A 56,460-nucleotide genomic window follows, 5' to 3' on the forward strand; every position below is an offset into this window, starting at 1 on the left:
GTTCTTAATGCGTCTACTGGTTTCATTTTTGTAGCTCTGGAGGATGGAATAAATCCAGCTAAAAGTCCTGCCACTATTAAAACCATCAATGCGATAATCACTACTTTAATGTCAACCGTTGGATTTGCAAAATTAGAAACTGGTCCTACGGAGCTTAGTATAAGATTCATCACATAAATCATCCCTGCAGAAAATGCTATACCTGCAAAACCAGCGATCATTGTCAACACGATACTTTCTTGTAAGATTTGGGCTTTAATATCCCATGGCGTGGCACCCAGTGCTCGACGCACCCCTATTTCATTAGTTCGCTCTTTTACTACAATCAACATGATATTGCTGATTCCAATACCTCCTGATAGCAATATCAGTCCTCCAACAAAATACCCCACGAATGCCATGATGTCGAATAGTCCAGTGATCTTAGCAAACTGTTCAGCGATATCCCGATTACCTAAAGCCCTTTCATCATTAGGGTTTACAGATCGTAATTCTTTTAATGTGGCAAGAATCTCAGGTTTGAGTGTGGTGATACTGACTTTCTCATTTGCTGTAATTGCCATGAAACCCACATTATCTCCTGTGTTAAACGCTTTCGTGAAAGTGGTGTACGGTATATAAATAGTGTTCGCTTCTTGTTCACTATCTCCAGAACTATTGGGGTTCTTGAAAACTCCAACCACTTTGAAGTTTACACCATTAATGGTGAAGTAAGTCCCTATAGGGTCTTCACCTATATCGTATAAGGTTTTCACCACATCAACACCTATTACCGCCGTTTTCAAGTCATTTTCAATGTCTGAATAACTTATAAATCGTCCCGCAGTAATATCCATGGGCTGCTGGTTGATGTACTCAGGATAATCGCCACTGATTTCAAATGCACCTGTTTTTTCATTCCTAGTCACATTGTTAGAACCTCTATAGCCACCTAATCGCAACCTGGGAGAAACATAGGCGAGATCAGGAAACTTTTCTTTAAGTGCGGCAACGTCAGAAAGTTTTAAATCAAAGCGGCGTCCTTTTTTAAACCCTTTATAAGGCATAGAGGTAGATTGCGCCCATAAAAACATGGAGTTTGTAGCAAAATCACCAAAATCTTTGCTCACTCCTGTGCGCAAACCATTCGTAAGCGCCAGCAATAAAACCAAAATAAAGATTCCCCAGAAAACACCGAATGCTGTCAGGAAAGTCCTAAACCTATTGGCGTTAAGCGCCTCTAATATTTCATTCCAACGGTCTTTGCTAAACATATTATTCGTCTCTTAAGGCTTCAATAGGTTTGATATTTGAGGCACGTCTTGCAGGAATATATCCAGCCAAAGCACCAGCAATGATCAATATGGCTAGAGTGGTCAATGAAGTGCCTAAATCTGCTTTAGGATATCTTAAAAAGTCTGTTTCCACTAATGGACTTAAGGCTTCTAAAACAAAGACTCCGGCTAACAAGCCTACTAAGCCAGATAGAGCCGTAATAAAAATCGCTTCTTGAAGAATCATTCCAGTAATCTGGGATGGCAATGCGCCCAGCGCCTTACGTATACCTATTTCTTTAGTACGCTCCTTAACAATGATCAGCATGATGTTACTTACCCCTACAATTCCCGCTATGATGGTTCCGATTCCAATAAACCAAAACACCATTCTAATAGTGTCGATGAGTCCATAGATCTTTTCAGCTTCTTCTAGCGTGTTTGAAACATAAATCGCTGAGCGATCTTCAGGATTAACTGTAAATCTGGAACGCAATTCTTGTTCAATAGATTCTGACATTGCAGCACTGGTTGCGACCGCTTGATCAAAATTTTCTTCCATCTTAACTGTGTAAGCAATACTCCTAATATCTTGCCCTGCATTGAACACTTGTTGCGCAGTAGTAAGCGGTATAAACAATCGAGATTCTTCTCGACTGCCACCAGGATCTGTATAAACACCTACAACTTGAAAGTTGACATTGTTGTTGAGCATGATCATTTTACCTATAGGATCTTCATCCTTAAATAGGTCCATTTTCATTTGTTGACCTATGATAGCTACCTTGTTATTTTCATCTAGATCTGCCTGATTTAAAAACCTTCCAGAAACCATATCTTGGTTTTCGATAAATTGCTGGTCGGCATTTGCTCCTTCGATCCGGTAGTTACCTTGCTGCGTTTTATAATTTACTTGGCCGCCCCAGGTAGAATAGGTAGCCGTTTTATACTCAATGTTATTTTCGTATTTCTGGTTGAGATTATCATAATCCCCATTGCGTAATTGCAATCTACGGCCAGGATTAAGTCCTTGATATCCTTTAGTAGTTGTTCCAGTTCTTATAGAAATCTTGTTAGTAGCATCGCTTTCAAATTGCGTGGTAACGCCATTCTCAATCCCATTAGAAAAACCCATCAGAATAACCAGAATGAATATTCCTAGAAATACAGAAAACGCCGTCAGGAAAGTGCGTAACTTATTTTTGCGTATGGTTTCAAAAATCTCCTGCCAGCTCTCAATACTAAACATGGCTCAAAGCTTTTACCTGATCCACGAGAGTATCGTCGATAATGCGTCCATCTTTCAAGTTAACGATGCGTTTGGTCATTTGTGCAATGTCTGGCTCATGAGTGACAACTAGAATGGTACGTCCTTCCTCATTGATGCCTTGAATAAGATCCATGACCTCATAAGAAGTTTTCGTGTCCAGTGCTCCTGTAGGCTCATCTGCAAGTAGCACCTTAGGGTCGCTGGCGAGTGCACGAGCAATGGCTACGCGCTGTTTTTGCCCGCCTGATAATTGATTGGGTAAATGGTCTGCCCAGTCTGCGAGACCTACTTTTTCAAGATAATGCATGGCGCGTTCTTCACGTTCGCGTCGTGGGAGTTTTTGATAGTACAGTGGTAAAGCCACGTTATCCATGGCGTTCTTGTAACTAATCAGGTTGAAAGATTGGAAAATGAAACCTAAGAACTTATTCCGGTATTTTGCAGCAATCTTTTCATTTAGGTTCTTGATAGGTGTTCCATCCAGAGTATAACTACCCTCGTCCGCTTCATCCAGCATGCCGAGAATATTCAGTAAAGTAGATTTTCCCGACCCAGAAGATCCCATGATTGAGACTAATTCTCCCTCTTTGACATTGAAATTAATTCCTTTTAAAACGTGCAATGAGTTAGCACCTGTTTTATAAGATTTATGAAGGTCTTTAATTTCAATCATTTGCGGTAGTTTCTATGCGTTACGAACGCCTATCAAGTAGACCACCAAAATTGCAAATAGTTACGCTATACGTGTTAAAGTCGCGTTAATTTGAAGCCTTTTTTGTGGTGCTGCGATAAATCATATAGATAATTGCGCCTACTAATAAATAGGGGAAAATCATGAGATAGGTGATTCCATTATTCAGGCCCTCTGCCTCAGCGGTACTACCACCACTCTCGATAACCGCACGACACATGGCACATTGCGCTTTCGCGAAAGCGGAAAAAAGAACAGCTATGATAACTAGAATACTCTTTTTCATAATTTCTTAGTAGTATGGATACATGAAAACATACACTGCAACACCTGTAAACGCAATGTACAACCAGATAGGAAACGTCCAACGGGCTATCTTCTTATGCCGGATGTATTTCTTATTCCAAGCAAAATACATGGTGTACAATACCAACGGTAGAATAATGCCTGAAAGCACTATATGGGTAATCAAAATAAATAGGTAAAGTGCACGTAAAGGAGCATCTTCTGGATAGGGCACTGGTTCATTGCTTATTTTAGAAATGACATAGCTCACTAAAAATACTGCGCTTAAAATAAAAGCAGTCGTCATCACAGCGCGGTGTGCTTTACGATTCCCAGCTTTAATTAATGTAAATCCTGTAATTAACAATAGTGCGGTACTCGCATTAAGTATGGCATGAAACAAGGGAAATAATCCTGCCTCAACACCTAGAAAATTATAGCGCTCTGGCATAAACATCAAGACCACTACAACGAGCGGTACGAGAATGGATATGGCGATAATGATGGCTGGGCCTTTTTTCTCTAACATGATTAATTATTCAATAAAGTTTCTGCATCCTCCATGATTTCCTCCAATTGCGCTGGTAAATCATTTTCAGAAATACCGCTGTACACATATGTCCAATTGCCATAGGCATCCTTACGGGATCGTATGTATCCATCACGATCTACTAACGCAAAGTTCCCGCTATGTTCAAATCGTACTGCTGGATTATCACTTTCTCCTACATATGCGTTAAACCCTTCTTTGGCTAGTTTGTAAGTCTCTTGTTTATCTCCTGTAAGAAATTGCCAGTCCGTAGTTTGTGCGTCATACCTGCTGGCATATTCTTTTAAAACTGCTGGAGTATCGTTATCAGGATCGATGCTGATGGATACTGCAGTGTAGTCCTCGTATTTTGATAGTTTCTCATTGATTTGAGACATGTTACGACTCATGGGTGTACAAATCGTGGGACAGGTGGTAAAGAAAAAGTCAACGATATACACTTTGCCTAATAGATCTTTATTAGTAACCGTATCACCATCCTGATTAATAAACTGAAAGTCGGGAACCTGATTGAATTTCTTCAAAAATTTGTCCGCTACTGGATCACGATCTTCACTGCGATTGCTATCCACTACTTTATCTGCCTGGATATAGTCAATCACATTAGTCACTGCAAAGTATCCAAAAATCAAAATAATAATTCCCAGACCTATATAATAAGGCGTGTCGCTTTTCTTACTCATATCCGTCGATTTCTTGATCGCGATTTTTCTTGAAAGCAAATCTATATTCTGCAAGCAATACTCTCATATCGTCGATCATTGTTTTTTGTAATGCAGATATAGAACTGGTATCATACCCATAAACAGCCTCTTCATCGTCTTCCTTAGGTCTCCCACGTAAAGCGCCGTTCTTGTCCGTTATAAATGCATAATCTGATGACAGGTCTTCATTCAAGATTAAATCAGAGCCTAACTTTTTAAAGAAATTCTTAATTTCTTGATCTGTCCCGGTGATAAAGTGCCAGTCTTCTATATCGGTGGTTTCTTTCATCTGGTATCGAATTTCTTCAATATCCTTAATCCCAGATTGTGGTACGATGGATATCATCTGAAAGCTTTCAAATTGATGAAACTCCTTGTAAATCTTCTCGTTAATGTTAGAAACATAGCCTAAACGTTCATAAGGCTGATGCCCTAGAAAAGTGATCACGCTTACGCTGTCTGTTAATTGAACAACCTCACCTTCTAACGTCTTAAAGTTATCAAGGTTCCCTACTTGCTCGTTCATCACTGGAAGGGTATCAAAGTGATGTTTACCCTGCAAGAAAAAAAGATAAGCTACTAAGGGCAAAGCAAAGAGCACTACCAATACAAAGTATTTGGCAAACGGGTTCACCTTTTTGATTTGGTAACTGTCTTTAGATGCTGACATATTCTGGTATAAAAAAGGACGGAAAAACCGTCCTTGTAGTGTTCATTATTAGTGTCGTTTAAAAGTCGAAACTTACAGCAGCGTCCTTATAAACTTCATAGATATAATCACCTTCTACCAGTAGAATTGCAATTAAGTAAATAATCAAGAATACTCCTGTCCAGACTACCGCTCTGCGCAATCCACTCAACTCATCACGCATGTGCATGAAATCCCAAGTGATGTAATAGGCCTTTACTAAGGTCAAGATGATGAAGATCCAGTTAAGGTACTTCAATGCTAAAAACTGACCGTTCAAGATGTCTGGTTTGATGTAACCTAAAGCTACTTCAACGCAAGTAACTATAGAAAGGAAAATCAATACTCCCCAAATCTTCTGTACGTTGTTCTTAAACTTCAATCGGCCTCTAAAAATCGCCAGATTGTGTTCTTTATGTTCTGAATGTGCGTGATCTGCCATTTTAAAATCTTTAATAATTATACGAGGTAGAAGAAAGTAAATACGAATACCCAAACTAAATCTACAAAGTGCCAGTATAAGCCTACTTTCTCAACCATCTCATAGCTACCTCTGCGCTCATAGGTTCCTAACAGAACATTAAAGAAGATGATTAAGTTGAATATAACTCCAGAGAATACGTGGAAACCGTGGAATCCTGTGATGAAGAAAAAGAAGTCCGCAAAAAGTGGCGCTCCATATTCGTTCTCTGTTAAGTTAGCTCCTTCTACAACTTTTATAGCTTGGTTGTTGAGTTTAAACTCTGACTCTTCACGAGAAAGAATCGTTTTTTCTGAAGCTCCAGTTTCCTCGTTTACTTGAATGTATTGAGATCTAATCAAAAGATCAGGGTTTGCAGCAAATCCTCTACGTACTTCATCAATAGAATAGGTAGTTCCTATATCGCCAGAAGTTTCGTACCAGATTCCTTCGCTCTCCCCATAAGCCTGAACATCTCTAGAACCAACGGTGGCGAACTCATCAAGTGCTACACGTTTAAATTCCATCTCACCATCAACCTCTACATACTCTCCAAATTGAAGAATCTTCCCTCCTTTAGTTTTTACAGCACCATATTCACCAGCGATAAAGTTTTTCCATTCCCAAGCTTGAGAACCAACGAATATCAAACCACCTATAACGGTCAACAACAAATAGAAAGAAACCTTCCCTCGATTCATGTGGTGACCAGCATCTACTGCAAGTACCATGGTTACAGAAGAACCAATAAGGATAAAGGTCATCAACGCTACATAAAACATAGGAGCATCAACACCGTGCATGAACGGGAAGTGGTTAAATACCTCATCAGCTATCGGCCATTCTTCAATAAACTTGAATCTAGAGAATCCGTATGCGGCAAGAAAACCTGAAAAAGTAAGCGCATCAGAAAGGATGAAGAACCACATCATCAATTTTCCATAACTCGCACCGAGTGGGCTTGTGCCGCCACCCCATTGTTGGCCTTCTGTACCAGTAGCAGCTACTGTAGTCTCCATAAGTTGAAATTAGTTGTAATATGTCGCAAAAATAGGTCTAAAATATATCTTTAGCAAAAACTAAAAACAATAGTAAATAGATCCAAAGCACATCCACGAAGTGCCAAAATATAGAACCTAGTTCAAAACCTAATAAATTTTCCTTGGTGTATTTGCCTCGCAGCGTTTGTACCGTCATCACAGTTAACGCTATCAACCCAGCAACAATGTGAGCCAGGTGAGCCACCACTATCACATAAATAAAGGAAGCATTCACATTACTGGCCGCACCAGTGAAGCGGTATCCCATCTCAATAATGGAGTTGAAACCCATAAATTGCATGACTACAAAAGCAGTCCCTAACACAAAAGTTATCGCTGTAAAAATCATCGCAGCACCTTTGTCTCCTTTTTTGATCAAGCTTTTGGCAAGCCACAATGTCAAACTACTTAGCAAAATAACTCCAGTACTATAGAAAAATTCTGAAGGCATTTCAATATCTACCCAATCGCGACGGCTACTACTTACTACATAAGCACTAGTCAAACCTGCAAACATCATTACCAGACTGGCAATGGCAAACCACATCATTTGCTTCTTTGAGCGCGCGATTTTTTGTTCGATTGGTAATTCGGTTACATCTGTCATTTTATCTTATAAATTTATCTACCACGTAGATGATCTGTATTAAAGTAATGTAGCTCACACTTACCAGCATAAGTTTTCTCGCTACAGCATTCGTCCGTTCTCTGAACAACTTGATGGAGTAATAGAGAAACCATAGTCCTAATAACAATACTAGCGCTGCACTCCACAGGGTCATGTATAAAGAACCTGTAACGCCAAAGGCTGGAATTAGTGAGACAGCAATCGTCCATATAGTGTATAAAACTATCTGCACAGCGGTTCCTTTATCTGCTGCGCCTGTAGGTAACATTTTAAAACCACCAGCTTTATAGTCGCTCTCCAGCATCCATCCTATCGCCCAGAAGTGTGGAAATTGCCAGAAAAACTGCAACATAAACAAGGTTCCCGGCTCTATACCGAAGCTTCCACTTGCCGCCACCCAACCTAACATATAAGGTATAGCGCCAGGAAAAGCACCTACAAAAACACAAAGCGGCGTTCTCGTCTTCAACGGAGTGTAAACCGCAGCATATAAAACAATACTGAGCGCACCAAAAAATGCCGTAGGCCAATTGATCAAGTACAACAAGTAAACACCCGTCAACGCCATGGTCAATCCAAAAACCCATGCGTGATTCACCGCAATACGACCTGTGGGAATAGGTCGATTCATCGTGCGTTTCATGAGTGCATCCCGGTCGCGTTCGATGATTTGATTAAAAACGTTAGAAGATCCTACTAGAAAGTAGCCACCTATACACAGCAACACAATGGTCAACCAGTCATAGGTTTCAGCACCTAAAAAGTAACCTGCTATAGAAGAAAACACGACCACAATGGACAAACGTGGCTTTGTAATTTCCACATAATTGGCCAGCATTCCAGGCGTTTTTTCTAAAGAAGGTACTTCACTCAAAAGTGTCGTTTTTAAGGGTTTGCAAAGATACCCTACAACGGCTTTGTAGCAAAGCAAAAGATTGCCTTTCAAAAGTGATGTTAAAAGTGATCTCGCTTTCGCGAAAGCGGAATAAATAGATGGTTACTGCAAGTTATTTAGATAGTATTTTCATGTCGCTCCTTCTCGACTGTCGCTCGAAGCGGCTTATAAAGTGCAAAACAATGAAACACTAAAACCAGTGCCTATCGTCTGGTACCAGCAACTAATTGTATAAATCATAACTACCTGTCATCCTAAACTCGTTTCAGGATCTAACTCATTCTTGCAACGATAAAAATGTGAACTAAAATCCACGAGATGCTGAAATGAATTCAGCGTGACAGTTTAATGAGAGCAAAAACACTTAAATACTAACCCACCACAAAATTCACAATCTTCCCAGGAACAATAATTGTCTTGCGCACTACTTTTCCTTCTAATTGCTCCTGAACTTTCTCGTCTTCCAACACCATTTTTTCCAACTCGTCTTTAGAAATGTCTAATGGTAAATCCAGCGTGAATTTCATTTTACCGTTGAACGAGATAGGGTAGGTCTTACTGCTTTCTACCAGGTATTTCTCTTCAAAAACTGGAAATGCAGCTTCACTGATAGATTCTTTGTGTCCTAATAGTGACCACAATTCTTCTGCGATGTGTGGTGCGTATGGGGACACTAGAATCGCAAGTGGTTCCAAAACCTCGCGGTTGTTGCATTTTTGAGCGGTCAACTCGTTGACGGCAATCATAAAGCTACTGACACTAGTGTTGAATGAGAAGTTCTCAATATCCTCACGGGTTTTCTTGATGGTTTTATGCAAGGTTTTCATGCTGTCTGGCGACGCTTTGTCATCACTTACATTGAAACCACTCTCATCATGATACAACTTCCACAGCTTTTTCATAAAGCCGTAAACGCCCGTTATTCCTGCCGTATTCCACGGCTTCGCCTGCTCTAGCGGACCCAGAAACATCTCGTACAAACGCAAGGTGTCCGCTCCGTATTGATCACAGATATCGTCTGGATTGACAACGTTGTATTTGGATTTAGACATTTTTTCTACCTCGCGATGAGTTTTAATTAAGTCATCATCTCCTGTTACAAAAAAAGCGTTTTCAAATTCTGGTCTCCACTCTTTAAAAGCTTCAATATCGAGATTGTTGTGAGCATCAACCAAAGAGACGTCGACAGGAACAATGCGCCCTAAAGATGTATTGTAATAGTTATCTCTATTAAAGTATTTATCAGGTATGCCGTTTGACTTAGCAGTTTCTTTGATTGCCATAAGGTTAGCTGAATAATAATCCTCCAAATAATTACTGTCTAGCACCTCATCTTCTTTGAGACCTATTGACTTTGCATATTTGGGAATAGACGTTAGAGATAGTGGCTTGACAATTTGTTGAGTTAAATCAAAATCAACTGAATTTTTCAAACTAGGAATTTCGTTTTCATTTTCATCTTGTGGGTGAAAAGACACTTGATAAGTGACTGCTATAAAAGCACTCTCACCAAGTATCATCCCTTGATTGATCATCTTTTTAAAAGGCTCTTTAACCGTGACTTTACCCAAATCATGCAGCAACTTTACCCAAAATCTACTGTACAACAAGTGACCGGTCGCATGCTCGCTTCCTCCTATATATAGATCCACATTTTGCCAATATTCCTGAGCTTCGCTTGAGAACATTTCGTTCTCGTTATTGGCATCCATATATCTAAACATATACCAAGAGCTTCCTGCCCAACCAGGCATGGTATTCAACTCTAGCGGATATACACAATCGCGATCATCATCATTGGAAACGACTTTGTTTTCTTTAGTACACCAACTCCAGGTTGTCGCGCGACCTAATGGTGGAGCGCCATCTTCAGTTGGTAGGTATTCATCTACTTCTGGCAATTCCAGTGGCAAGTGCTCGCGGTCGATCATTTGCGGCAAACCGTCCTTATAATATACTGGGAATGGCTCGCCCCAATAACGCTGTCTGGAAAACACAGCATCGCGCAAGCGGTAATTGGTCTTTCCCTTTCCGGCGCCTACTTCTTCCAACTTTTCGATAGCTGCTGCCATCGCACCAGACTCGTAGCTCATACCGTTGAGGAAATCGCTATTGGTTAATTTCGTATCATCTTTTGCGACATAAGCTTCCTCGCTCACATCCACATCTTTGAAGATATTTTTGATTTCTGGCATTCCTTTTTGACAAGCAAAGAAGTTAGCAAAAGCATGGTCGCGTTCATCACCACATGGTACTGCCATCACAGCGCCGGTTCCATAACCTGCCAAAACATAATCGCCTATCCATACCGGGATTTTTTCGCCGCTTAACGGATGTAATGCATAAGCTCCCGTGAACACGCCAGAAATAGTTTTGACATCTGCCATGCGTTCACGTTCTGATCGTGCAGCGGTTGCTTTTTTATAGGCCTCGACCTCAGCCTTTTGATCTGCGGTTGTAATGATATCCACCAACTCATGTTCTGGTGCCAGTGTCATAAAGGTTACTCCATAAATCGTGTCTGGTCGTGTGGTAAAAACATCTATTTCAAGTTCAGAGTTCGGAGTTATGAGTTCAGAACGATTAACTCCTAACTCTGAACTCATAATTCTGAACTTGACAAGCGATCCTATGGACTTCCCGATCCAGTTGCGTTGGATTTCCTTAATGGATTCGCTCCAGTCAAGGTCTTCTAAGTCATTCAATAAACGCTCTGCAAACGCGCTGATTCTCATCATCCACTGGCGCATTTTCTTGCGCACAACAGGATGGCCGCCACGTTCTGAAACGCCATTGACGATCTCATCATTTGCGAGAACGGTTCCCAGTGCTGGACACCAATTCACTTCGGTATCTGCAAGGAAGGTCAAGCGGTAGTCGAGTAGAATTTCTTGTTGTTCTTGTTCGGTAAACGAGTTCCAATCGGCTGCCGTGAACTGTCGCAAATCTTCGTCTGTTGCAGCGTTGATGGAAGTTGTTCCGCTTTCGCGAAAGCAAAATTCCAACTCACTTATAGGACGAGCTTTATCTGCTATATTATCGTACCAGCTGTCGAACAGCATGATAAAAATCTCTTGAGTATATTTATAATATCCTGGATCACTGGTTTTTACCTCGCGCGACCAGTCAAAACTAAAACCGATACGGTCCATCTGCTCACGGTATCGAGCAATATTGTCTTTAGTCGTTATTGCGGGATGCTGACCGGTTTGAATTGCGTATTGCTCTGCCGGCAAACCGAAGCTATCATAACCCATGGGATGCAAGACGTTAAAACCAGTGTGGCGTTTGTACCTAGACACAATATCGCTGGCGATATATCCCAGCGGATGTCCCACGTGAAGCCCGGCACCACTAGGATATGGGAACATATCGAGAGCATAGAATTTGGGTTTATCAGAATGGTTTTGGGCGTGAAAAGTGCCGTTTTTGGCCCAATAGTTTTGCCATTTTGATTCGATTTTCTTGTGATCGTACAGTAACATAAACGCGATTGTGAGGCACAAAAATAGGCCGTTTGCAACAAGTAGGAAACTTATGGCGTTGTAATCCTGCAAGGCTCGCGAACTTTGTTATTTTTGTTCACTGTAACTATTTGCAACAGCGATTTATGGCATCCTCTTCTTCTTATCAAAAACGCCGCTTGTTCAGCTCCTATTTTTGGGTGGTGATCAGTGTATTCTTGGTACTTTTTATGTTGGGCCTACAGGGCTTTTTCTTGTTGAATAGCCAGAAACTAGCCGATTATTTCCGCGAGCAAGTGCCTATGTCCATCTATTTTAAGGATAGCGCCAAAGATGTGGAAATGCAACAACTGGAGAAATCCCTGCAAATGGCAGATTATACCAAGAGCGCGGTTTTTGTAAGTAGTGAAGAAGGCGCGCAAAGAACCATCGAGGATCTAGGTGAGGATTTTGTGGCCAAATTAGATGGTTTTAATCCTATTCCCAACTCCATCGACGTGCGTTTGAATTCCAGCTTTGTGGACGACAGCCAGATCCAGCAAATTGCGGATGATCTTGCTGCCAAAGATTTTGTTCAAGAAGTGAGCTACGACAAACCTTTGGTTTCGCTATTGAATGAAAACGTAAAGCGCATCTCTTTCTGGATGTTAATCGTGAGTGGTGTTTTTATTTTTATTGCATTTCTATTGATCAATAGTTCCATTCGACTGTCCATTTACGCCAAACGATTTACCATTAAAACCATGCAAATGGTAGGTGCGACTAAAGGTTTTATACGCAAACCATTTATCCTGACCAGTATTAAACTGGGTGTGATAGGTGCTCTGCTTGCCCTAGTGGCGCTGGGCGGCGTGGTATACTGGATGGATGGTTACGTGCCTGAATTAGAAATTTTACAGAACTACCAGATGCTGGCGATTTTGTTTGTGGGCGTGCTGGTTTTTGGCGTTTTGATTAGTTTGATCAGTACGTTTTTTGCAACAACTCGATATCTCAATTTGAGAACAGATCAGTTGTATTATTAATTCGCTTTCGCGAAAGCGTAATTATAAATAGTATTATGAGTAAAAAAATCAAAAAGAACCAAAATACAGATTCCACTGAGCCTGATTATGTCAAGCCGGTTTTTGGGTTTGTGTTTAAGAAGAAAAATTACACATGGATGATCATTGGTCTTGCCGTGATTGCGCTAGGATTTATATTGATGATAGGTGGTGGTAGTGATGATCCAAACGTATTCAATCCAGAGATTTTCTCTTGGAGACGCATTAGGCTAGCTCCAGCGCTGGTAATAATCGGTTTTGGGATTCAGGTGTATGCGATCCTTCTTGATCCAGATAAATAATGGAAACTTTTGATGCTATTGTACTGGGAGTCATCCAAGGCTTAACAGAGTTTTTACCTGTTTCTTCCAGCGGACACTTGGAACTAGGAAAAGCGATTCTTGGAGATAATTCAGTCCCTGAGGAAAGCTTGATGTTTACTGTGGTATTGCATTTTGCCACGGCCTTGAGTACAATCGTGGTTTTTAGAAAAGATATTTTGGAACTATTGAAAGGATTGTTTTCCTTTCAGTGGAACGAAGAAACACAGTTTTCTGTAAAGATTATTCTCTCCATGATACCTGCTGTATTTGTAGGCTTGCTATTTGAGGAAGAGATGGAATCGCTTTTTGGAGGTAACGTATTGCTGGTCGGATTTTTATTGCTAGTGACTGGATTGCTTCTGTTTCTTGCTGGCCGTGCAAAGAATACTGGAAAAGCGGTGAGTTGGAAAGATGCGATCATTATAGGCGTGGCACAAGCCATTGCCATATTACCTGGAGTTTCCCGTAGCGGAGCGACAATTTCCACTTCAGTATTATTAGGTAATGATCGTACCAAAGCAGCTCGGTTTTCCTTTTTAATGGTAGTGCCTTTGATTTTAGGAAAAATTGCCAAAGACGTGATGATTGGCGATCTGAATATGGAAAGCAGTAACAGCCTGCCGTTATTGTTTGGTTTTTTTGCTGCATTTATCACAGGATTAATCGCCTGTACCTGGATGATTTCCATTGTGAAGAAGGCCAAGTTGCATTACTTCTCCTATTATTGTTTTGCGGTAGGTATTGTGGCCATTATCGCTGGTAGTCTAGCAGCCTAACTCTAGAATTATTAATTGAAATCTTAAGTTTTGAATCCGCAAGTTTCTGACAATCCCTATCTCACCGGTAAAGTTCTTCTTTTTGATAAGCCCCTGAACTGGACTTCTTTTCAGCTGGTCAACAAAGTGCGCTGGTTGATACGTCAACATTATGGCATTAAAAAAATTAAAGTAGGTCATGCAGGGACTTTGGATCCATTGGCAACTGGTTTGCTGATTATCTGTACCGGGAAGGAAACCAAGAATATTTCCACTTATCAAGCGCAGGAAAAAGAATATACTGGCACCATAACCCTGGGTGCAACAACGCCTAGCTATGACCTAGAAACTGAAATAGATCAAACATTCCCTACAGATCACTTAACCGAAGATTTACTTAGAAAAATTACCGAGCAGTTCACCGGCGAAATCCAACAAAAACCACCTATCTACAGCGCTATTAAAAAAGATGGCAAGCGATTGTACGAACTCGCAAGGGCAGGAGAAACTACCGAAATAAGCGCACGAACAGTAACAGTGACTGACTTTGACCTAACCCGCATAGAGTTACCAAAAGTTGATTTCAGAATGGGCTGCAGCAAAGGAACGTACATTAGATCCATCGCTCATGATTATGGAGCAGCATTGAACAATGGTGGTCATTTGAGCGCGTTGCGCAGGACTAAAATTGGTGATTATGATGTCGCCGATGCGGTGGGAATTGAGGAGTTTGAAGCTGCCTTAATGAAGGGTTGAGCCATCCTTGATTTAATCTTATGAATCATGAAAGTGCTCCATAAAAAAATGCCGAGACCCTCATCCCAGCATTCTCAATAATTAAAATAAAGTTGAAATTATAAAGCCTCGATGGCCGTTGTACCTTTTTCGATACTTGCTTCTCTGGATTGATTGGTGACATCTGCAGCAATAAATGTGACGTCAGTGATTCCTATAAATCCGAAAAAGGTTTTTAGATAAGGTGAAACGAAATCTACTTCGCTTCCAATGGGTGTTCCTCCTGTAGAAATTATCACAAATACTTTTTTGTTTTTCAGTAAACCTACAGGCCCTTCTGGCGTATAATGAAAAGTGATCCCTAATCGGGCAATTAAGTCAATGTAGGTTTTAAGGGCTGCAGGAACAGTAAAGTTGTACATGGGTACTCCAACGATATACGCGTCTGCCGCTGCAAACTCTATGGCTAGTTCATTACTTCCTACAATTTCTTTGCGCTGGTTGTCCGTCAAGTCCTCGGAAGGTGTGAAGTAAGCAGAGTAACGATCCTGATCACCTAATGTGATAAGGTCATCATAGTATAAATCTCTTTTTCCAGTCAGTTTGTGACCTTGTGATTCCAACTTCTCTTGGAGAAGGTCGGTAAGCTCTCTACTTATACTGCCCGCTTGATTAGGGCTACTATCTATTCTAAGTAAATTCATAATATTGTATGTATTTTAATTGTACATACAAATAAAATGCATATTTACTAAAGTCAAATAAATTTACTGTTAAACATTAAAGACGTATTCGTGGAATACTCCCTATTTATTTATCAATCTATATAATAAGTAGAACCTAGAGCTGCTTCAGTAAAGTGATTATATCTCTTTCTGTTTCCTCCCCTTTATCCTTGTTGTACCAGGTTTGAAGTTGTTGTTTGAATTCTGGAGAAAGTGCTCCTTTGGCGCGCTTCTCCTCTGCTACTAATGGAGTTGCAGCTGTAGGTCTAGGACCCCAACTGGCTACCGCTTCATGAGTTTCTGCATCTAATAAAATAACCTTGGCGACCGAACGTGCACCGTTGGTTAGAAAACGATCCATGAGATCTAGGTTTTCATCCCGCAATACAATTCTAAACTCCACACCACCCGCGACGGCTATTTTGTTGATCATAGGCATGGTTTGCGCCGCATCACCACACCAGGTTTCTGTTATGCAAAGAAAGATGAGCTTGCGCTGTAACGAGGCAAGAAAATTCAGCGATTCCTCTTTAAGCCGCATCACTTTGTCTTGACGCTTCATGCGCTGGTGGTTCAATGCAGTATACTGTGCTAATGCGGGAGTTTGTTCATCACCACTATTAGTGTGGTTGATGGCGTGCGATTCCACAAAGGTGCGGTATTGCAAATAAGACATACTGTTTTCTAGTGCCGCTTCAATCGTATCATTAAGTTCCATGCAGCAAAAATAAGCGATTAGGCAACTTATATGGACGCAAAATGTAGGCTATCAATACGGATTTGTGCTACAACCTAAAGTTGCGATTTGCCTTCTTCTCACTGTGCTTTTTCTTATCGTTGAGTCGCTTACGCTTCACTGATGCGGGTACAACTCGTTTTCGCCTCACTTTTTTGGGCTTAGCACTTTTACGCAATAGTTTGACTAATTTGGCAAAAGCCAATTCTTTGTTTTTCGCTTGGCTGCGAGATTCTTGGCAAGATATCTTTAGCAGATTTTCTTTTGTCAACTGATTTTGAAGTGCGGCTAGAATTCGTTCTTTTTCCGCTTTCGCGAAAGCGGAACTCTTTTCAATATCCAACTCCAATAAAACTTTTGTAGCTACCTTATTAGCATGCTGCCCACCAGGACCGCTGCTGGCAACTGCCGTGTAACTCACGTCTTTTTCTAGCTGATTCAAATCCATCTATCCTTGATGCGCTGGTTTGAGTAAATCGTTCACCGTCTTCACTGGATTAAAGGTAATCAGAGGCACCTCTACAAAAATCGTATTCCAATGCGCCATCGCCCCATTCCAAAGCCCTGGAAGCTCTTGAGCTTTCAACTCTTTACCCATTCGTGATTTATGCGTAATGAACCCGGTTTCCAGATCACGGAAACCTGTCAAATCAAATTTATTACCTTGATAATCCCGTACCCCACAGACCAGATCTACCGGATTGAAGTGGGTACAATTAGAGGCGATCTTGCTTTGCTTGTGATTATCTTGGTCGACTTGTGCACTTTCTACAATTTGTAAGCTCGCCTGACCTACTTCATTGAATACCCAAAAAGGGCCACCCCCAGGCTCTCCCTCATTTTTCACCATTCCGCAAATACGCAAAGGACGATTCAACCGGTTCCAAATGGCTTCCAATTGATATTTTGTTGTGTATTTATGATAATCTAAAGGCAATGTGGCATGCAGCTGGTACTTTATAAAACCTTCCACTTCTTGCAGTAATTCCTTAGATGGATCTTGAGTTTCTAAACTTTTTAAATAGTCGAAACATTTTTGCTGAATTTCCAGTAGTAATCCTGCTAACATCTTTTTGTAAGTACCTACTTCTTCCTCAAAGGTGGTTACCGTTACATTATCAATGTTTTTAATGAAAATCAAGTCTGCTTCTTGATCATTTAAGTTCTCCAACAAGGCGCCATGTCCCGCTGGCCTGAAGAAAAATAGTCCGTCATCATTTAGAATGGGCTGGTCGTCTAAGTCTACAGCAATGGTGTCTGTTTTAGGTTGCTGGTGTGAAAATGAAATTTTGAATTTAATTCCTGTTTTACGCTCTACTTTATACTGTATACGCTGGAATTCTTGCTTGAAATCATCCCGAAATGCAGGAGCAATGGTAAAATGCAATCGTGCATTATTTTGTGAGGCAGCATAGCTGGACGCTTCATGTAAATGTTCTTCAAAGGCAGTTGCTATGTGATTGGAATATTTATGAAATGGTACCAACCCTTTAGGCATGGACGTATAATTAAAGCCATCCTTAAACAACATCTTTTTTACAAAAAGTACTTTTTTATCCCGGTCTGGTAGTGAAGCCCAGTTGGCATTTTCTTGCTTCAGTGCTGCCATCACTTCCTCATAAAAAGGGAATTTTTCAATACCCACGAAAAAGGTAAATAGATCCCTAGCTTTTCTTTTATTCACGAATGAATTGATGGAATCTACTACTGGGTCGAACTCTTGAAGAAATTCATGTAGAAATTTGAACATTCTAGTTGCTGCTCCACTTGCTGGTACAAATTTTAAAATGTCCAATTCGGTTTTTTTGTCTTCATAGAGTTTGACCAATTCCTCTTTGCGGTCATCTTCTATCCTCACAATTCCATGATTCACTAGAGCAGCTTTTTTCAGCTTCACCACTGGAAAACCAGTTTCAAAGCGTTGCAGCTGTTTTTCTACAGTGCTTCTTGAAATTCCTTTTTCCTTTAATTGTAGAAGTTGAGCTTCTGTGAAATTCATAGTAATAGGTCATCTATGGCAGCAATAGCATTTAAAAAACGCTGGTGGCCTAATTCCGTAATAATTTTATAAGGCTGTTTGAATTCCTCTAGTGTCTGTTGAAACTTTTTAAAGATAGATTTTCGTTCTTGTGGCCGGTCTCTTAGATCATCTGGGGTCCATTTCGTATCAATATCCATCAATAAATATAAGTCATAACTAGATGCCTTTAAAGACCTCACTAATTCTTGAGGTGCCCGATTGAAATAGATCGTAGAATAAACGTAGGTCTCTAAAATATCTGTGTCACAAAATAGTAGCCTTCCTGCTTGGGTTGCCGCTTTGTTTTCTGACTCTCGTTGACCTATAGCAATAGGTACAATATCACCAAAGGAACAAACTGTACCGGTACGATCCATTTTTTCTTGAAGATATACTCTAGCAAACTCACTTACTTGAGGCTCCTGGTAATGAGCCGCAAGCTGATTTGCCAGTGTTGATTTTCCTGTGCTTTCTGGACCGTACAGCACGATTCTTAAACCGTCAAATTCTGATTGTTCAGGTATTTTTTCCATCGTCGATAACCTTCATAGGCAATTATAGAAAGAAAGATATAAAGCAGGGCGGTCAAACTAAAGGCATTATACATTTCATTAATTTTATAAAAGTACAGCGGCACGGATATGATATTTCCCACCATCAATACGAGCCAATGTTCCAACTTGCGTCGTGCCATCAACCACATTCCAGCAAAAAATATTCCTGTGGTAAGCATATCAATATAAGAAACCCAGTTTTCTAGTCGACCAGTAGCTTTGTATAAAATGAATATGGCAATACCGGTAACCAGAGCAATAGCTGCTGCAATCCACCATTCTTTTTTATAGGTAGTGGTTATGGGAGTTTCTTTATCGTACTTGCCATTTTGTAACCAGTAATACCAGCCATAAACGCTCATGATAAAATAATAGCCGTTAATGACCATATCACCGAGTAAGTTCCATTGATATAATAAATAAATGAAAAGCAAAGTGCTGGCAATACCAAATGGAAAAACCAAAACACTATTGCGCAGCGAGTACAGCACGCTTATTACAGACATTACAATGGCGATAACTTCCAGAATTATTTGAATCCTAGAATACTCGCTATACTGACCAAAAACAAACTCTGTCCATTCCATCTAGAAATGCGGCTTATAGTCGGCGCGATTGGATTTTACCAATTTCATGTAGATCAAAACCTTATCTTGACGGTGCAAGCTTTCTTCAATAGCATGGGTCAAAAACGGCATCAAGGTAGCGTAATCACCAAATATTTGTGTAGATAAAGGGTTTTCCAAAACTGTAAATTGTGAGGACCGCAACACCTTGATAAAATCAATAATGTGTTTTTCGTAATCGTTCTGTAGCGGTGACATAGTCAACTCGATAGATACTTCCATAGTCTGATGGTTTTCCTACAAAACTAACCTTTCCAGTTCAAATTACGCTCTATAGCAGTTCCAACAACCACCATCTGAGCGCCTGCATCAAATCTGTGCTTGATTTCTTTCAAAGTATATAACCCTCCACCTACTATTAGCGGGATTTGTATCAAATCTGCAACTCTTGAAACAAGGTGTTCAGAAACTGAAACCTTAGCGCCGCTGCCTGCTTCTAGATAAAGGCATTGATTTCCCATCAGCGCCCCTGCAACTGCGGTATTTAAGATCAACTCCTCGTTTTGAGGAGAAAGTGGCGCGGTACCAGAAACTCTCGACACGGCACTTTCTACGCCTCCGTCAACTAGAATATAGCCTGTAGGAATTATTTGTAATGCAGATTCTCTTAAGCGGCTTGCTGCGGCAACTTGCTCACCTATAAGATATTGTGGGTTTCTACCAGAAATGAGATTGAGAAACAACAATCCATCTGCATGTTCTGAAACCTGACGGTGGGAACCTGGGAACAGCACTAATTTCAACTCCGTAATTTTTCGGAATTCATCTATCCAATAGTCCAGATTTACGTCGGTCATGGTACTGCCGCCCAGTAAGAAAATAATTTGGTTGAGTTCTAATGCCTTTGTGAGTTGTGGTATGGTGGATGACATCGCTTTCGCGAAAGCGGAAAAATCTTCTACATCCAGCTTTTCAGGATCTACAAGAATGCCCAAAGTTCTTTTGCACTGCTGTAGGCTTTCTAAAATGGTCATCAAGATTTGGGTAATATATACACCAGCGTGTAATCTAGGATCTCTTGAAAATAAGTGTCAAAAGATTTTTGAATTTCTCCAAAATCGATTCGCGATACCGTTTCTCCAGATTCCATACTGAAAGGTTCGACTTTACAATGTTCAAAGAAGCCCAACCCTTTCTGACCTAAACATTTGTACATGGATTCCTTTGCTCCCCATATTACAGTGAGTAATGAAACCTTGTTGGTTTTTTGAGCTATAAATTGAAGCTCATAATTGACAAATTTTACAGCGATGCGCTGAATTTTATCACGGCGTTTCTCGATATCAATACCCGTTGGGGAATCGCTGATGATAATGGCCGTCAATTCAAAGCTATGGGTAATGGAAATATATTTCTCGCCTTCTAGATGGGGTTTACCTAGTTCGTCATAATATAATTGCTTATCGCTATAGCCAGCTTGTAGCAACAAATGGCGTATGCTCAAAAACCCTCGCCGGTGAACCTCTGAACTCATGGTAATCAATCGTTCGACAGAGTTTTGGGACAATTCAATCCCTGATCGCAACCAGGCTTCAGACTCAGTGATTTCCCACACGTAAACCCTTGTATTGCTGCGATTTGTTAGGGTTTTGATAACAGGCATGGAAAACGGCTTAAATTTCGTAAATTTGCACCCGCAATTTAAGAATAATTAAAAGCTTTTAATCTGTTGATTTTGAAGTCCTACAACGACTGAAGCCGCAATAAAAACATTTATGAGTACAGAAACCATCCCTTATACACCTTACAAGGTAAAAGATATTTCCCTAGCGGACTATGGCCGTCTAGAAATTGAGCTTGCAGAAGCTGAAATGCCAGGTCTAATGGCCTTGCGTGAAGAGTATGGCGAGTCACAGCCTTTAAAAGGTGCTCGCATTGCAGGTTGTTTGCACATGACGATACAAACAGCAGTTCTAATTGAGACTCTTGTAGCCTTAGGAGCTGATGTAACCTGGTCTTCCTGTAATATTTTCTCTACTCAAGATCACGCTGCTGCAGCTATTGCTGCCGCAGGAATTCCAGTTTACGCTTGGAAAGGGATGAATGAGGAAGAATTCAACTGGTGCATTGAGCAAACTTTGTTTTTTGGTGAAGATCGCAAGCCATTGAACATGATCCTTGATGATGGAGGTGATTTGACTAACATGGTTTTTGACGAGTATCCAGAACTTGCTAAAGGTATCAACGGTCTTTCTGAAGAAACGACTACTGGAGTTCACCGTTTGTATGAACGTATGAAAAAGGGAACTTTAGTGATGCCAGCCATCAATGTGAACGACTCAGTAACTAAATCAAAGTTTGATAATAAATACGGTTGTCGAGAAAGTGCAGTAGATGCTGTACGCCGTGCAACTGATACCATGCTTGCTGGAAAACGAGTTGTCGTTTGTGGATATGGTGATGTAGGTAAAGGAACGGCAGCTTCTTTTAGAGGTGCTGGTTCCATTGTTACTGTAACTGAAATTGATCCAATCTGTGCTTTACAAGCGGTAATGGACGGTTTTGAAGTGAAGAAACTAGAAAATGTTGTTGGCAATGCAGACGTTGTAATTACAACAACTGGAAATAAAGACATCATACGCGGCGAGCACTTTGAAGCGATGAGAGATAAAGTGATTGTTTGTAACATAGGCCACTTTGACAATGAAATTGATGTTGCATTCTTAAATAAGAATCACGGTAATACTAAGGTAGAGATCAAGCCTCAAGTAGATAAGTATACCATCAATGGTAAAGATATCATCTTACTTGCTGAGGGTCGTTTGGTGAATTTGGGTTGTGCAACAGGTCACCCTAGTTTTGTGATGAGTAATTCATTTACAAATCAGACACTAGCTCAAATCGAATTGTGGACAAACAGAGACGCTTATGAAAATCAAGTGTATATGTTACCTAAGCATTTAGATGAGAAAGTAGCAGCATTACACCTTTCAAGAATGGGAGCAGAGCTTACGGAACTTAAAAAGGATCAAGCAGAATATATAGGTGTGGAGGTTGAAGGACCATTCAAGCCAGAATATTACAGATATTAGGAATCTTTTCCTATATTCCGCATTTAGATACGAATTATGCAGTTTCGCTTTCGCGAAAGCTTAATAAATACAATTAATGGAACTTAAAGAACAAGCAGAAGAATATGAGAACATGTCTATGAGTAACATGTCCACGAGTGATCGTGTTCATGCATCTCGTAAAGGCAAGGAGCTCATCCTAGCACTTAATGAAGTGTTCAAGGAAACGAAAGACGAAGAGATCATGGATTTGATGAAACGTCTAACGGCTAAAAAACAAAAGATAGAAAAGCGTTTGAAAGGACGACCGTAAGCACTTAAAAGCCTCAATTTAATTGAGGCTTTTTTATGCACTTCATTTTTATAAGTCATACTTTCACGATTCAAAACCCGTTAAGGAATAGCAACCCTCTACTGTTATGAAAAACACCTTTCTTATTTTTAGTTCGATCGTACTTATTTCTTGTGCCAGTGATTTTCAAAGAAAAACCATTGAGACGGAAAACCTAAGTGGGTTTATCGAATCAGGCAGCACTTTAGGCGTATATGGAGATGCTGGATTGAAGATTACGGCTGACTCCATACAAATGACCAACTGGCCTATATCGAAGCTTACAGAATCTCTTAAAAACGTCATGGACACAGCGATTGCTACGCCAGGTAAGATGACTGATGTTTATACCATCCAGATTGCTAATAAGGGTCAATTAGACCAACGTGTATTTGTGGATTCACTGATTCACGTCTTGTCAAAAAACGGATTGATTAATTGATGAAAATGCCTGTAAAAAGCGTCCAAGTTAAATCAATACTGCCCTTTATAGGTTCAGACGACTATAATACATCCAGAACCTTTTATAAGAAATTAGGGTTTGAAGAGGTATGGTACTCTTCTAGTATGTGCCGTTTTAGTTTGGATGGTTTTGGCTTTTATTTACAAAATGCACACGTACAAGATTGGGTAGAAAACACAATGCTATTTCTGGAAGTTGAAGATTTGGAAGAAACTTTGAAAATCTTTAAATCTTTGAATCTGCCAGCTGGATTTCCAAAATCACGATTGTCAGAAATTGTAAAAAACGATTGGGGCAGCGAATTCTTCTTGCACGACCCTTCTGGAATACTGTGGCATATAGGAAGTTTTAATTCATAGATCCTTTAAGGTTTTTGACCAAACAAAAAATCCCGTCTAGGAAAACCTAAACGGGATTTTATATGTTAGCAGCTGGGCTTACGCCTGTGCTACTGGTACAATAGACACGTAAGATCTATTGTTTCTTTTCTTAGTGAACTTTACTTCTCCGTCCACTTGTGCGTGTAATGTGAAGTCCTTACCAGCATATACGTTTTCACCTGGATGGTGCTCCATACCGCGCTGACGGATGATGATGTTACCAGCGATTGCCGCCTGGCCACCAAAAATCTTCACACCTAAGCGTTTGGATTCTGATTCTCTTCCGTTTTTCGAACTACCTACTCCTTTTTTGTGAGCCATGATAATTTATTTTAGGTATTCCCTAATGAATGGGAACAGTTATACTTTAGTTATTTTCTAGTAACTCGATAAGCTCAGCTTTCTTAAGTGCTGAATAACCTTCAAGCCCTCTTTCTTTAGCCATTTCTTTAAGCTCTGCCACCGTGTTGTTGCTCAAGTCTGTAGAAGCACTTTCTACTTTTCCTTTAGGAGCATCTTCCGCCTTTACAGGTTTTGCAACTGGTTGGTCTTCTTTTTTCGCTTTCGCGGAAGCAGAATCAGAAGAATCTTTCTTCTTACCACCTTTTAAGGAAATACTAGAAATCTGAATCTGAGACAAATATTGTCTGTGACCGTTTTTCTTGCGGTATCCTTTTCTACGTTTTTTCTTAAAAACGATTACTTTGTCACCTTTAAGGTGTCCCAGAACTTTTGCTTCAGCAAATGCTCCTTCTATAGCTGGGGCGCCGAGTGTGATGTTGTCGCCGTCACCTACAAGAAGAACTTTATCGATAGAAACCGTAGCTCCTTCGTCTTCTTGCATGCGATGTACGAACAACTTCTGATCTTTCTCGATCTTGAATTGTTGCCCTGCTATCTCTACGATTGCGTACATAATGATTAATTAAATTGAATAATTTCGGGCTGCAAATATACTCCTATTGCTCAAATAAGCAAAGTTATAAACAATTAATAAACGTTATTACGTTTTAGTGCTCGTCGTTCATAGGGTCTTGCTCTTTCCTAACCTTTTTAGTATTCCATGATTGCTTATAAATAGGGAGTATCACAAGAGCGCTGGTGATCGTAGTCGCTACCCCTGAAAGGAATACAAATAAAAGTATCGCAAACTCAATCCCACTGCCGGCTATGTTGATTTGCTCTTGCAATGCCTGAGCCAACTCTGGTCGAACTTCAAACAAATAAATTGCCATGAAAATGGTAAAAATGGTAGTTCCAATGAGTCCTGCTAACAGTCCTGCGGTAAACCCTTCCATATATTTAAATTGCTCTTTATCGTGCTTGTAAACATCACGAACTGCAAGAAAAATACAGACAGCGGTTATAACAGCATTAAAGAAGGATAGGTAAATAATTTCAGCTAACCCTAGAAGGTCAATAATCAAAAAGTATCCGATTAATGTAGCTGCAATGTAAAATCCGTATTTAATATTACTATTCATAAATTTTGGTAATGATTGGTCTTGAGGTAAAAATAAGGCTTAATTAAAGCCCTTTCCTAGTGTTTTGAAATTACTTTAACGGTATTTGCACGTCTAACACCTATTTTTAAAGTGTTTGTTTGAAACTGTAACATTTGCAGTGGACTGAGCACTAACAGTTAATAATCGTAAAAATATGAAAATGAATAAAATTGTTTTAAGCCTGGCAGTGGCTCTCATCTCTGTCGTGGGACTTGCACAAAAAGTAGAATTCACGGAGTATGACTTATCCAATGGTCTGCACGTCATTTTACATCAAGAAAATGCAGCTCCGGTTGTGACTGTAGGTGTCATGTATCAGGTAGGTGCAAAGGATGAAGAGCCAGGGCGTACTGGTTTTGCACACTTTTTTGAACACTTGTTATTCGAAGGTACTGAAAATATCGAGCGTGGGGAGTGGTTTAATATCGTAGCCGCTAACGGTGGTAGTAATAATGCAAATACCACTCAGGACCGCACATACTACTATGAAACGTTCCCTTCTAACAAATTAGAATTGGGCTTGTGGATGGAAAGTGAACGTATGCTTCACCCACAAATCGAACAAATAGGAGTAGATACTCAAAATGAAGTGGTCAAGGAGGAAAAACGTCAACGTATTGATAATGCTCCTTATGGTGCTATTATTTATCGAACCGGTATAGACAAACACCTTTTCAAAAAACATCCATACGGACAATCGGTAATAGGTTCTATGGAAGATTTAAATGCTGCAAAGCTTTCAGAGTTTCAAGCATTCAACGATAAATTTTACAATCCTAACAATGCTACCCTAGTAGTTGCAGGTGACATAGATATTAAAGACACTAAAAAGATGATCGAGGATTACTTCGGTACGATCGAGAACAAAGCGCCTCGCAACGAGCGTAAAATGATTGTAGAAGACCCAATCACTGAAACGCGTTATGCTACAGAGTATGATGCTAATATTCAGATTCCAGCTAAAATATTCTCTTACATCACGCCTAAATCAATTGATCGTGATGCTTATGTATTAGACTACATCTCTCAAGTATTAACTGGCGGTGCTAGTTCTAGAATGCAGAAGAGAATGGTGGAAGATGAAAAGATTGCCTTCCAGGTATTGGCATTTAACAGTGCAAACCAAGATTACGGTACTTATACTATGGGCGCTCTTGCGAAAGGTGACACTGAATTGAGCAAACTTGCAAAAGTGATGGATGAGGAAATCAAGAAGCTTCAAACCACACTAATCACAGAACGTGAATACCAAAAACTTCAAAATCAATTTGAAGCACGATATGTGAGCTCAAACTCAAGAGTACAAGGAATTGCCAGCTCTCTAGCTACTTATAATATGTTACAAGGGGATACAGACCGTATCAACAAAGAGCTTGACATCTATAAGAGCGTTACTCGAGAAGACATCAAGCGCGCTGCTAATCAATACTTAAAGCCAAGCCAACGATTAGAACTAGACTATCTAGCTGGACAAGCTCCTGATGATATGGCAGATGCAAAGGATGAAGTGCAGCAAATGAAAGAAGAAATGATGGCGACAGGAACTAATAAAATGTCAGACAAAATTTTCTTCGATTATAATGAAGCTTCTTTAACCGCTAATTCTAAAAAAGAATTGGATAAAATGGCTCAAGTCATGAAACAAGATCCTTCCCTAATGTTGAAAGCAGAAACTTTTACAGACAGTCGCGGTACTGATTCTTATAATTTAGAATTATCTAAACGACGATCAGCTGCAGTTATAGGATACCTAATTGCTAAAGGAATCTCAAAAGACAGATTAGAAGGCATAGGTCGTGGGGAAGCAAATCCAGTAGTTGACTGTAGCAGTGGTGATTGTACCGCAGAGCAGTACGAGCAATCCAGAAGAACTGAATTTACTATCACTAAAAAATAATGACAACAATGAAAAAATATATCATCGCATGCATAGCCGTTCTCTTCATAGGAACAGCTGCCATTGCCCAAATTGATCGATCTAAAATACCAACTTCTGGCCCAATGCCAGAAATCAACCTAGGTGAACCTTATACATTTGACTTAGACAATGGACTTAAGGTTCTCGTAGTTGAAGATTCAAAACTTCCTACTATAAGCTTCAATCTAGACCTTAACAATCCTCCTATTGTAGAAGGAAACAAAGCAGGTGTACAGTCATTGACTGGAAGCATCATGGGAAAAGGAACCACTAAAACTCCTAAGGAGAAATTCAACGAGCAAGTAGATTATCTAGGCGCTCAAATTTATTTAGGCACTGGTGGCGGTGGAGCTTCTACTCTTTCAAAATACACAGAGCAGGTAATGGCCATGTTTGCTGAAGCTGCTTTATATCCTAATTTCAATGAGGAAGAACTGGCAACAGAAAAGTCTCAATTGATTGAAGGAATTAAATCTGGAGAAAACAGTGCTGCTGCGATTGCAGGTAAAGTACGTGGAGCATTAGCTTACGGTAAAGATCACGCTGCTGGAGAGTTTGCTACTGTAGAAACAATCAACAACGTTGAGCTAGCTGATGTGAAAAAATTCTATTCGGATTATTTTGTTCCTAACAGGGCTTATTTATTGATAAGCGGAGACATAGATAAAAAGGAGGCTAAGAAATTGGTGAATAAGTACTTTGGAGAATGGAAAGCCAAAGAAGCTCCTAAATCAAATCTACCTGAGGTAACTGATGTTCCTACAACTGAGATTGATTTTATCAACGTGCCTAACGCTGTGCAAACAGAACTCGCTGTTATCAATACTTCAGAATTGAAAATGAGCGATAAGGACTATCATGCTGCCTTAGTAGCAAATTACATTTTCGGTGGTGGGTTCGGTTCTTATTTGAACATGAACTTGCGTGAGAAAAACGGTTATACCTATGGTGCTGGATCCTCCTTAGGTGCTGGTAGAGATTACAAATCTACTTTTAGAGCAACGACTAAAGTGCGTAACGAAGTTACAGACAGTGCTGTTGTAGAGACATTTAAAGAATTGGATCGCATCAAGACCACTTATGTGACTGATGAAGACCTTTCAAATGCAAAAGCTAAGTTCCTAGGAAGTTTCATCATGCAATCTGAAGACAAGTCTGTAGTTGCAGACCGCGCGATCACGATTCGTACGAATAATCTTGATGAAGATTTCTACAAAGACTTTATCTCTAACATTAACGCTGTTACTAAAGAAGATGTGAAACGCGTCGCTAACAAATACTTTAAGACAGATAACATGCGTATTGTTCTAGTAGGTAAAGCTAGTGAGGTTTTAGAGCCTCTTGAAAACATGAAAATTAACGGTAAAAATGTACCGATTAAATTTTACGATAAAGAAGCTAATGTTACAGATCGCCCATCTACAATAGCGATCCCAGAGGGAACAACAGTCAACACTATTTTTGCAGATTATGTAAAGGCAATTGGTGGACGTGATCAAGTTGCTGAGGTAAAATCGATGGCAATGATAGGTTCAAGTACGACTCCAATGGGTGAATTAGTATTGAACGTTAAGAAAACTAACGATAATAAATTCAGCCAAACCATTACTATGGGAGGTAACGTAGCCTCTAAAATGGTTTACGCTAACGGAGCAGGAAAAGTAAGCGGTATGCAAGGAAGTGCAGTATTAGAAGGAGAACAGCTTGAAGCTGCTGCTGCTGAGGCTGTACTGTTCCCAGAGTTTGCAAATCCTGATGGTGGAACCTTGATAGGAGCAGAAAAAATGGGCGATAAGAAAGTCTATGTCGTTCAAGTATCTGATACTAAAAAGAACTACTATGACATGAATACTGGACTTTTACTAGGACAGGAAACTACTCAAGAGGTTCAAGGTCAAACCTACAGCACCATGATCAAGTATGACAACTATAAAGAAGTTAAGGGTGTGAAATACCCAATGACCATCATCCAAAACATGGCGGGTCGTGATTTCAGATTTGACATCAACACGTTAAGAGTGAATGAAGGCGTTACTGATGCTGACTTCAACTAGAAATATGTAGAAGGGTTCGCTTTCGCGAAAGCGAACTTCTTTATTGAATTTTTTAAGAACCAGTCTTTATTTAGAGGCTGGTTCTTTTTTTCCCCTAGTTACTAAAATCACTGCGAGGATGATTATCCCAGTTGCTACACCTTGCCAAATCGTGAATGTTTCTCCATCCAAAGTGCCCCAAGTCAACCCAATTACAGGCATCAAATAAGTGACGCTACTAGCAAATACTGGCGACGTCATTTGCACCAGCTTATTAAACATGACCTTGGCCGCAACGGTGCCAAAAACACACAGAATAACAATATAACCCAAACTGGTAAGAACGGCATTACTGGTAAACTCCAGCTGCGCTCCATCAGCCGAAAGGAAGACGATAATTGCTAAAGGGAGAATAAAAACAAAGTTGGCTGTTGCGATGGCAAGAGGTTTGATGTTTTGTAAGTACCGCTTGATGATATTCACATTACTGGCATAACAACAACAAGCAATCAAAACCAGTCCCACAAATAAATAGTTTTGCTCTGGATTACTTTCCATACCGGCAAGAATTAATCCCACAGCACCGCCTAGACCTATAATCACGCCTAGTAATTGCCTTCTTGAAAAGCTGATCCCAAATAGTACTGCGCCCAATATCAAAGTAATTAATGGCACGGTGGAGTTGAGAATAGCGCTGATCGCACTGTCGATTTCCGTTTGCGCATAAGCGAATAGAAAAGCTGGGAAAAAGGTTCCTAACAATCCTGAAAGGGCAAGCCAAGGCCAGTCTTTACGCTTAGTTTTTGAAAAAGAATTCCACCCTATGGAGATCAAAATAACTCCTGAAATCATGGTGCGTAGTGCTCCTAATTGCAAGGGTTGTAAGGTGAGGTTACCACTACTGTCTTGGCCCAAAGCCTTTTTAATTAGTATAAAGGAGGTTCCCCAAATGACACTTAAAATGATGAGGTAAACGTACTTGAGATGAGATTCCTTCATGAATTTTGATAATCCTGCAAAGGTCACTCATTTTAAAAGATATACTAGAAATTAATTCTTTGCAGCTGTTTTGGCTTTCCATTGTAGAGATTCCATCATCTTTACCATGTCTTGTTTGATGTATTCCACAGCCGGCAAAATAGAATCGTAATAAGGCTCTCTATTAAAATAAAGTGAAGCGGTCAAAAAGTTTTGGACACTATCGGTCACATAAAACTGTATGTTTGAGGCAGCGTCACCTTCTACTTCATAGAACATCCCGTAGGTCTTATTCTTAGGATTTACAAAGGGCTGCTCTGTAATTGCATCAGCCATTTGATTGTGGGTGTAGGAAAGTTTTTGTCCGTCAATAAGAAGTTGTCTCAAATTTTCTTCTACAGATCGATAATTGACGTAAACCATGGCGTCCATATCAGGGTAACTGATGGTCATGGAACAATCCTTTTTCCCTTTCATCACCGCCTTGTCGTTCATATCAAAGCTAAAAGAGCAATCTTTTTCTATGGATTTATAGGTGGGATCTGGATAGTTCAATGCGAGTTGCGCATCTGGTTTAGGCACAGCATCCTCACCACCACAGCTTGCCAGCAGGATGATGAACAAAAAAATACTTGCTGTTTTTATGGCGTCGTACATTTGATTTGTTTGATGCGTTTTTTATCCATCGACTCTATCACAAACGTAAAACCTTCAAATATTATTTTGTCCAACTTGCGAGGGAAGTGACCCGTCTGCTCTAGCAGGAAACCCGCAATAGTTTCAGATTCTCCTTTGGCATTTTCAAAAATCGCTATAGTTTCATCTTCAAAGTCTACAATGCGATAAAAGTCTTTAATGGAAGTCTTTCCTTCAAAAATAAAATTGCGATCGTCGAGCTTGCTATAGATAAGATTTTCATCATCAAACTCGTCACTTATATCTCCCACAATCTCCTCTATGATGTCTTCTAAGGTGATCAACCCACTTGTTCCACCGTATTCGTCTACCACTATCGCTAGGTGCTTCTTTTGCTCTTGAAAGTCCTGTAAAAGGTCATCCAGCTTTTTATTCTCTGGAACAAAGTAGGCCTCTCGCAATAACTTTGTCCATTCAAAATTCTTACGGTCGATATATGGCAACAAATCCTTTACGTACAATACACCTGTAATATTGTCCACACTTTCCTTAAAAACAGGAATGCGGGAATACCCGTTACTAATCACTCTAGGTACAATTTCTTTGAAGTTGAGATTTTCATCCAGCGCAAAAACATCTGTCCTGTTGCGCATCACATTTTTTGTGTCTGTATTACCGAAGCTTACAATCCCTTGCAGTAATTGCTGTTCTTCATCAGTGGTATCATTCTCGTCAGTCAATTCAAGGGCTTGAGACAGTTGAGAAACGGTAATATTAGATTTTTTGCTACCTAGACGGTCTTGAATTTGCAAGGTTACATATCGCATAGGCAAACTCATAAAACTGAATAGTTTGTCTAATACATTAAGCGGTACAGCCATAAAATTAGCAAACCCAATGGGGTTCCTATTAGCATACACCTTAGGGAATATCTCACCAAAAAGCAAAATTAAAAAAGTCACGGCACCTACTTCAATCACAAAACGCAACACCTCATTTTCCAGTCCACTGAACCAAACTTCGGCTAGAATACTAAAAATCAAAACTGATGTAATATTGATGGCATTGTTAGCGATCAATATGGTCGCTAACAACTTTTTAGGGCGATCCAGCAATTTAGCTACAATTTCCCGTCTCGGGAATTTGACATCTTGCTCTTCCAGCTCTGTATTACTAAGAGAAAACAGGGCTACTTCTGCGCCACTTATCAAGGCACTAAATAAGAGGAGTATGACAAACACGATCAAGTAGATCAACTGCTCTGGTTGGGTAATCATCAACAACTGCACTAAGGGCAATGGGTCTGGATCCAATTTCTAATTTTTAGAGTTGATTAAAATGGCAAATCATCGTCCTCGTCATTGTCCATGGACTGCGGCACGGGAGCTGATGTTTGTTTGGCTGGTGCTTGACTTGCTTGTGGCTGGGCTTGTTGAGGCTGGCTAGAGTTAGATGTAGCATTTTCATTTTTCGGAGTCAAGAACGTAAACTCCTGTACCTGAATCTCAGTAGTATAGCGCTGTTGGCCATCCTCACCGGTCCATTGGCGGCTCTTGATGCGTCCTTCTATATATACTTTATCACCTTTATGCAGGTATTTCTCACAAACTTCGGCTGCCTTGTTACGCACGACACAGTTGTGCCATTCCGTATTTGAAACCCGCTCACCAGTGTTACGGTTCACGTACTCCTCATTAGTCGCTAGTGGGAAACGCCCTATGCAATTACCACCTTCAAAATATTTCATCTTGACCTCATCGCCTGTGTGCCCTATAAGCATCACTTTGTTTAATGTACCTGCCATAATTCGTCTGTATTGAGTTTAAAAAAGTCTACAAATATAGAAAGATTGCCTACCATCCCCACAGATAAATACATGTTAAACAGCGTATTCCTAGGATTCTATTTATGCCAGAATTCGTTCATAAACCGCTCCATTAAAACATGTAGCGGCTTCGCTTTCGCTTCTGCAATAGACATTGCACCTTCAACCTCAGTTTCCGTTTCAATAATCCAAAAGTAGGCATGGATTTTACGATGACTTAATTTGTGTATGATCGGTTCTTGATTGTATACGCTTTCGCGAAAGCGAACCCCTCCATAAACCTCTTGAAAACTGTCAGCAGCAGTGAACTCATGAGACAGCAATGCACCATTAGATTCTACGAAAGGAAACTCATAGAGTCCTGCCCAGATGCCTGTTTGTGGCCGTTCTTGCAATAGCGTTTTTCCTGACGGTGTGATAGTGACCATGTAATGATGGTGCAGGGAAAGCACTTTAGTCTTTTTGAGTTTTACCGGTAATTCAGTAATTCGATCTTCTTTAAAAGCTGCACAATCGTTCTGAAATGGACAAACGCCACAGTCTGGATTTTTAGGAACACACTGCAGTGCGCCAAATTCCATTATCGCTTGATTGTACTGCGCTGGTTTCTTAGGGTCAATTAAGGAATTCGCCAGTTTTTTAAACTCTTTCACACCTTCTGTACTATTAATAGGAAGCGAAAAGCCGTAAATCCTAGAAAGCACCCTGTATACATTTCCATCCACCACCACAACCGGTTCTTTATAAGCAAAACTGGCAATAGCGGCAGCGGTATATTCTCCCACCCCCTTCAATTCTAGCAATTCTTTATAGGATTTAGGAAAAATACCCGCTTTATCGATGACTTGTCGTGCCGCTGCTTGTAGGTTTCTCGCACGGGAATAATAGCCTAGACCTTGCCATAGCTTCAAGACTTCTTCTTGTGGTGCAGCTGCAAGTTCCTGGACCGTAGGGAAGCGTTCAACAAACTTCAAATAGTACGGCATCCCTTGATTGACGCGGGTTTGCTGAAGGATTATCTCACTCAACCAGATCAAATATGGGTCTGTTGTCTCCCTCCAGGGCAAGGATCTTTTGTGATTATGATACCAGGAAATAAGCGTATTAGAGAAGTTCATGAGGTAGGAATGAGCAAGTTAGCAAGATATATCTTCTTAAAATTTAATCAATTAGAGATTTTTTGTTTGTTATAATGAACTATCTTTGCGCCCTGTTTCATAAAACCCTAATAATAAAATTTAAACAGTAAACATGACTAAAGCAGATATCGTATCAAAGATTTCAGATAAACTGGGAATGGAGAAGACTGAGGTTCAGGCAGCAGTTGAGTCTTTTATGGATGAAGTGAAGGGATCTCTAGAAACTGGAGAGAACGTATACCTACGTGGTTTCGGTAGCTTTATCGTTAAGACAAGAGCTGAGAAGACTGGTCGTAACATTTCTAAGAACACAACAATTAAGATTCCTGCACATAATATCCCGGCTTTTAAACCAGCCAAAGTATTTGTGGAAGGTGTCAAATCAAACGTAAAAGTAAAGTAAAATATAAGAGATATGCCAAGCGGTAAAAAAAGAAAAAGACATAAGGTAGCAACACACAAACGTAAAAAGCGTCGTCGCGCTAACCGTCACAAGAAGAAAAAGTAGTCTAGTACTACTTTTTCTTTTTACAGTTCTTTGACATAGGGTTGCGTTGTATAACCCGTTCGACTGGTAAGTTTCACGGAAAACTTGCCCAACACTAAGTATAATATATCCTCCTATACCGTTGTATAGTTAGGATTAAACAATTGGAATTATGGATAAAGAAATTATTATCCGTTCCGGTGCTACAAAAATCGATTATGCCCTTACTAAAAATGGTAGGCTGATCGAACTTCATGCAGATGAAGACGAAAATAAGTTTGCGGTAAGCGATGTATTCATTGCAAAAACCCGCAAGGTTTTATCTGGTCTCAACGCGTCCTTTGTTGACGTGGGTTATGAGAAAGATGGTTTTTTACACTATCACGATCTAGGACCTAGATACCTTACACAACTTAAATTCACCAAACAAGTTATAAGCGGTAGACTTAAAAACTACGCTCTTAAAGACATAAAGGTCGAGAAAGAACTCGAGAAAAGCGGCTCTATTACAGATGTCGTTGCTCCTAACCAGCCCGTACTCGTACAGGTAGTCAAAGAACCCATATCCACAAAAGGACCTCGCTTGAGTGCAGAGCTTTCCTTGCCTGGACGTTATGTGGTTCTCGTACCCTTCTCTGACCGAATCTCCATTTCTCAAAAAATTGAGGATCGAGAAGAAAAGAGCAGACTTAAACGACTTGTCAAAAGCATTAAACCTGAAGGATTCGGTGTCATTGTGCGCACCGTGGCTAAAGGTAAACTAGTAGCAGAACTGGATCAGGATCTAACTAACCTGATGACCCGCTGGGAAAATATGTGCAGTAAATTACACCGCGCACCTTATCCTACTAAAGTGATGTCAGAAGTTAGTCGTACCAATTCCCTCATGCGTGATGTGTTCAACGACAGTTACACGTCCATCGTAGTAGATGATGAGGAAGTAAGCAATGAAATCAAGGATTACCTAAAGACCATTGCCCCACATAAAGAAAATATCGTAAAATACCACAACCCTCGAGTTCCCATATTTGAAAAATATGGAATCGAACGTCAGATCAAAACGTCATTTGGCCGTACCGTATCTATGAGTAAAGGTGCTTACCTGATCATAGAACATACTGAAGCCATGCACGTGATAGACGTGAACTCTGGTAACAGGTCCAACAAGGCAGACAGCCAGGAGGAAACCGCACTAGAAACTAATATGATCGCTGCGACTGAGATTGCACGTCAATTAAGGTTGCGCGATATGGGAGGCATCATCGTTATCGATTTTATCGATATGCGTAAGTCAGAGAATCGCAAAAAGCTCTATGAGCACATGCGCGATGAAATGGCAGATGAGCGTGCCAAACACAAGATTTTGCCACCATCAAAATTTGGATTGATACAGATCACACGCCAGCGTGTGCGTCAAGAAGTCAATATCAAAACCCGGGAAGAAAATCCCGATGGGAATGGTGATGGAGAAATTCAAGCGCCTATTCTAGTGATTCAAAAAATCACTGAAGAATTGGAACGCCACTTAAAAGCAGGAAACAAAAAGGTCACGCTACATGCGCACCCATTTGTTGCCGCGTTTATCACTAAAGGATATCCATCCGTTAGGTCAAAGTGGTTTGCTAAACACAGAAAGTGGATCAAGGTCATGCCTAGAGACGCCTATACCTATTTGGAATTTCATTTCACAGGTAAGGACGGCAAGGAATTGTCCTAAAACTATAAAACGCCTACAGGCTTGACTTGTAGGCGTTTTTTTGTGGGTTGTTTTTTCGCTTTCGCAGAAGTTAAATCTATTATACCCTCAATAACCGTATCGAGTCCCTATATATCGCGCACGGTAGACAATCAATTTATTCTTATCAGAATCATCAAAACGTTTTCTAGATCTACCATCAGGATTCTTTTGGACCTTGAGTATTACCTGTAAGTTTCTCTGATTATTACAAATTAATTCATGAATTTGATATGGATTATCAAAATCTAGATCCTCAATATTTTGATAATCATAATTACTCAAGCTATCTCTATGTATTGTTTTTCCATTATCAAGCTCAAACTCATAAATCAATAATCCATTTTCAACTAGTGGGTTTTTATTTTCTCTAACAATTTTATATTGACTTCCATTGGGACATTTGTAATTAACATGTAAATTATAATTATCGTTGTCCTGCAGTAAAATCAATTGACCCGCTTGGGATAAACCAATGTTAGAAATTAAAAAAGTTATTGTTATTACGAATAATCTCATAATGTTCTAGAATATGTGCGGTTAATCTCTTCTGTAACAAACTCGATCCTATCTTTGACGGATTGGTCAAGTGCTAAATATTCCGCCGTTTCTTTCAAACCATTCCAGGAAAAGTCCTCAAAAATCTCTCGCAATGTCATGTTGTTCAATGATCGAGGTGGAAAAGCACTAGTAGGACTTGGATCTGTCAAAAATGGATGAACAGATAACATAGCGTCAACAATCTTGCCACGATAATTTTCAATAGAAAATGCATTGTGATTCCAATCTGAGGCCGTTGAAGGAGTAGCTCTATAGTTATTTACCATATATGCAAAAATCACGTCGTTTGATTCGGCAACATTAATCGGGATATTACTAGGTAATGGTTCAAAAATATTTTGTACTGACTCTACTCTTGTAAATAGTCCCAATTGAATACTACGTTCCATTAGTTCAGTGTGAAGAAATTCGTGTATAGTAATTTGAGCAATCTCTATATTCGTAAAATTTTGTATTCTATTTTTATCAAATACAATTTTGTGTGTTCTAAATTCACCAATTAAAGCATCGTAATTTAAGTCTAAAAGAGCAGGAGTGTCCGAATTTACTGATGATGGAAGATCACCCATACTCAATATTAGTAAAGTTTCTTTACCTGACTCAAAATTATCCCGGATCAGCTTTTCAGCAAAAAAAGGATCTGAAGCCTTAAGTATTTTATATACCTCTTTAGTTCTACCTGAAAGATTTTCAATGATTCTCTCATCCCAATCAACCTCAGTAAATCTTGGATTCAAGCTTTTAGCTTCCACAGCAGCACGAGCAAATGCAAAGCTTGTCAAATCTCTCATATTGCTTTTTAAAAAGCTTTCCAATTGCAATTTAAAATCAATGTTTTGCGGATCGTTGATCCATGTTAAAAATGCTGAACCTAATGAATTGTAAAACTCCTCAAGCATTAACTGTTCCCTATTGTATTGATCAACATCCGTAGTGCAACCGTCAGGACTGGTTAGGCTAGTACCGCCTGATTTAGGACAAGTTTCCACTGGACTAAATGGCGTACTGCCGTCGGGATCAAAATTGCCGCTACTGCCACTTGAACCGTCAGTATCGCCACTTCCAGAATAGCTGCTTCCAGACGACCCGCTACTTGAATCACCGCCACTGTCACCGCTACAGGATGCAGATAAAAATGTATAGTCCGTTGTCGAAGATAAATCACAACTTGGATGCATGTCATCTGGATCCTTTGGCGCATCATGTTCATGATCATTCCAGCAAGGAGGGTAAGTCGTAACAACTGAATAAACATATAAACAATCCCCAATAGTACTGTAACTTAAATCCTTGCTAAAAGTGAAATTGGTTTTTAGTTTAGTTAATTGTATTTCGTTGGAAATAAGATCTCCTGTTTCCGTACCCGGAAGTATATTTATTTTAGGAATTTTAGCTATATAACTCTCATAATAAATTTCATTTTGTCCATTCGATTTGGTTGCCAGTACCAGTTGTTTATCGAATAATGAATCTGCGGTATCTACAATCTCAAATGAGTAACTTTCATATTGCCCTTGCTTAAGATGATTAAACCTAGAGTCATCAACATAAAAGTGATTAATGCTATCGTAAAACGATTTCTCACGCACCGACAAAATCGATTTAGTTTCTTTTAGTTTATCCAGTAAAGAAGTGTCAAACTCAAAATCTTTAGAATTATAAGTTTTGATCATAATCTCCTCAGCATTAGCTGGATTTTCTATCAAATCTGAATCTTCTTTTTCACAAGAGAAGAAAGTGAAGAATACTAGTAAAATTGATGCATGTTTCAATGGCATGAATCTCTGGAATGGTAATGTTATTTTCATTTAGTTTCGTTTTATAAGCGCAACTTAGGGATTTAGGGATTTAGGGATTTAAAATTCCATTATCCAAGGTTACCAAATCGTTAACAATAAATTAATAGGAAAAATACTGCTTGGTTTTTTAAGTTTTATCTAGGCACGTTCCAGACCAACCTCCACGTTGTTTGCATAAAGTTTAAATCCCTAATTTCGCCCTATGGATATGCAACAGCAATCTTTTACGGTGGAACAAGCGACTCGATCGATAGAGCGGTATTGTGCCTATCAAGAGCGCTGCCATCAGGATGTGGAGCGCAAACTCAAGAAAATGGGTATGATTCCAGATGCTATTGACCAGATCATACCACATCTACTTCAACATAATTTTTTGAACGAAACTCGATTTGCCAAGTCTTTTGCTCGTGGAAAATTCCGTATCAAAAGTTGGGGGCGTCAGCGTATTGTTCGAGAGCTTCGGGCGAAGGGATTGAACAAACGTACTATAGACATAGGTCTTACCGAGATATCTGATGCTGACTATGAAGCGGTGTTTGATACGCTTTCGCGAAAGCGAAATAGCCAACTAGAATCTGAAACGAATAAATACAAGCGTCGCAAAAAGCTTGCGGATTATTTACTGTATCGCGGTTGGGAGTCGCATTTAGTTTATGCGAAAGCTGTAGAACTTATTCCTGATTAATATTCAACCGTTTGTGCGTGAGGGTAATCGCTTTCTCATTCTTATAATCGATCCAATCTTGACCTTTCCAGCGACGCATTAAGTTATCGTAATGACGCATAATACCAATGTTGTACAAGGCCTTTCCTAAGTTCTTAATCTTTCTAGGATAGGACCTTAAACTGATCGAAAATCCCGGATTCAGGTAATGCATGTAGTGCCAATACCCCTCTGGCATGTACAACATCTCGCCGTGGTTAAGTTCACAAACGTGTCCTTGCGCTTGCTTCAAAGCGGGCCATTTATCCAAATCTGGATTACTAAAGTCTATATCCTCGCGGGTAATCAGTGCATTAGGTACTTTATACATGTATTTCGACTGATCTGGCGCCATGATGATACAGCGCTTTTTCCCGTGAAAATGGAAATGCAGGATGTTGGTATAATCAATATCGTAATGCATAAACACCTTAGAATCTGTCCCCCCAAAGAACATCATCGGCAACCCTTTGATCAATTTCAATCCTAAGTCTGGAAATTTGAAATCACCCTGCAGTACAGGCACTTCTTTTAAAATATTGTATAAAAAGATACGGAAGTTAGTCGGTCCTTTTTTGAGTAGCTCCACATACTCTGACATCTTCATGGTTGCGTGTGCTTGATTAAATCCCTCGTCGTGCTTCACAGGACGATCGTCATACAACGGCACCGTTTTATCACCAGCTACTTTATTGATATACTCTAGGTTCCACTTTTCATAAGCAGGCCAATCTTTAGTCAACTGCTCAATCACCACAGGCTTTTGTGGTTTCAGGTAGTTTTTGACAAATTCCTCTTTAGAAAGGGTTTTGTATCTGGGTATTTCGGCAAGGTTTAACTGACTCATTCTTCAAAGGTAAAACAGTGATTGCAATTATTACAACGTCTGACATTAGTATACTTCAATGGATAAACTCCTAATAGGAAGCATATGATAAATATGAACCAATCAGCAATATTGGATAATTTTCTCCAATCGTAAGTCAAATTTTGCGAGTTACATCGAGGACAATTTTCAAGTGTAACAGTTGAAACGTTTTTCTCAGTCAATTGAATGGCTCGTTCCAAATTGGCTTGACTAACTCGCAACTCAATACCGCCGCAGGCTTGCGCCATTAATGGATCTAACGTTAAAAAGTGATCAAATAATACTTGGGTTTCAATCCCTTCACTCTCAAGCAAAGCACGATCCAAATGACAATCTATAGAAAGCTCATAGGTTCGAACTAATGCGTCAGCCATTTTAATGACTCTAATTATGCTTTGGCAGCTTTTGCAGTTGCCTTAGCCTGCTCGTTACGTTCAATTTTATGTTCTGGACGTGTCCAGCGAGGTTTTTCTCCTTGATCTTTATATTTAGAATACTGAGCTTCTACACTTTCTGGCTGCGCTTTTTTCACAAATGGCTTCATAGGCTCTAGACCTAACATTTTGAACATTTCCATATCCTCACTTACGTCTGGATTTGGGGTAGTCAATAATTTATCTCCTGCAAAAATCGAATTGGCTCCCGCAAAGAAACACATCGCCTGACCTTCCCGGCTCATGTCTGTTCTACCCGCACTCAATCGCACTTGAGTTTGTGGCATTACAATTCGAGTCGTGGCTACCATACGTATCATTTCCCAAATAGAAACAGGCTTTTGCTCTTCTAACGGAGTGCCTTCTACAGCTACTAGCGCATTTATAGGTGTACTTTCTGGTTGAGGGCTCAAACTTGCGAGCGCCACAAGCATTCCTGCGCGATCCTCAATGTTTTCTCCCATTCCTATGATTCCACCACTACAAACGGTCACATTAGTCTTGCGGACGTTTCCTATAGTGTCTAAGCGGTCTTGATATCCTCTTGTAGAGATAACCTCTTTATAATATTCCTCACTACTGTCTAAGTTGTGATTATAGGCATATAAACCTGCTTCTGCTAGTCGGTGCGCTTGATTCTCTGTGATCATTCCTAGCGTACAGCACACTTCCATATCCAGCTTGTTAATGGTACGTACCATTTCTAGAACTTGGTCGAACTCTGGTCCATCTTTCACATTCCTCCAGGCTGCACCCATGCAAACTCTAGAGCTACCTCCAGATTTCGCGCGCAAGGCTTGTGCCTTGACTTGCTGTACGGACATCAAGTCGTTCCCTTCAATATCCGTATGATAACGGGCTGCTTGCGGGCAATATCCACAGTCTTCTGGACAGCCACCAGTCTTGATACTGAGCAAGGTGGAGACTTGAACCTGATTAGGGTTATGGTATTCTCTATGGACCGTAGCAGCATCATACAACAACTCCATGATAGGTTTGTTATAGATTTCTAATACTTCTTCTTTAGTCCAGTTGTGTTTGGTTGTCATAAAATCGGGAATAGTAAGTAAAAATAGAAAAGTGAAGTTGGAATATGTATAGGAATTTGAATTATTCTACCTGTTTTTCTAATAGCAAAGTTACACAGTTGCCTCCAAAGCCGCTAGCATTGACTAAGACGCGACTTGGGAGCCTGTTCTGATGTCTATCGTTTAGGGGGCCAGTTTTCAAATAAGGGATAGCAGCAGGAGTCTTGCCTGATAGCAGATCTATCGCCACACATATATTTACTGCGGCACTAGCACCCAAGGAATGTCCTATTTGCCATTTGTTGTTCAGTAATTCAGGAAGTTTTTCTCCGAATACTGCACGAATAGCGTTGACTTCAGAGCTGTCGCCTAAAATAGTTCCTGGCGCGTGAGTGACAATGGCATCAATAGATTCTGGATTTAGGTTCTCAATCGCAGCTCTCATGGATTTTTGAAAACCTAAACCATCAGCACTCATGGATGTTGCCGATTGAAGTGATTCTATAGCCGTGCCATATCCAGAAATTTTAATTCCGTTAGCGGATGATTTTTTTGAAAGAAGGAAACAAGCTGCGGCTTCTCCTAACACCATGGTGTTAGATTTCTTGTCAAGATCTAAAGCTCGGCACTTATACTCCCCTTTTTCTTGGGAGTAAATGCGCAAGGCTTTCATTTGCTCGATGGTGAAATCTGTTAATGGTGCTTCCGTACCACCAGCAATAAATGTTGTAGCCATACCGCTTTCTAACCAAGCAATGGCATTTAATATCGAGTGCGCAGCAGTAGCGCAGGTAATAGAATGAGAGAATGCAGTAGATTGAGTGCCTAAATCTTGTGCCACCCAACTGCTTAAATTTCCTAATGTAGTCAATGGCGAGGTAGGCACGGGAACCTTTCCTGTTTTAACAAACTCTGCATGGAAGTCTTCCCAAATCCCTGTCGCACCGCGACTGGAGCCTATATTAACAGCAACTTCTTTACTTTCCAATTTCAATTGGCGTGCTGCTAGAATAGCAAGCAAAGTGGATCTATCTAGTTTTTGATACTGGGAACTTTCATTTTTCAACCCTTGCAAGGCGTTTTCTGAATCGGTGTCAATGCGTCCTACTGGGGTTCCCTGATGGGTGCAAAACATAGGTTGATTGACGCCAAACCCGCGACTTCCTAAAGGCGAAATCAGCGCTGCATCATGTATGTAAATGGGGTTTTTCAAGCCTTATTTTTGAGAATGCAAAAATGGGGAAAAGCCCTTAAAGTTGGGCTTTTCTAACCACTAAACTGCTCTTGAATCCAGAAACTCTAAAATTGTATCGTATAGAAACTTTAATTCCTCAGCTGTAGTTGTAAATGGCGGTACCAGATAGATCGTTTTCCCTAGGGGTCGCAGGAAAACACCCCTTTTCCAAAACCATTGAAATATCAGGTTGCGCTCATTCCCGTACCGTTGCATTTCTGCTGCTAGGTCAAACGCTAGGATGACACCGCAATGTCTTACATCGCCCACTGCTGGATGTTGTTTTAATTGATCTAAAAACCCTGCATGAGATAAGCTGATATGCTTAATCCCTTCCTGAATATTCTCTGAAACTAGCAAATCGATACCTGCTGCTGCTACCGCACAACCTAGCGGGCTTCCACTATAAGTGTGCCCATGGAAGAATCCGCGGCTGTTTTCATCGTGGAGAAAGGCATCGTATACTTCCTGGGTGCAACTGGTGATAGCCATAGGCATGATCCCGCCAGTCAAGGCTTTGGAAAGGCAAATAATATCAGGTCTATTTTGGATTTGGCTACTTGCAAAATGACTTCCTGTTTTCCCAAAACCCGTCATTACTTCATCTGCGATGGAAAGAATTCCGCTTTCGCGAAAGCGTCTTATCAAACGGCACAACCCACTAGCATCATTCATTTGCATGGCAGCGGCACCTTGCACCAGCGGCTCATAAATAAAACTGGCAATGTCATTTTCTGCAATGAGCTGCTCCACTTGTTGCAAAACGATCTCCATATTTTCTGAAGTAGGCGCTGGTATACGGATAACCTCTATGAGCAACTCTTCAAACGGGCCGTTATAAACGGACAATCCAGAGGCGCTCATCGCACCGAAGGTATCGCCGTGGAAACCACCTTCCAACGCTACCACAGCAAGTCGCTTTTCTCCACGATTGAAATGGTACTGAAACGCCATTTTTAAAGCGATTTCTACACTGGTCGATCCATTTTCAGAAAAAAACAGCTTCTCCTGATTATCTGGAAGTATGCTGAGCAATTTCTCTGACAATCGTACGGCAGGCTCGTGAGTCATGCCAGCAAACACCACATGGTGCAATTGATCCACTTGATCTTTTAATGCCTGAGTCAATGCAGGATTCACATGTCCATAACTGCAAGTGTACCAGCTGGAAATCGCGTCAAAGTATTTGTTGCCCTCATGATCGTACAAATAGTTACCCTGAGCATGAGAAATAGCCAGCGGCGGCAATGCCGTTTTATGTTGAGTCAACGGATGCCAAATGTGCTGCGCATCTTTCTTTAATAACTCGCTGGCAATCATAAGGCTTCTAGGTTTTGCTGAAATTGCACCGCATAATCTGCTACCAACCTTGGCGTAATCTGATCGTGCTTCTCCATATGCCCGATGGTAGGGATACCGCTCATTTGCTCAATAATTTCAATGGTCCCGTCCAGATCTACATGATTATAGATGATTCCTGCGCATTTCAATCCACGGGATTTTAAATAAGCAATGCTCAATAAGGTGTGGTTGATGCTACCTAAATATCCTGAACTTACCAGGATAATTTTATCTGTTGGAAGAATTAAATCTGTGATGGTATGTTCCTTATTGATGGGAACCATCAAGCCACCTGCGCCTTCTACCACAATATTTTTAGAAGTTTCAGGTCGCTTTATTTGATCCAACTTGATTTCCACACCATCAATTTCGGCCGCTTTGTGTGGGCTCATAGGCGTTTTAAGACGGTAAGCTTCTGGATGGAAAGTGCCTTTAAAATCGGGCAATAGTTCGTGAAGGGTGCCGCGGTCGGTTTCTGTTAAACCACTTTGTATGGGTTTCCAGTAATCTGCGTTCAGTGCTTTAGTAACAATAGCAGCAGCCACTGTTTTTCCAACATCTGTTCCTATACCGGTAATAAAATAACTATTCATTCAAATCAAATTCCGTTGTACAATTCATGCATTTGTAGTTCTTGTGATCTATAAAGGGAATGATACTATAAAGCGCTGCGCGCAAGGTTTCTACTACTCCTTTGGCACTGTTTACATCATGTTGTTCCCTAACGCTGCGCTTCCCGCAATTGGGACACTTAATGGACACCGTCATGGTCTGGGTAAAGTCCGGATCACTTTGCTCTACAATCGCATTTGCTTTTATAAAATCCTCTAGATATACATCCATCTTGATCCCGCCCATGGCGTTACTGGCAAAAGGCTCTGCGGCAATAGTATATTCATTACGCAAAAAGACGCTGATTCCTTCACTTTCCAGCTTTCCTTTCATCACCTGAGCCTCTGCCGGATAGGTAAAAATAGCTACCGTGCGGAATTTTTTCATAGGTTCTTAACGATTAAAGCCAGTTGCGCGAGCATTTTTTCGCAGTCCTCTGCCGTGTTGAAACTATGCAAACAGATGCGTAAGCGTTCCTCACCAGCTGGAACCGTAGGTGACAAGATAGGCCTTATGTCGTAACCCAATTCCTGTAATTGCAGTGCGGCCTTTTTGACCTTCACATTTTCTGGTATGATGCAGGTTTGTATGGGAGTGACGCTTTCGCGAAAGCGCAATTTCAAACCGCTTTGAATTACAAAACGATTGAATTTTTGCACCAATTCTTGTAGTTCCTGCACGGTTTTTTGCTCCTGCTGAAGCAGATCGTAACCGCTGGAGATGCATTGAAGCGCATGAGGCGGCAATGCCGTGGTATATATAAAACTGCGAGCAAAATTGACTAAGAATTGGTTGAGGTCAAAGTCACCCAAAACGGCAGCGCCATGACTGCCTAGTGCCTTACCAAAAGTCACAATACGCGCGAATATTTTATCTTCTAGTTCCAAAGATTGCGCAAGACCTTCCCCATGATTTCCTATAGTACCTAATGCGTGTGCTTCATCCAGGATGAGATGCACATTGCTTTTTACTTCGACCAGCTTCACAAGTTCCATTAGGTTAGGCATGTCGCCGTCCATGGAAAAAACGCTTTCTGTGATGACGTAAACTTCTTGCGATTCTTCTTTTGAGAATTTATCGAGCAAGATGGCTAGGTGTCCTAAGTCATTGTGACGAAACTTTAAGGACTTCGCATCACTCAATTTAATCGCATCCCTGATGCTGGCGTGAATGTATTCGTCAAACAGAATTAAATCCCCACGTCGCGCCACGCTGCTGATGAGGCCCAGATTAGCATCGTAACCCGAATTGAAAATCAAGGCAGATTCCACGTTGTGGAATTTGGCAATTTTCTGTTCTAGCAATTGGCAAGCTTCTGTTTGACCGGTCAACAATCGCGAACCTGTTGCGCCTTGCGATGGGTGGATTTCTTGAGGTTTTATTTTCTTAGAAAAGCCCAAATAATCGTTGGACGAAAAGTCCATGAGCCCTTTGGTTGTCTTCAAGTCGCGCATGCTACCATCTGCATGGCGCTGGGCAAGTTTTAGGAGTAGCTTTTCTGGGATCATGACTGCAAAAATACGGGAAATCAGAACGCTGTCAGGATGGTGACGGGTTACAAGAATGGAGTCTATTCAACCTCATATCGCAAACAGTTTAAAACCAATGGTTTATAATTAATATTTATTGTTTTACGATGTTTTTTTATTGTTATTCAATAAATGTTGTTATGTTTGATTCTTTAAATCGAGATATGGATAACCTTGCGTTTTGGATTATTGGTTTTATGATTGTTCCCATAATCATTGTTAAATACTATCAGTTGAGGAAAGCTTCAAAGGAAACTAATGGTTCACTCAAGCAGTATTTATCAGTTGAAAGGAATATATGGACTCTTATACCTGAAGTACTTATTTACATAGGCTTATGGGTTTATCTTCTGATTAGCTTTTCTAGATTAGAACTTGAGGGAAATAAGTATTTATCACTTATTCATATTATTCCTCTTGCACTGATTGCTTTTGGAGTTGCACTGTTGATTATCGTCAATATTTCAAAATTCAAACCCAATAACTTCAAGCGTCAACTACTGAGTGAATTTGAGTTAGAAAAGAAAGTAGCTAATTCTAAAAAGTCTCTTTACTTTCTTTATTCTGCGCCTTTATTTATTGGATTTATAATTGGCATCGAATACGCTTTTCCCTATGACGATAGAGGATTTATTGGTTTTGATGTCTCTGAAATTTCTGTGTGGAGACTACTAGTTATTTCGGTTGTATGGGCAATCGTATATGCCTTAATGATAGCTTGTGCATATTATTTGCGCAAAATGGCAGAGCATATGTTGAGAGGGGATCTTTATGGCAATGAGCCCTTAAAATATTTGAGTACATCAGCTAATTTATTACAAGTAATGGCATTTGTGCTGATGATCTATTCATTTACCGAAGGATTATTAATTGGACATACAGGAATAAGCTATTTGCTTAAACCTATTTTCTGGTTAAGCTACTTCCTGATTTTTTTGAGTCTGATGTTCAAATATTTATCTCACGTTTTACAGCGTGCCGCAATATTAAAGGAAGAAAACGATCTAACAATATAACCCTGTGTCCTATCGGTATTCGTTAATTAATAATTCTAATCAAACTATGAAAACAAAACAAATTTTAGAATTGATGAAAGTTGGATCATGGATCATTTTCATCGGGTTTTGCATAAAGGCTGGTGCGATTCTATTTTCGACCGTTATAAGTCTCTATGTAAATCCTGAAAGCGCCCAAAATCTATATTTAGGCCTTGATCTTTCGAGCCTATTGACCTACTCGCAACAGTCTTATCTATTTCTTATCTCGTTTATTATCGCGATTGCAGTACTACAAGCCTATCTTTTCTGGTTGTTGATACACACGCTTTCTAAGGTAAGCGTTGACCATCCGTTTACAGAAGAAGTAGCAAAAATGATTTCGCAGATTGCTTATTACGCACTCGTTACGGGCATTATCGCCTTTGTTGCTGATAAGTATGAAAGCTGGCTCTCAAAAAAAGGGTTGTCAATCTCTCAAGATTGGGGCGCAACGGAGCTTCTGTTTATGGCAGGAGTCCTATTTATTATAGCCTTTGTTTTTAAACGTGGAGTGGAGCTACAGCAGGAAAACGACTTAACGGTATAATTATGAGATGGATTAGCATTCTAAGAGCTGTATTGGGGTTCTTGTATTTCTTCGCTTGGGCCTCTGCTTTAGCTTCACCTCTATATTTTATCATGGCCGACGATGGCTTTACCTTAAATTTTAAATTAGGAGGATACCTACTACAGAATAATCATTGGACATTTTATATTGTTTTGAGCTTGTGCATTACTGCCCAGTTTTTATTTCTAGCCATGATTCATTATTTGAGAAGAGCTGCTAATTTGATGGATCCAATGAGATCGATTAGTATAGAGGTGTCTTCATCACTCAACAAGGCAGGAATAGCTTGCGTGTCAGGTGCTTTACTCTTTAAAATCCCGGCATTTATTTATTTTTATTCTCCCTATAATGATATTAAGAGACTCTCTAATTCTATGGATTTTGGATATTCGTTTGATTCGCTTTTAGTTCTAATAGCCTTTGGTATCATCCTTATTTTGACCTCTAGAATCATTGGCCTGAGTATACGGTTGAAGGAGGAAAACGACCTAATCATATAATATGCCTATCTACATCAATCTAGACGTAGTTCTTGCCCAGAAAGGCATGCGCAGCAACGAGCTGGCAGATATTGTTGGGATCACAAATGCTAACCTTTCCATACTTAAAACAGGTAAGGCAAAAGCGGTACGGTTCTCAACACTAGAGGCTATTTGTGAAGCTTTGGACTGCCAGCCTGGAGATTTATTGGAATACCGTAAAGAGTAAACTTAGACTAGACCATACTTCGCTTTCGCGAAAGCGAACAAAAACAGAAAAGCCTCGATTCGCTGAATCGAGGCTTTTCAATATTTTAATAAAATGAGATTAGTCCGCTAGAACGATAGCTTTGTTATCCTTCATTTCTAGAACACCACCTTTGATTTTAAAATCAGTAGTTCCATTAGCCTTTACAAATTTGTCCGCTATTGCAGGTGCTAATGTGATGTTTCCATACATTTTTACCGTGCCATTAGTTAACAAAGAAACAATAGGGGCGTGATTATCCAGCATCTGAAAATCCCCTTCCATACCTGGAACAGATACAGACTCAACTTCACCGCTGTAGAGCGTTTCTTCTGGAGTTACTATTTCTAAAAACATATCATTCTAGTTATGAATTATGAGTTCAGAGTTCAGAGTCGATCATAACTCATAACTCTGAACTCATAACTTGTTTAAGCTTCTACCATCATTTTCTCACCAGCCTCGATTACTTCCTCGATGGTTCCTTTCAAGTTGAAGGCACTTTCTGGAAGGTTATCTAGCTCACCATCCATGATCATGTTGAATCCTTTGATAGTGTCTTTGATATCTACAAGAACTCCTTTAAGACCTGTAAACTGCTCTGCTACGTGGAACGGCTGAGATAAGAATCGTTGTACTTTACGAGCACGGTAAACCGCTTGCTTATCTTCTTCAGAAAGCTCTTCCATTCCTAGAATCGCGATAATATCTTGAAGTTCTTTGTAACGCTGTAACAACTCTTTTACTCGTTGTGCACAGTCGTAGTGCTCTTTACCTAGAATGTCTGCTGTAAGGATACGTGATGTAGAATCTAGTGGATCTACCGCTGGGTAAATACCTAGTTCTGCAATCTTACGAGATAATACAGTTGTTGCGTCCAAGTGAGCAAAGGTTGTTGCTGGTGCTGGATCTGTCAAGTCATCTGCAGGTACGTAAACCGCCTGTACAGATGTAATAGATCCTTTTTTAGTAGATGTGATACGTTCTTGCATCGCACCCATTTCAGTCGCCAATGTTGGTTGGTAACCTACCGCAGATGGCATACGTCCTAGAAGTGCAGACACCTCAGAACCTGCTTGAGTAAAGCGGAAGATGTTGTCAACAAAGAAAAGAACGTCTTTCCCTTGACCATCAGCACCACCATCGCGGAAGTATTCTGCAATCGTCAAACCAGAAAGCGCTACACGAGCACGTGCTCCTGGTGGCTCATTCATCTGTCCAAAAACGAAGGTCGCTTTAGACTCTTTCATCACTTCTTTATCGACAGATTTCAAGTCCCATCCACCTTCTTCCATAGAGTGCATAAATGCATCTCCGTACTTTATAATTCCTGATTCTAACATCTCACGTAGAAGGTCATTCCCTTCACGTGTGCGCTCACCAACTCCTGCAAAAACAGAAAGTCCACCGTGACCTTTTGCGATGTTATTAATCAATTCTTGAATCAATACTGTTTTACCTACTCCCGCACCACCAAATAGTCCAATCTTACCCCCTTTTGCATAAGGCTCGATCAAGTCAATAACCTTGATACCGGTAAAAAGAACTTCAGTAGATGTAGAAAGGTCCTCAAACGCAGGTGCAGATCTATGAATAGAAAGACCTTTATCGCCTGTTTTAGGCAAATCACCTAAACCGTCGATGGCATCACCTATTACATTAAATAGACGACCATAAACATCATCACCTATAGGCATCTTGATAGGGTTTCCCGTAGCGACTACCGCTGTACCTCTACTCAATCCATCAGTAGAATCCATGGAGATGGTTCTCACTGTGCTCTCGCCTATGTGCGACTGCACCTCAAGAACTAATTTATTTCCCTTCAATTCAATCTCTAACGAATCGTAAATGTTAGGAAGTACGCCTTGCGTGCTATCAAATGTTACGTCAACCACCGGGCCGATGATTTGTGAAACTTTACCTGTAATCTGAGACATTCTATAATGTTTTAAAACTTAAAAAGATACAGCTCAAAAAGCCTTTTTTCAGTGGCGCAAAGATACTGCATTCAGTTTTATATAAATAAGCGATTTTTTACTTTTTTCTGCATTTGAAAATTGCTGGGTTTTGAAAGGCAGTTCGCTTTCGCGAAAGCGTAAAAAGCAAAAGCCTCATTACAAGAATGAGGCTTTAATAAATGAGTTTCTAGAACTCTTATTCTTTATAATCCTTTCCTAAGATACCTTGATCCTTGAGTTGTTTCGTGAGTTTTTCAACTCTCCCAAAACAAATAATACCGAAAAGAAAACCTGTAACTCCCATAGACATACCCATAATTCCGAAAATCAATCCAACTGTATCCATTTGCGATTTTATATAATGTGATTATTCTACAGTAACCGACTTAGCCAAGTTGCGTGGCTGGTCGACGTTACGGTCGAGCGCTATGGCAATATGATAGGACAACAGCTGCAATGGAATGGTTGTCAATAAAGGAGTCAAACATTCCAACGTGTCTGGAACCTCAATCACATGATCCGCTAGTTCTCTAACATCCAGATCACCCTCAGTAACGATACCTATAATTTTGCCCTCGCGGGATTTGATTTCTTGAATATTGCTTACGACTTTCTCGTAATGTCCTTTCTTAGTGGCAATAACCACCACTGGCATTTCAGAATCAATAAGTGCTATAGGTCCATGTTTCATTTCGGCAGCTGGGTAACCCTCTGCATGAATGTAACTGATCTCTTTTAACTTCAATGCCCCTTCTAGGGCAACCGGGAAATTGAATCCGCGACCTAGATATAAACAGTTTTTGGCATCTTTATAAACATGAGCTATTTGCTCGATAAGGTCGTTAGATTCTAATGCCTTTTTCACTTTGTTTGGAATGCTCTCAAGTTCCACTAAATATTTATGGAATTCGCTAGTAGACAGCTTGCCTTTTTTCTTAGCTAACTTTAACGCAATCAAGGTTAACACTGTGATTTGAGTTGTAAAAGCTTTAGTTGAAGCCACACCTATTTCAGGGCCTGCATGGGTGTAAGCTCCTGCATGGGCTTCACGAGCAATCGAACTTCCTACCACATTACAAACACCGAAAACAAATGCACCGTTTTCTTTAGCGAGCTTGATCGCCGCCATGGTATCTGCCGTTTCTCCACTTTGCGAAATAGCTATCAATACATCGTCTTTATCGATTACCGGATTACGGTATCTAAATTCTGAGGCGTATTCTACCTCAACGGGCACTCTAGCAAGTTCTTCAAAAATATATTCGGCTACCAGACCAGCATGCCAACTTGTGCCACAGGCCACAATTAAGATGCGTTTGGCGTTGACAAACTTATCAATATGGTCGTCTATACCAGCCATTTTAATGATCCCCTGATCAGGTAACATGCGACCTCTAAAGGTATCTCTAATAGCCTGAGGCTGCTCGTAAATTTCCTTCAACATAAAGTGATCGTAACCACCTTTCTCAATTTCTTCTAGATTCATTTGGAGTTCCTGAACGTAAGGATCTACTAAGGAGTCATCATGAATTTTTCTTACTTTAATTTCTTTATGAGTACGTACTATGGCCATTTCACCATCTTCCAGATAAATAGCATTCTTCGTAAACTCTAAAAAAGGACTCGCATCTGAAGCGATGAAAAATTCATCTTCTCCAACGCCAATAGCTAAAGGCGATCCTAGTCTTGCAACAATTATTTCATCTGGCTTAGTCTTGTCAAATACTGCTATAGCATAGGCGCCGATAGTCTGATTCAGTGCGATCTGAACTGCTTTACCTAGCTTAACACCCTGTTGGTTTTGTACATCTTCTATCAAGTTTACCAGAACCTCAGTATCTGTATCTGATTTGAACGTATACCCTCGGTTTTTTAATTCTTTTTTGAGGGGTTCATAGTTTTCAATGATTCCATTATGGATAATAACTAGATTACCATTGTTAGAATAATGGGGGTGAGAGTTAACATCATTTGGGACACCATGAGTTGCCCAACGAGTATGTCCTATTCCTATGTTACCAGTGATAAGATTATCTTTTTCCATTTTAGACTGGAGATCAGAAACCTTTCCTTTTGTCTTGCTGACATTCAGGTTTTCACCATCATATAGAGCAATCCCGGCACTGTCATATCCACGATATTCCAATCTTTTTAATCCATTAAGGACGATAGGATAGGCATCACGTTTACCAATGTAACCTACAATTCCACACATATATTCTTATTAATTAGGTTCTGTATAAAATACTTTCAATTTAAGTCGCTTCGCTGCATCATCAGAAAGGTTACCATGCAAAACAGTTCCCTCGTGAGCAATTCCCGCACTTATAGGTATTGAACTAATGGGTAAAGGCTGAGTTTGAGATTTTACTTTAGAGCTACCAAGTAAACTCACGTTTTGAGAGACTACTACCGCTAATCTATTATTAGGTAGATTGTCTTGTAAAACCTGACTTATATGATTTGTTAGTCGAATTTTATACCTTCTATCTCCATTACTTTCAACTTCTAAACGTCCTAAATGATTAATGTTTGAGGTAATTCCGGTTCCAGACGGTTCAAAATCCAATAAATATCTACCTGTGACAAAATCATAAATCAAAATGCGTTCTGGCTCCTTACTACCCGCGGTGACTTGGGCTTTATCCACGTAAAACTCTAAGTTCGCCTCGTTTACCAAAACATTCTTAGACTTAAGTAAAGTTAAAGCATCAGCTTCTCCATCATTATCATTATCTGGACCAAACAAATCGATAAGTGTAATTGCTCCCGCACCGCCATTTATATAAAGTCTTTCTGAACCTTCAATCGGATTAAAGGAATTTGAAATTGCTGCTTGTGTTTGTTGAGGAACATTAGACTCAGTCAAAACCACCTTAGTTCCTGCAAGATTAATTTTGAAAGAAGAGTCTATATTAAAAAAGTCGTCCGTCCGACCATTACCGTTCGAATCATTTAAATCTAGGATGTCAGAATTATAATATAGGGTTATAGCGGCATCGTTGAGATTTAAATAAGCAAGCATACCATCATTGGTAGGGTTACTCACCTTAAAATAAAGACCACGTAGGTAATTCTGAAAATTACTATCACTAGAAAGCTGAGAAGCTCCAGTTGGCAAATTAAAAATTTTCTGCTCCCAATACTCTAGATCTAGTTTTTGCCGCAACCTAGGAGACAATCGTTCTGTTGTGACTTTTGTATTAGTATCATCAACTTCTGTCAAGTTAATTTCTCTATTGTCTGGGCGGAAACTTACTAACAACGGGTTTACTCCATTATTCTCATTGAATGGAAGAATTTCTTGTCCAGCATTAGCAGCAATTACGCTTCCAAAATCAGAATAATAAACAGCAGCCTGGTCAACATTGTTAGGGTCAAAGCTGTTCAAGAAATATCTATTCTCGAAAATTTTGACATCTACTTCTCCAGTACCATATAAAGAATCTATAGAATAAGTAGTAGCTTCACCCTCACGTCCCTCCACTGTTGTGAAATAGGGGATTTCCAAAACAACGCTATCCAATCTTCTATTAGCTCCAAAATCAACGCCTGCAGTAGCTAGGCTCAATTGGGTCACAAACTCGTATTTAGTCTCTCCGTATAAAGGATCTGTATAAGTTCCTAATTGAACAGACGGAAAATTATTCGTCTGCACTGGATTCAATGGAGCACTGAATGCCTTTGCTTCAAAATCTTGTTGGACGATGGTCCCGTCAATATCAATTCCTAGAAAATCACTACCTAATTCAGTTGGGTCTGTATCACAACTTACTAGAACAAAAACGATGGCTAGCACCATCGTTCCATACTTCAATAATTTATTCATTTCTTAAGCTTCTTCTTTTACGTTAAGGATCTTATCAAGATAAAACGATTCGTAAGCATCGGCAAATTCTTCAGGAGATTGATAATCTAAAATAGGCTTATCCTGTCCATCTATAAAACTCTCCAGATCTGGATCTAATGTCTCGCTTCCTTTAATGATTCCATCACTGTAGACTACAGCACTCTTCATAAGGTTTAAATAGGAAGGTTCTTTAAAAGAACTTATCACGCTATCATCCAATGCATCAAATTGTAATTTCTCATACATCTCCTCATCTAACGTTCCTTCGAACGATTGATTGTAAACAGATGTCACAATCTTACTTTCTTCAAACAAAGGGTCTGTACCATAGTAATTACGTAAATACAATGGAAGTAGACTTGCAAGCCATCCATGAACGTGAATAATATCTGGAGCCCAGTTCAATTTCTTTACTGTTTCAATAACGCCTTTAGCAAAAAAGATAGCTCGTTCATCATTGTCATCAAACATATCGCCATTCTCATCAGTCAATGTTGCTTTGCGCTTGAAGTAATCCTCATTATCAATAAAGTACACCTGCATGCGTTCCTTAGGAATGGATGCTACCTTAATAATCAAAGGCATGTCTAAGTCATTTATCACCATGTTCATACCGCTCAAGCGGATAACTTCATGTAATTGATGACGACGTTCGTTGATATTTCCAAAACGAGGCATGAAAATCCGTATCTGTCCCCCACGGTCGTTGACCATTTTAGGAGCAAAGTAGGACATGGATGATGCTTCGGTTTCGGGTAAGTAGGGAATAACTTCTGAGGATACGTACAATACTCTTTTTTCCTTCATAGATCAATTTTTGCAGCCTTTCTTCTAGCAGATTGCAAAAATACACTTTTTCTTGCACATTGACTTGTAAACCTTATGTTTGTAGGCTATTTACCCCAATCCAACATGGTATTTGAATCCCACAAAAACTTATCACAGTATCTTAATAATCATAGGGATACAAACAAATCAATTGGTTTTGTCCCGACCATGGGAGCTCTTCACCAGGGGCATCTTGCACTCATGAAAAAAGCGCTGGAAGACAACGATTTTTTAGTAGTCTCCATTTTTGTGAATCCTACACAATTCAATAATCCAGAAGATTTAAAGAAGTATCCTAGACTTTTAGAAGCCGATTTGAAATTAATGGAATCTCAATTAGACTCCTCAAATTTTATTACATACGCACCTGCCGTTGAAGATGTGTATGGAAAGATAGCTGTATCTAAATCTTATCATTTTGACGGTCTAGAAGATGTGATGGAAGGCTCCCAGCGGCCAGGACATTTTGATGGTGTTGGAACGATTTTACAGTTTTTATTTGAAGTTGTCCAGCCCGATAGAGCTTATTTTGGTGAAAAAGATTTCCAACAATTACAGATCATTAAAAAGCTGAAAGAAAAACTTCAGTTACCCATTGAAATCATAGGGTATCCTATCCATCGAGAAGAAAGTGGACTTGCGATGAGTTCTAGAAATGCTCGTTTGAGTCCAGAAGGTTTTATCAAAGCAGCTCAGATTTATCAAGTTTTAAAGGAGGCTCCCGGTTATTTTTCAAAACATAGCATCAAAGAAACTATAGCGTTTGTATCAAAAAAAATTAGTCAACTATCAGGTTTTGAACTTGAGTACTTTACTATTGCTGATGAAAAGACCCTATCCCCAGCAACGATCAAAGATTCTTCAAAAAACTACAGAGCTTTTATAGTAGTGCATCTAGAAGGCGTTCGTCTTATCGATAATATTCCGTTGAATTAGGTGTTAGGTATCCATAACACAAATTGTATCTTTGTACCATGTTAATTACAGTTGTTAAATCCAAGATTCACCGCGTTAAGGTAACTGGAGCAGACCTCAATTATATAGGCAGCATCACGATAGATGAAGATCTTATGGATGCCGCAAATATTGTCGAAGGCGAGAAAGTGCAAATCGTCAATAACAATAACGGCAACCGTCTAGAAACGTATGCTATTCCTGGGCCTCGTGGCAGCGGAGAAATTACTTTGAATGGCGCTGCTGCGCGATTAGTTGCTGTGGGTGATGTTTTGATTCTCATTTGTTATGCACAAATGACACTAGAAGAAGCACGTGATTTCAAACCCAGCTTGTTATTCCCTAACGAGAAGGACAACACACTTACCTAAAGCTTGAAAAAAGCAATCATCAAGATTTTAAAAATTCTCCTACCATTGATGTTGGGAGCTTTTTTGATTTTTATTTCTTACCAGCAATTCACCCCAGATCAATTAGAAGAAATTAAATCGTACTTGCGTGATGCAGACTATTCGTATATCGCAATCGGTTTGGTTTTTGC

At 40.0% G+C, this 56,460-nt stretch carries 65 protein-coding genes and 1 pseudogene (2 of these 66 only partly in view); 21 read left to right on the forward strand and 45 right to left on the reverse strand.

Features of this window, described 5'->3' with window-relative positions; genetic code table 11:
• From NMS_RS03195 to NMS_RS03250, 12 genes are all read right to left on the reverse strand, one after another.
• Positions 1-1,253: the 5' portion of an ABC transporter permease gene (locus tag NMS_RS03195; protein ID WP_041495372.1), read on the reverse strand. Its footprint begins 7 nt before the window's first position; the window shows 1,253 of its 1,260 coding nt (coding positions 1-1,253); its start codon is at positions 1,251-1,253; its stop codon lies off the left edge, out of view.
• A 1-nt stretch (position 1,254) separates the two neighbouring features.
• Positions 1,255-2,502 (reverse strand): ABC transporter permease, encoded by a 1,248-nt coding sequence (locus NMS_RS03200; protein WP_041495373.1) that lies wholly within the window; start codon positions 2,500-2,502, stop codon positions 1,255-1,257.
• Entirely contained in the window at positions 2,495-3,196 is a 702-nt protein-coding gene (locus NMS_RS03205) for an ABC transporter ATP-binding protein (protein WP_041495374.1), read from the reverse strand. The genes NMS_RS03200 and NMS_RS03205 overlap by 8 nt, the downstream gene beginning before the upstream one ends.
• An 85-nt stretch (positions 3,197-3,281) precedes the next feature.
• On the reverse strand, positions 3,282-3,500 hold the full coding sequence (locus NMS_RS03210) for a hypothetical protein (RefSeq protein ID WP_041495376.1): 219 nt from the start codon (positions 3,498-3,500) through the stop codon (positions 3,282-3,284).
• Between the two features lie 6 nt (positions 3,501-3,506).
• Positions 3,507-4,028, reverse strand: a complete 522-nt coding sequence (locus NMS_RS03215) for a DUF420 domain-containing protein (protein WP_041495377.1) — start codon at positions 4,026-4,028, stop codon at positions 3,507-3,509.
• 2 nt (positions 4,029-4,030) lie between these two features.
• Positions 4,031-4,732, reverse strand: a complete 702-nt coding sequence (locus tag NMS_RS03220) for an SCO family protein (protein WP_041495378.1) — start codon at positions 4,730-4,732, stop codon at positions 4,031-4,033.
• A complete protein-coding gene (locus NMS_RS03225) occupies positions 4,725-5,423 on the reverse strand; it encodes a hypothetical protein (RefSeq protein ID WP_052476679.1) in 699 nt (232 codons plus the stop codon). Before NMS_RS03225 ends, NMS_RS03220 begins: the two co-directional genes overlap by 8 nt.
• A 58-nt stretch (positions 5,424-5,481) precedes the next feature.
• Complete coding sequence (locus NMS_RS03230; RefSeq protein ID WP_041495379.1) at positions 5,482-5,883, reverse strand: cytochrome C oxidase subunit IV family protein; 402 nt, start codon at positions 5,881-5,883, stop codon at positions 5,482-5,484.
• A 17-nt stretch (positions 5,884-5,900) separates the two neighbouring features.
• Positions 5,901-6,920, reverse strand: coding sequence for a cytochrome c oxidase subunit 3 (locus NMS_RS03235; RefSeq protein WP_041495381.1), 1,020 nt, complete (start codon positions 6,918-6,920; stop codon positions 5,901-5,903).
• Between the two features lie 37 nt (positions 6,921-6,957).
• Complete coding sequence (locus tag NMS_RS03240) at positions 6,958-7,548, reverse strand: cytochrome c oxidase subunit 3 (RefSeq protein ID WP_041495382.1); 591 nt, start codon at positions 7,546-7,548, stop codon at positions 6,958-6,960.
• 1 nt (position 7,549) lies between these two features.
• Positions 7,550-8,407, reverse strand: a complete 858-nt coding sequence (gene cyoE / locus NMS_RS03245; protein WP_052477028.1) for a heme o synthase — start codon at positions 8,405-8,407, stop codon at positions 7,550-7,552.
• Positions 8,408-8,835: 428 nt separating this feature from the next.
• On the reverse strand, positions 8,836-11,949 hold the full coding sequence (locus tag NMS_RS03250) for a leucine--tRNA ligase (protein WP_041495385.1): 3,114 nt from the start codon (positions 11,947-11,949) through the stop codon (positions 8,836-8,838).
• 125 nt (positions 11,950-12,074) lie between these two features.
• Here NMS_RS03250 and NMS_RS03255 point away from each other — a divergent pair, with 125 nt between their 5' ends.
• Genes NMS_RS03255 through truB form a run of 4 tightly spaced genes read left to right on the forward strand, consistent with a single transcriptional unit; the run spans position 12,075 to position 14,805 of the window.
• Positions 12,075-12,953 carry a cell division protein FtsX gene (locus NMS_RS03255; protein ID WP_041495386.1) on the forward strand — a complete coding sequence of 293 codons (879 nt, stop codon included), beginning with the start codon at positions 12,075-12,077 and terminating at the stop codon, positions 12,951-12,953.
• Positions 12,954-12,988: 35 nt separating this feature from the next.
• The gene (locus NMS_RS03260; RefSeq protein ID WP_041495387.1) at positions 12,989-13,273 is read left to right on the forward strand and encodes a DUF3098 domain-containing protein; all 285 of its coding nucleotides are present in this window, start codon (positions 12,989-12,991) and stop codon (positions 13,271-13,273) included.
• The gene (locus tag NMS_RS03265; protein ID WP_041495388.1) at positions 13,273-14,070 is read left to right on the forward strand and encodes an undecaprenyl-diphosphate phosphatase; all 798 of its coding nucleotides are present in this window, start codon (positions 13,273-13,275) and stop codon (positions 14,068-14,070) included. The genes NMS_RS03260 and NMS_RS03265 overlap by 1 nt, the downstream gene beginning before the upstream one ends.
• Before the next feature lie 30 nt (positions 14,071-14,100).
• Positions 14,101-14,805, forward strand: coding sequence for a tRNA pseudouridine(55) synthase TruB (gene truB / locus NMS_RS03270; RefSeq protein WP_041495390.1), 705 nt, complete (start codon positions 14,101-14,103; stop codon positions 14,803-14,805).
• 98 nt (positions 14,806-14,903) lie between these two features.
• Here truB and NMS_RS03275 read toward each other — a convergent pair whose 3' ends face one another.
• The 9 genes from NMS_RS03275 to NMS_RS03315 form a co-directional block, all read right to left on the reverse strand.
• Positions 14,904-15,488 (reverse strand): FMN-dependent NADH-azoreductase, encoded by a 585-nt coding sequence (locus tag NMS_RS03275; protein WP_041495391.1) that lies wholly within the window; start codon positions 15,486-15,488, stop codon positions 14,904-14,906.
• A 136-nt stretch (positions 15,489-15,624) separates the two neighbouring features.
• Positions 15,625-16,227, reverse strand: coding sequence for a thioredoxin family protein (locus tag NMS_RS03280; RefSeq protein ID WP_041495392.1), 603 nt, complete (start codon positions 16,225-16,227; stop codon positions 15,625-15,627).
• A gap of 67 nt (positions 16,228-16,294) precedes the next feature.
• The gene (arfB, locus tag NMS_RS03285) at positions 16,295-16,693 is read right to left on the reverse strand and encodes an alternative ribosome rescue aminoacyl-tRNA hydrolase ArfB (RefSeq protein WP_041495393.1); all 399 of its coding nucleotides are present in this window, start codon (positions 16,691-16,693) and stop codon (positions 16,295-16,297) included.
• Entirely contained in the window at positions 16,694-18,244 is a 1,551-nt protein-coding gene (locus NMS_RS03290; RefSeq protein ID WP_041495394.1) for a DUF4301 family protein, read from the reverse strand.
• Positions 18,241-18,798, reverse strand: coding sequence for an AAA family ATPase (locus NMS_RS03295; RefSeq protein WP_041495395.1), 558 nt, complete (start codon positions 18,796-18,798; stop codon positions 18,241-18,243). Before NMS_RS03295 ends, NMS_RS03290 begins: the two co-directional genes overlap by 4 nt.
• Positions 18,759-19,406, reverse strand: coding sequence for a nicotinamide riboside transporter PnuC (pnuC, locus tag NMS_RS03300; protein ID WP_041495396.1), 648 nt, complete (start codon positions 19,404-19,406; stop codon positions 18,759-18,761). The genes NMS_RS03295 and pnuC overlap by 40 nt, the downstream gene beginning before the upstream one ends.
• On the reverse strand, positions 19,407-19,667 hold the full coding sequence (locus NMS_RS03305) for a thiamine-binding protein (RefSeq protein ID WP_041495397.1): 261 nt from the start codon (positions 19,665-19,667) through the stop codon (positions 19,407-19,409). It lies immediately after the preceding gene.
• Between the two features lie 23 nt (positions 19,668-19,690).
• Positions 19,691-20,419 carry a geranylgeranylglyceryl/heptaprenylglyceryl phosphate synthase gene (locus NMS_RS03310; RefSeq protein ID WP_041495398.1) on the reverse strand — a complete coding sequence of 243 codons (729 nt, stop codon included), beginning with the start codon at positions 20,417-20,419 and terminating at the stop codon, positions 19,691-19,693.
• Entirely contained in the window at positions 20,419-21,048 is a 630-nt protein-coding gene (locus tag NMS_RS03315; protein WP_041495400.1) for a 4'-phosphopantetheinyl transferase family protein, read from the reverse strand. The genes NMS_RS03310 and NMS_RS03315 overlap by 1 nt, the downstream gene beginning before the upstream one ends.
• Before the next feature lie 112 nt (positions 21,049-21,160).
• Between NMS_RS03315 and ahcY the strand changes: the two genes are divergently transcribed.
• The 4 genes from ahcY to NMS_RS03335 all read left to right on the forward strand — a co-directional run bounded on the left by ahcY (position 21,161) and on the right by NMS_RS03335 (position 23,609).
• Positions 21,161-22,477 (forward strand): adenosylhomocysteinase, encoded by a 1,317-nt coding sequence (ahcY, locus tag NMS_RS03320; RefSeq protein WP_041495401.1) that lies wholly within the window; start codon positions 21,161-21,163, stop codon positions 22,475-22,477.
• A 76-nt stretch (positions 22,478-22,553) separates the two neighbouring features.
• Entirely contained in the window at positions 22,554-22,769 is a 216-nt protein-coding gene (locus tag NMS_RS03325; RefSeq protein ID WP_041495402.1) for a hypothetical protein, read from the forward strand.
• Positions 22,770-22,875: 106 nt separating this feature from the next.
• Positions 22,876-23,229, forward strand: a complete 354-nt coding sequence (locus NMS_RS03330) for a hypothetical protein (RefSeq protein ID WP_041495404.1) — start codon at positions 22,876-22,878, stop codon at positions 23,227-23,229.
• Positions 23,229-23,609 carry a VOC family protein gene (locus tag NMS_RS03335; RefSeq protein WP_231862355.1) on the forward strand — a complete coding sequence of 127 codons (381 nt, stop codon included), beginning with the start codon at positions 23,229-23,231 and terminating at the stop codon, positions 23,607-23,609. Before NMS_RS03330 ends, NMS_RS03335 begins: the two co-directional genes overlap by 1 nt.
• Before the next feature lie 78 nt (positions 23,610-23,687).
• Here NMS_RS03335 and rpmA read toward each other — a convergent pair whose 3' ends face one another.
• From rpmA to NMS_RS03350, 3 genes are all read right to left on the reverse strand, one after another.
• On the reverse strand, positions 23,688-23,951 hold the full coding sequence (gene rpmA / locus NMS_RS03340; protein ID WP_041495405.1) for a 50S ribosomal protein L27: 264 nt from the start codon (positions 23,949-23,951) through the stop codon (positions 23,688-23,690).
• Between the two features lie 46 nt (positions 23,952-23,997).
• The gene (gene rplU / locus NMS_RS03345; RefSeq protein ID WP_041495407.1) at positions 23,998-24,546 is read right to left on the reverse strand and encodes a 50S ribosomal protein L21; all 549 of its coding nucleotides are present in this window, start codon (positions 24,544-24,546) and stop codon (positions 23,998-24,000) included.
• A gap of 94 nt (positions 24,547-24,640) precedes the next feature.
• Positions 24,641-25,114 carry a DUF4199 domain-containing protein gene (locus NMS_RS03350; protein ID WP_041495408.1) on the reverse strand — a complete coding sequence of 158 codons (474 nt, stop codon included), beginning with the start codon at positions 25,112-25,114 and terminating at the stop codon, positions 24,641-24,643.
• A 175-nt stretch (positions 25,115-25,289) separates the two neighbouring features.
• On the opposite strand from NMS_RS03350, the pseudogene NMS_RS03355 reads away from it, so the two are divergent.
• From NMS_RS03355 to NMS_RS03360, 3 genes and pseudogenes are all read left to right on the forward strand, one after another.
• Positions 25,290-26,600, forward strand: a pseudogene (locus tag NMS_RS03355) (M16 family metallopeptidase); the annotation flags it as partial.
• Positions 26,601-26,687: 87 nt separating this feature from the next.
• Positions 26,688-27,032 carry an OmpA family protein gene (locus tag NMS_RS14010; protein ID WP_262491891.1) on the forward strand — a complete coding sequence of 115 codons (345 nt, stop codon included), beginning with the start codon at positions 26,688-26,690 and terminating at the stop codon, positions 27,030-27,032.
• A gap of 8 nt (positions 27,033-27,040) precedes the next feature.
• Positions 27,041-29,107: a M16 family metallopeptidase gene (locus NMS_RS03360; protein WP_041497425.1), complete on the forward strand. Its 2,067-nt coding sequence runs from the start codon at positions 27,041-27,043 to the stop codon at positions 29,105-29,107.
• 66 nt (positions 29,108-29,173) lie between these two features.
• Here the strand turns inward: NMS_RS03360 and NMS_RS03365 are convergent, their stop codons facing one another.
• The 5 genes from NMS_RS03365 to mutY all read right to left on the reverse strand — a co-directional run bounded on the left by NMS_RS03365 (position 29,174) and on the right by mutY (position 33,643).
• On the reverse strand, positions 29,174-30,085 hold the full coding sequence (locus NMS_RS03365; protein ID WP_041495409.1) for a DMT family transporter: 912 nt from the start codon (positions 30,083-30,085) through the stop codon (positions 29,174-29,176).
• Positions 30,086-30,136: 51 nt separating this feature from the next.
• Positions 30,137-30,721 (reverse strand): gliding motility lipoprotein GldD, encoded by a 585-nt coding sequence (gene gldD, locus NMS_RS03370; RefSeq protein ID WP_041495410.1) that lies wholly within the window; start codon positions 30,719-30,721, stop codon positions 30,137-30,139.
• Positions 30,706-32,013, reverse strand: a complete 1,308-nt coding sequence (locus tag NMS_RS03375; protein ID WP_041495412.1) for a gliding motility-associated protein GldE — start codon at positions 32,011-32,013, stop codon at positions 30,706-30,708. The genes gldD and NMS_RS03375 overlap by 16 nt, the downstream gene beginning before the upstream one ends.
• A gap of 20 nt (positions 32,014-32,033) precedes the next feature.
• The gene (locus tag NMS_RS03380) at positions 32,034-32,504 is read right to left on the reverse strand and encodes a single-stranded DNA-binding protein (protein WP_041495413.1); all 471 of its coding nucleotides are present in this window, start codon (positions 32,502-32,504) and stop codon (positions 32,034-32,036) included.
• A gap of 98 nt (positions 32,505-32,602) precedes the next feature.
• Positions 32,603-33,643 carry an A/G-specific adenine glycosylase gene (mutY, locus tag NMS_RS03385; protein WP_041495414.1) on the reverse strand — a complete coding sequence of 347 codons (1,041 nt, stop codon included), beginning with the start codon at positions 33,641-33,643 and terminating at the stop codon, positions 32,603-32,605.
• A 133-nt stretch (positions 33,644-33,776) separates the two neighbouring features.
• Here mutY and NMS_RS03390 point away from each other — a divergent pair, with 133 nt between their 5' ends.
• Complete coding sequence (locus tag NMS_RS03390; RefSeq protein WP_041495415.1) at positions 33,777-34,067, forward strand: HU family DNA-binding protein; 291 nt, start codon at positions 33,777-33,779, stop codon at positions 34,065-34,067.
• A gap of 256 nt (positions 34,068-34,323) precedes the next feature.
• A complete protein-coding gene (locus NMS_RS03395) occupies positions 34,324-35,868 on the forward strand; it encodes an Rne/Rng family ribonuclease (protein WP_041495416.1) in 1,545 nt (514 codons plus the stop codon).
• Between the two features lie 87 nt (positions 35,869-35,955).
• On the opposite strand, the gene NMS_RS03400 is transcribed toward NMS_RS03395, so the two are convergent.
• Positions 35,956-36,405: a hypothetical protein gene (locus NMS_RS03400; protein WP_041495417.1), complete on the reverse strand. Its 450-nt coding sequence runs from the start codon at positions 36,403-36,405 to the stop codon at positions 35,956-35,958.
• Positions 36,402-38,255, reverse strand: a complete 1,854-nt coding sequence (locus NMS_RS03405; protein WP_148311325.1) for a hypothetical protein — start codon at positions 38,253-38,255, stop codon at positions 36,402-36,404. Before NMS_RS03405 ends, NMS_RS03400 begins: the two co-directional genes overlap by 4 nt.
• A gap of 199 nt (positions 38,256-38,454) precedes the next feature.
• Between NMS_RS03405 and NMS_RS03410 the strand changes: the two genes are divergently transcribed.
• Positions 38,455-38,931 carry a regulatory protein RecX gene (locus tag NMS_RS03410; protein WP_041497426.1) on the forward strand — a complete coding sequence of 159 codons (477 nt, stop codon included), beginning with the start codon at positions 38,455-38,457 and terminating at the stop codon, positions 38,929-38,931.
• Here NMS_RS03410 and NMS_RS03415 read toward each other — a convergent pair.
• From NMS_RS03415 to NMS_RS03450, 8 genes are all read right to left on the reverse strand, one after another.
• Complete coding sequence (locus NMS_RS03415) at positions 38,918-39,796, reverse strand: cupin-like domain-containing protein (protein WP_041495419.1); 879 nt, start codon at positions 39,794-39,796, stop codon at positions 38,918-38,920. The genes NMS_RS03410 and NMS_RS03415 overlap by 14 nt on opposite strands.
• Positions 39,793-40,191 carry a hypothetical protein gene (locus NMS_RS03420; RefSeq protein WP_041495420.1) on the reverse strand — a complete coding sequence of 133 codons (399 nt, stop codon included), beginning with the start codon at positions 40,189-40,191 and terminating at the stop codon, positions 39,793-39,795. Before NMS_RS03420 ends, NMS_RS03415 begins: the two co-directional genes overlap by 4 nt.
• Before the next feature lie 14 nt (positions 40,192-40,205).
• A complete protein-coding gene (gene bioB / locus NMS_RS03425; RefSeq protein WP_041495421.1) occupies positions 40,206-41,300 on the reverse strand; it encodes a biotin synthase BioB in 1,095 nt (364 codons plus the stop codon).
• A gap of 61 nt (positions 41,301-41,361) precedes the next feature.
• The gene (locus NMS_RS03430) at positions 41,362-42,492 is read right to left on the reverse strand and encodes a beta-ketoacyl synthase N-terminal-like domain-containing protein (protein WP_041495422.1); all 1,131 of its coding nucleotides are present in this window, start codon (positions 42,490-42,492) and stop codon (positions 41,362-41,364) included.
• A gap of 60 nt (positions 42,493-42,552) precedes the next feature.
• On the reverse strand, positions 42,553-43,833 hold the full coding sequence (gene bioA, locus NMS_RS03435; RefSeq protein ID WP_041495423.1) for an adenosylmethionine--8-amino-7-oxononanoate transaminase: 1,281 nt from the start codon (positions 43,831-43,833) through the stop codon (positions 42,553-42,555).
• Entirely contained in the window at positions 43,830-44,447 is a 618-nt protein-coding gene (bioD, locus tag NMS_RS03440) for a dethiobiotin synthase (protein WP_041495424.1), read from the reverse strand. Before bioD ends, bioA begins: the two co-directional genes overlap by 4 nt.
• Complete coding sequence (locus NMS_RS03445) at positions 44,440-44,853, reverse strand: putative signal transducing protein (RefSeq protein ID WP_041495425.1); 414 nt, start codon at positions 44,851-44,853, stop codon at positions 44,440-44,442. Before NMS_RS03445 ends, bioD begins: the two co-directional genes overlap by 8 nt.
• Entirely contained in the window at positions 44,850-45,974 is a 1,125-nt protein-coding gene (locus tag NMS_RS03450; RefSeq protein ID WP_041495426.1) for an aminotransferase class I/II-fold pyridoxal phosphate-dependent enzyme, read from the reverse strand. The genes NMS_RS03445 and NMS_RS03450 overlap by 4 nt, the downstream gene beginning before the upstream one ends.
• A gap of 185 nt (positions 45,975-46,159) precedes the next feature.
• On the opposite strand from NMS_RS03450, the gene NMS_RS03455 reads away from it, so the two are divergent.
• The 4 genes from NMS_RS03455 to NMS_RS03470 are packed head-to-tail and all read left to right on the forward strand — an operon-like array spanning position 46,160 to position 48,308.
• Positions 46,160-47,011, forward strand: a complete 852-nt coding sequence (locus tag NMS_RS03455) for a DUF2975 domain-containing protein (RefSeq protein WP_158448952.1) — start codon at positions 46,160-46,162, stop codon at positions 47,009-47,011.
• Positions 47,012-47,057: 46 nt separating this feature from the next.
• Positions 47,058-47,579, forward strand: coding sequence for a DUF2975 domain-containing protein (locus NMS_RS03460; protein WP_041495428.1), 522 nt, complete (start codon positions 47,058-47,060; stop codon positions 47,577-47,579).
• Positions 47,580-47,581: 2 nt separating this feature from the next.
• A complete protein-coding gene (locus tag NMS_RS03465) occupies positions 47,582-48,100 on the forward strand; it encodes a hypothetical protein (protein WP_041495429.1) in 519 nt (172 codons plus the stop codon).
• Between the two features lies 1 nt (position 48,101).
• Positions 48,102-48,308 carry a helix-turn-helix domain-containing protein gene (locus NMS_RS03470; protein WP_041495431.1) on the forward strand — a complete coding sequence of 69 codons (207 nt, stop codon included), beginning with the start codon at positions 48,102-48,104 and terminating at the stop codon, positions 48,306-48,308.
• 99 nt (positions 48,309-48,407) lie between these two features.
• Here the strand turns inward: NMS_RS03470 and NMS_RS03475 are convergent, their stop codons facing one another.
• The 6 genes from NMS_RS03475 to NMS_RS03495 all read right to left on the reverse strand — a co-directional run bounded on the left by NMS_RS03475 (position 48,408) and on the right by NMS_RS03495 (position 54,944).
• Positions 48,408-48,683 (reverse strand): F0F1 ATP synthase subunit epsilon, encoded by a 276-nt coding sequence (locus tag NMS_RS03475; protein ID WP_041495432.1) that lies wholly within the window; start codon positions 48,681-48,683, stop codon positions 48,408-48,410.
• A gap of 74 nt (positions 48,684-48,757) precedes the next feature.
• Positions 48,758-50,266: a F0F1 ATP synthase subunit beta gene (atpD, locus tag NMS_RS03480; RefSeq protein WP_041495433.1), complete on the reverse strand. Its 1,509-nt coding sequence runs from the start codon at positions 50,264-50,266 to the stop codon at positions 48,758-48,760.
• A gap of 217 nt (positions 50,267-50,483) precedes the next feature.
• Positions 50,484-50,633, reverse strand: coding sequence for a hypothetical protein (locus tag NMS_RS13960; RefSeq protein WP_173405813.1), 150 nt, complete (start codon positions 50,631-50,633; stop codon positions 50,484-50,486).
• A 21-nt stretch (positions 50,634-50,654) separates the two neighbouring features.
• Positions 50,655-52,502, reverse strand: a complete 1,848-nt coding sequence (gene glmS, locus NMS_RS03485) for a glutamine--fructose-6-phosphate transaminase (isomerizing) (RefSeq protein ID WP_041495434.1) — start codon at positions 52,500-52,502, stop codon at positions 50,655-50,657.
• A gap of 9 nt (positions 52,503-52,511) precedes the next feature.
• Entirely contained in the window at positions 52,512-54,116 is a 1,605-nt protein-coding gene (locus NMS_RS03490) for a DUF4270 domain-containing protein (protein WP_041495435.1), read from the reverse strand.
• A gap of 3 nt (positions 54,117-54,119) precedes the next feature.
• Positions 54,120-54,944: a glycogen/starch synthase gene (locus NMS_RS03495; RefSeq protein ID WP_041495436.1), complete on the reverse strand. Its 825-nt coding sequence runs from the start codon at positions 54,942-54,944 to the stop codon at positions 54,120-54,122.
• A 105-nt stretch (positions 54,945-55,049) separates the two neighbouring features.
• Here NMS_RS03495 and panC point away from each other — a divergent pair, with 105 nt between their 5' ends.
• The 3 genes in view from panC to NMS_RS03510 are tightly spaced (at most 38 nt apart) and all read left to right on the forward strand, a layout consistent with a single transcriptional unit that may run on beyond the window.
• Positions 55,050-55,901: a pantoate--beta-alanine ligase gene (gene panC, locus NMS_RS03500; protein WP_148311326.1), complete on the forward strand. Its 852-nt coding sequence runs from the start codon at positions 55,050-55,052 to the stop codon at positions 55,899-55,901.
• A 38-nt stretch (positions 55,902-55,939) separates the two neighbouring features.
• The gene (gene panD / locus NMS_RS03505; RefSeq protein ID WP_041495438.1) at positions 55,940-56,290 is read left to right on the forward strand and encodes an aspartate 1-decarboxylase; all 351 of its coding nucleotides are present in this window, start codon (positions 55,940-55,942) and stop codon (positions 56,288-56,290) included.
• A gap of 3 nt (positions 56,291-56,293) precedes the next feature.
• Positions 56,294-56,460, forward strand: the start of a protein-coding gene (locus NMS_RS03510; RefSeq protein WP_041495439.1) for a lysylphosphatidylglycerol synthase transmembrane domain-containing protein. Its footprint extends 805 nt past the window's final position; the window shows 167 of its 972 coding nt (coding positions 1-167); it begins with the start codon at positions 56,294-56,296; its stop codon lies off the right edge, out of view.

This window comes from Nonlabens marinus S1-08 (genome assembly GCF_000831385.1).
Taxonomy (GTDB): Bacteria; Bacteroidota; Bacteroidia; order Flavobacteriales; family Flavobacteriaceae; genus Nonlabens; species Nonlabens marinus.

Coding starts and splice junctions, on each gene's coding strand:
- ahcY (WP_041495401.1), top strand. CDS start 21,161: ATGAGTACAGAAACCATCCCTTATACACCTTACAAGGTAAAAGATATT.
- NMS_RS03315 (WP_041495400.1), bottom strand. CDS start 21,048: ATGCCTGTTATCAAAACCCTAACAAATCGCAGCAATACAAGGGTTTAC.
- NMS_RS03215 (WP_041495377.1), bottom strand. CDS start 4,028: ATGTTAGAGAAAAAAGGCCCAGCCATCATTATCGCCATATCCATTCTC.
- atpD (WP_041495433.1), bottom strand. CDS start 50,266: ATGTCTCAGATTACAGGTAAAGTTTCACAAATCATCGGCCCGGTGGTT.
- NMS_RS03305 (WP_041495397.1), bottom strand. CDS start 19,667: ATGGAAGTATCTATCGAGTTGACTATGTCACCGCTACAGAACGATTAC.
- NMS_RS03420 (WP_041495420.1), bottom strand. CDS start 40,191: ATGGCTGACGCATTAGTTCGAACCTATGAGCTTTCTATAGATTGTCAT.
- NMS_RS03450 (WP_041495426.1), bottom strand. CDS start 45,974: ATGATCCCAGAAAAGCTACTCCTAAAACTTGCCCAGCGCCATGCAGAT.
- NMS_RS03475 (WP_041495432.1), bottom strand. CDS start 48,683: ATGTTTTTAGAAATAGTAACTCCAGAAGAAACGCTCTACAGCGGTGAA.
- NMS_RS03290 (WP_041495394.1), bottom strand. CDS start 18,244: ATGAATTTCACAGAAGCTCAACTTCTACAATTAAAGGAAAAAGGAATT.
- NMS_RS03310 (WP_041495398.1), bottom strand. CDS start 20,419: ATGACCATTTTAGAAAGCCTACAGCAGTGCAAAAGAACTTTGGGCATT.
- NMS_RS14010 (WP_262491891.1), top strand. CDS start 26,688: ATGTCAGACAAAATTTTCTTCGATTATAATGAAGCTTCTTTAACCGCT.
- bioB (WP_041495421.1), bottom strand. CDS start 41,300: ATGACAACCAAACACAACTGGACTAAAGAAGAAGTATTAGAAATCTAT.
- NMS_RS03490 (WP_041495435.1), bottom strand. CDS start 54,116: ATGAATAAATTATTGAAGTATGGAACGATGGTGCTAGCCATCGTTTTT.
- panD (WP_041495438.1), top strand. CDS start 55,940: ATGTTAATTACAGTTGTTAAATCCAAGATTCACCGCGTTAAGGTAACT.
- gldD (WP_041495410.1), bottom strand. CDS start 30,721: ATGTACGACGCCATAAAAACAGCAAGTATTTTTTTGTTCATCATCCTG.
- arfB (WP_041495393.1), bottom strand. CDS start 16,693: ATGGATTTGAATCAGCTAGAAAAAGACGTGAGTTACACGGCAGTTGCC.
- NMS_RS03380 (WP_041495413.1), bottom strand. CDS start 32,504: ATGGCAGGTACATTAAACAAAGTGATGCTTATAGGGCACACAGGCGAT.
- NMS_RS03330 (WP_041495404.1), top strand. CDS start 22,876: ATGAAAAACACCTTTCTTATTTTTAGTTCGATCGTACTTATTTCTTGT.
- NMS_RS03280 (WP_041495392.1), bottom strand. CDS start 16,227: ATGGAACTTAATGATACGATTGAAGCGGCACTAGAAAACAGTATGTCT.
- NMS_RS03250 (WP_041495385.1), bottom strand. CDS start 11,949: ATGTTACTGTACGATCACAAGAAAATCGAATCAAAATGGCAAAACTAT.
- NMS_RS03220 (WP_041495378.1), bottom strand. CDS start 4,732: ATGAGTAAGAAAAGCGACACGCCTTATTATATAGGTCTGGGAATTATT.
- NMS_RS03200 (WP_041495373.1), bottom strand. CDS start 2,502: ATGTTTAGTATTGAGAGCTGGCAGGAGATTTTTGAAACCATACGCAAA.
- NMS_RS03460 (WP_041495428.1), top strand. CDS start 47,058: ATGAAAACAAAACAAATTTTAGAATTGATGAAAGTTGGATCATGGATC.
- pnuC (WP_041495396.1), bottom strand. CDS start 19,406: ATGGAATGGACAGAGTTTGTTTTTGGTCAGTATAGCGAGTATTCTAGG.
- NMS_RS13960 (WP_173405813.1), bottom strand. CDS start 50,633: ATGGATACAGTTGGATTGATTTTCGGAATTATGGGTATGTCTATGGGA.
- NMS_RS03225 (WP_052476679.1), bottom strand. CDS start 5,423: ATGTCAGCATCTAAAGACAGTTACCAAATCAAAAAGGTGAACCCGTTT.
- NMS_RS03405 (WP_148311325.1), bottom strand. CDS start 38,255: ATGAAAATAACATTACCATTCCAGAGATTCATGCCATTGAAACATGCA.
- NMS_RS03335 (WP_231862355.1), top strand. CDS start 23,229: ATGAAAATGCCTGTAAAAAGCGTCCAAGTTAAATCAATACTGCCCTTT.
- NMS_RS03230 (WP_041495379.1), bottom strand. CDS start 5,883: ATGGCAGATCACGCACATTCAGAACATAAAGAACACAATCTGGCGATT.
- NMS_RS03240 (WP_041495382.1), bottom strand. CDS start 7,548: ATGACAGATGTAACCGAATTACCAATCGAACAAAAAATCGCGCGCTCA.
- NMS_RS03465 (WP_041495429.1), top strand. CDS start 47,582: ATGAGATGGATTAGCATTCTAAGAGCTGTATTGGGGTTCTTGTATTTC.
- NMS_RS03360 (WP_041497425.1), top strand. CDS start 27,041: ATGAAAAAATATATCATCGCATGCATAGCCGTTCTCTTCATAGGAACA.
- NMS_RS03205 (WP_041495374.1), bottom strand. CDS start 3,196: ATGATTGAAATTAAAGACCTTCATAAATCTTATAAAACAGGTGCTAAC.
- NMS_RS03470 (WP_041495431.1), top strand. CDS start 48,102: ATGCCTATCTACATCAATCTAGACGTAGTTCTTGCCCAGAAAGGCATG.
- NMS_RS03400 (WP_041495417.1), bottom strand. CDS start 36,405: ATGAGATTATTCGTAATAACAATAACTTTTTTAATTTCTAACATTGGT.
- NMS_RS03415 (WP_041495419.1), bottom strand. CDS start 39,796: ATGAGTCAGTTAAACCTTGCCGAAATACCCAGATACAAAACCCTTTCT.
- glmS (WP_041495434.1), bottom strand. CDS start 52,502: ATGTGTGGAATTGTAGGTTACATTGGTAAACGTGATGCCTATCCTATC.
- bioA (WP_041495423.1), bottom strand. CDS start 43,833: ATGATTGCCAGCGAGTTATTAAAGAAAGATGCGCAGCACATTTGGCAT.
- NMS_RS03495 (WP_041495436.1), bottom strand. CDS start 54,944: ATGAAGGAAAAAAGAGTATTGTACGTATCCTCAGAAGTTATTCCCTAC.
- NMS_RS03455 (WP_158448952.1), top strand. CDS start 46,160: ATGGATAACCTTGCGTTTTGGATTATTGGTTTTATGATTGTTCCCATA.
- panC (WP_148311326.1), top strand. CDS start 55,050: ATGGTATTTGAATCCCACAAAAACTTATCACAGTATCTTAATAATCAT.
- NMS_RS03390 (WP_041495415.1), top strand. CDS start 33,777: ATGACTAAAGCAGATATCGTATCAAAGATTTCAGATAAACTGGGAATG.
- NMS_RS03265 (WP_041495388.1), top strand. CDS start 13,273: ATGGAAACTTTTGATGCTATTGTACTGGGAGTCATCCAAGGCTTAACA.
- NMS_RS03275 (WP_041495391.1), bottom strand. CDS start 15,488: ATGAATTTACTTAGAATAGATAGTAGCCCTAATCAAGCGGGCAGTATA.
- cyoE (WP_052477028.1), bottom strand. CDS start 8,407: ATGCTGGCCAATTATGTGGAAATTACAAAGCCACGTTTGTCCATTGTG.
- NMS_RS03395 (WP_041495416.1), top strand. CDS start 34,324: ATGGATAAAGAAATTATTATCCGTTCCGGTGCTACAAAAATCGATTAT.
- NMS_RS03410 (WP_041497426.1), top strand. CDS start 38,455: ATGCAACAGCAATCTTTTACGGTGGAACAAGCGACTCGATCGATAGAG.
- NMS_RS03295 (WP_041495395.1), bottom strand. CDS start 18,798: ATGGAAAAAATACCTGAACAATCAGAATTTGACGGTTTAAGAATCGTG.
- rplU (WP_041495407.1), bottom strand. CDS start 24,546: ATGTACGCAATCGTAGAGATAGCAGGGCAACAATTCAAGATCGAGAAA.
- NMS_RS03445 (WP_041495425.1), bottom strand. CDS start 44,853: ATGAAAAAATTCCGCACGGTAGCTATTTTTACCTATCCGGCAGAGGCT.
- mutY (WP_041495414.1), bottom strand. CDS start 33,643: ATGAACTTCTCTAATACGCTTATTTCCTGGTATCATAATCACAAAAGA.
- rpmA (WP_041495405.1), bottom strand. CDS start 23,951: ATGGCTCACAAAAAAGGAGTAGGTAGTTCGAAAAACGGAAGAGAATCA.
- NMS_RS03365 (WP_041495409.1), bottom strand. CDS start 30,085: ATGAAGGAATCTCATCTCAAGTACGTTTACCTCATCATTTTAAGTGTC.
- NMS_RS03255 (WP_041495386.1), top strand. CDS start 12,075: ATGGCATCCTCTTCTTCTTATCAAAAACGCCGCTTGTTCAGCTCCTAT.
- NMS_RS03325 (WP_041495402.1), top strand. CDS start 22,554: ATGGAACTTAAAGAACAAGCAGAAGAATATGAGAACATGTCTATGAGT.
- NMS_RS03350 (WP_041495408.1), bottom strand. CDS start 25,114: ATGAATAGTAATATTAAATACGGATTTTACATTGCAGCTACATTAATC.
- bioD (WP_041495424.1), bottom strand. CDS start 44,447: ATGAATAGTTATTTTATTACCGGTATAGGAACAGATGTTGGAAAAACA.
- NMS_RS03235 (WP_041495381.1), bottom strand. CDS start 6,920: ATGGAGACTACAGTAGCTGCTACTGGTACAGAAGGCCAACAATGGGGT.
- NMS_RS03260 (WP_041495387.1), top strand. CDS start 12,989: ATGAGTAAAAAAATCAAAAAGAACCAAAATACAGATTCCACTGAGCCT.
- NMS_RS03210 (WP_041495376.1), bottom strand. CDS start 3,500: ATGAAAAAGAGTATTCTAGTTATCATAGCTGTTCTTTTTTCCGCTTTC.